The organism is Rhizobium sp. H4 (genome assembly GCF_003013335.1).
Lineage (GTDB): Bacteria > Pseudomonadota > Alphaproteobacteria > Rhizobiales > Rhizobiaceae > Rhizobium > Rhizobium sophoriradicis.
Map to the genome: position 1 here is coordinate 55,190 of NZ_PSOW01000001.1, position 57,671 is coordinate 112,860.

The window sequence follows — 57,671 nt, forward strand, 5'->3', positions numbered from 1 at the left end:
AGCCTTGGTGAGGGTACCGGCCTTTGCGCCCTTGCCGGGCGTCTTGGAACCGGACGTGATCTTCGCTTCCTTCTTCAGCCAGTAGCTGACCGGAGGCTGCTTCATCGCGAAGGTGAAGGACTTGTCCTGGTAATAGGTGATGACGACCGGAATCGGCATACCCTTTTCCATTTCCTGCGTGGCGGCATTGAACGCCTTGCAGAATTCCATGATGTTAATGCCACGCTGACCAAGCGCCGGACCAATCGGCGGGGACGGGTTTGCCGATCCTGCCTTGACCTGAAGCTTGAGCTGGCCTGCAACTTTCTTAGCCATATCTCTCTGCCTTTCATGAACGACCGGTCGCCCGGCCCGTGATGCCGGATCTCTCCGGCGGCTGCGGTTGCGTGGTGCGGATCATTAGGGTCCGGCTAAGACCCCTCACCTTCCACGCGGGTGCGGACGAGGTCCGCGGGAAACAGGCCGCAAGGGCCAGCTTCCAATCTCTTGCAATCAGACCTTCTCGACCTGAGCGTATTCCAGTTCGACCGGCGTCGCGCGGCCGAAGATCGACACCTCAACCTTCAGGCGCGAACGTTCTTCGTCCACATCCTGAACCGTGCCGTTGAACGAAGCGAACGGGCCGTCGGAAACGCGAACCTGTTCGCCGATCTCGAAGGTGATCGACGCCTTCGGCCGCTCAACACCTTCCTGGACCTGGCCGAGAATGCGCTCGGCTTCATAATCCGGAATCGGAACGGGCTTATTGTCGGAGCCGAGGAAGCCGGTGACCTTCGGCGTATTCTTGATCAGGTGATAGGCTTCATCCGTCAGATTGGCGCGGACAAGGACATAACCCGGGAAGAACTTGCGCTCACTGTCGACCTTGCGGCCGCGACGCACTTCCACCACCTTTTCGGTCGGCACGAGGATCTTTTCGAACAGGTGCTCAAGCCCCTTCTGGCGAGCCTTGTTCTCGATGTCCTCAGCCACCTTCTTTTCAAAATTGGAATACGCGTGGACGATGTACCAACGTGCCGCCATTTTCATCTCCACCCGTATCAGTTGCCGGTATTGAGCACGAAGCTCAGAACCCAGCCGATCAGCTGGTCAGCGGCAAAGAAAAACAGCGCGGCGAAAACCACCATCACCAGCACCATGACCGTCGAGATCATCGTCTCGCGGCGCGACGGCCATGTGACCTTGGACGTCTCGGAGCGAACCTGCTGCAGAAACGCGAATGGATTGGATTTGGATGCCATCGACTGCCCACGCAATTACGGCGCGTAAAGCTGAAACTATCAGCCCCACGCACCGCGTGTCTGTTGAACCCTAAATAAACACCGATTTCCGAATACACAAGAGGGAAACCGAAGTTTAACGAAATAAGTTACCACCGCTCAACCCCGGCCGGAATGCCGCGAGCATGGCCGCGCTGTCCGTATCAGGGAAGATGGCAGGGGCAGAGGGGCTCGAACCCCCGACCTGCGGTTTTGGAGACCGCCGCTCTACCAACTGAGCTATACCCCTTCATGCCTCTCCTTCAGCGCCCGGGCCAAGGCCCGCAAATCACTGCCGAAATGCATGGCGCTCCCTTTAAGACGGCAGCGGCGGATTGGCAAGCACGATTTTCGATTTTCAGAGCCGTTCTGCTCATTTGCAGGCGACCGGGCTTTCCCATCGTGCTGCCCGCAAGCGTTCAGACCTTCACATATTTCCGCCAGTCGTGCTCTTCCTTGAAGCCCAGCACTTCGCGAATCTTGCGGTTGGAAAGCAGCCCTTCATATTCGCCGATTTCGCGGGTGAAGGGCACGTTCGGGTAGAATCGCTTCGCCAGTTCCTTCGACGGCGTATTGGCCGAAACCGTGTCATTGGCGGCATTGAAGACCTGATAGCCGAGACCGTCCTTCTCGATGCAGAGATGGCAGATCTGGCCGAGGTCGCGGGCGTCGATATAACTCCAGGCGATTCGCTTGCGCATCTCGGGATTGGCGAAATAAGTCGGGAACCTCTCATATTCGTGCGGCTCGATGACGTTGCCGATGCGCAGCGCATAAATGTCGAAGCCCGAACGCTCGGCAAAGGCGCGCGCGGTCTTTTCGTTGACCACCTTGGACAGGCCGTAAGAATCCATCGGATTGACGTCGTAGTCCTCTTCCAGCGGGAACTGGTGAAAATCGCGATGACCTTCGGCGAAGCAGACGCCGTAGGTCGTCTCGCTCGACGCGACGATGATCTTCCGGATACCGAGCTTCACCGCCGCCTCGATGACATTGTAGGTGCCCATCGTGTTGATGCGGAAGGTCTCGTTGTCGGGCTTGATCAGGATGCGGGGGATGGCGGCGAAATGCACGACCGCATCGAAGGACTGGACGCCCCTGCCCGCGTCGAGATCGGGAAAATCGCGATGCATGGAGAGCGCGTTGAAGACCTGACCGCTATCGGTGATGTCGGCGATGAGATTGGTGACACCGGGGCTGTCCAGCGGCACGAGATCGAGGTTGTGCACCTCGTAACCTGATTTAACGAGCCATGGCACGGCATGACGACCCGCCTTGCCCGAACCACCCGTGAACAGGATCCGCTTTTTCATGGAATATCCTCCGCGTCATGAGATCGGAGGCATAGTTAGACGCTTCCGCGCGAAGAGCAAGCGAGCGTCCTGCGAGAGTTCACCCCCGCCTCATCAGGCCGCATGCGTCAAGCGCCCGATCATTCACTTTCAATCACCGCCGAATCCGGCGATGATTTGCAGGGCCGTCACTTGACGATACTGACCTCATCGACCTGTACGCCGGCCGATTGAACAACCTCTTGCGGGATCGCAGCGATGAAAAACATCGTGAAAACATACATTGCGAATATCGTCGCAACAAATGTGGCCTTTGGAATCATGCGAATTCTCCTCTCTACAAGAAGGAGTCTGAACTAAAATGCGCCAATCACAAACCGGTTTCTGAACGTGAGATGAACAAAATACTGTGACGGGCCTATTTAACGATATTTTTACAACACGTGTTAATCCGTCGATCAGGCATCAAAACGAAAAAACCCCGCTGTCGCCAGCGGGGTTTTTCCTGAATTGCAGGTAATCCCAGGATTACTCGACGATCGAGGCGACGATACCGGCGCCGACGGTGCGGCCGCCTTCGCGGATGGCGAAGCGCAGCTTTTCTTCCATCGCGATCGGAACGATCAGCTCGACGGCAACCGTGACGTTGTCGCCCGGCATGACCATTTCCGTGCCTTCCGGCAGCGTGACGATGCCGGTCACATCGGTCGTGCGGAAGTAGAACTGCGGACGGTAGTTGGTGAAGAACGGCGTATGACGGCCGCCCTCTTCCTTCGTCAGGATGTAGGCTTCAGCCATGAACTTCTTGTGCGGCTTGACCGAACCCGGCTTGCACAGGATCTGGCCACGCTCGACGCCGTCACGGTTAACACCGCGAACCAGCGCGCCGATGTTGTCGCCGGCCTGGCCCTGGTCGAGCAGCTTGCGGAACATTTCAACGCCGGTCACCGTCGTCTTCGAGGTCGGACGGATGCCGACGATCTCGACTTCTTCGCCAACCTTGACAATGCCACGCTCGACGCGGCCGGTTACCACAGTGCCGCGGCCGGAGATCGAGAACACGTCTTCGATCGGCATCAGGAACGGCTGGTCGATCGGACGCTCAGGCGTCGGGATGTAGGAGTCGACCGCTGCCATCAGCTCGCGGATCGCGTCTTCGCCGATCTTCTTGTCGCTATCTTCAAGAGCGGCCAGCGCCGAACCCTTGACGACCGGGATGTCGTCGCCCGGGAAGTCGTAGGACGACAGCAGTTCGCGAACTTCGAGCTCAACCAGTTCGAGCAGCTCGGCGTCGTCAACCTGGTCGACCTTGTTCAGGAACACCACGATCGCCGGAACGCCAACCTGGCGGGCCAGCAGAATGTGTTCGCGCGTCTGCGGCATCGGGCCGTCAGCAGCCGAGCACACCAGGATCGCGCCGTCCATCTGGGCAGCACCGGTGATCATGTTCTTGACGTAGTCGGCATGGCCGGGGCAGTCGACGTGCGCGTAGTGGCGGGCCGGCGTCTCATATTCGACGTGCGCCGTCGAGATGGTGATGCCGCGCGCCTTCTCTTCCGGAGCCGCGTCGATCTGGTCGTACGCCTTGAACTCACCGAAGTACTTCGTGATCGCTGCCGTCAGAGACGTCTTGCCGTGGTCAACGTGGCCGATCGTGCCAATGTTGACGTGCGGCTTGTTGCGCTCAAACTTACTCTTTGCCATTTGAATGCTTCCTGTGAACGAAATGGTGGCCCCGGCGAACCGGTTTAGTGCCGCCGTTTAAGGCTTTCGGCGAAATTGCGCAAGACTTAATTGCAGACGCCATTCTTGGCGTGAAGGCGCATATGGGAGACAATTCGCCGCCTGCAAGGCGATTCGCCGCAGTCCCCTCAAAAAACGCTGAAATCCCAGAGAAAATTGCCTGCACAACAGGAGAAGAGCACTGGACGCTGGGCGTCGAGCGCCCTCACCTGCCAGACCATCGCCGCCATTGTCGGCGTCCGAAACATCATCGGCATCGCCGCGGCAGCGGTCGTATCAACGGACTTCGGGAAAACTGGAGCGGGTAGCGGGAATCGAACCCGCGTATTCAGCTTGGAAGGCTGCTGCTCTACCATTGAGCTATACCCGCGGGATGGTCCGATCCGATGACGAATGGTGGAGAGAGTTGGATTTGAACCAACGTAGGCTGAGCCAACGGATTTACAGTCCGTCCCCTTTAACCACTCGGGCATCTCTCCAGTTTTCGTCCGGATCGTTAGACCAAGTTCGTCAGACTTCGAAGCGTTGCCGCCCGTCGTCTGCGCCGCGTATATGACCGGAGCATTTCCGTCTGTCAACACGATGACAACGGAAAAATCACGAAAAATTTCATTCGCCGCCGAAAGCCGGCATATGAAAGAAAGCCTATGCGGCAGCCAAGGCCATAGCTATAAAGCCGCATGAGCAAAGACAAGAAATCCGGCGGCAAGGCCGCAGCAGACCCATCCGCCAAGGATGCGCATTACGCCAATCTCAGGCGTGCGCACCGTGACGCCAAACGCGAACGCGGCGAGATCCCGACACCACAGCCGCAGAAGCGCAAGCGTGGGCCTGAGGATTGGAAGCCGCCGGCGCTGGCGCCCGATCAGGTCTATCTCTACGGCCTGCATACGGTACGCGCGGCACTCGACAATCCCGAGCGCAAGAAGATCAAGCTCTCCGTGACACAGAACGCACTCGCGCGGCTTGAAATCGACGTCGAGACGCTCGGCATTGCCTTCGAGATCGTCTCGCCGCACGAGATCGACAAGGTGCTCGGCCCCGAGGCGATCCATCAGGGGGTCATGCTGGAGACACGGCCGCTGCCGGTTCGCCGGCTCGAAGCACTGAAGGACAGCCCTCTCCTTCTGGTGCTCGACCAGGTGACCGATCCGCACAATGTCGGCGCGATCATGCGTTCGGCGGTCGCCTTCAATGCCGGGGCCGTTATCACCACCCAGAGACATAGCCCGACCGAGTCGGGCGTGCTCGCCAAATCCGCCTCCGGCGCGCTGGAACTGATCCCTTATATACAGATCACCAATCTCGCCGATGCGCTTGGCGAATTACACAAGCTCGGCTTCTCCACGATCGGCCTCGATTCGGAAGGGCCGGCGCCGCTCGAAGGCACGTTTTCGGGCGATAAGGTGGCACTGGTGCTCGGCTCGGAGGGCAAGGGGCTCAGGCAGAAAACTCGCGAGACCGTGACCGCGCTGGCCCGCCTCGACATGCCGGGCGCGATCAAATCGCTGAACGTTTCGAACGCGGCGGCGATCGCGCTGTATGCAGCGCGGCTTTACTTAAAGGCATAGGCTGGACTTGCTAGGCCGGCTTATGGCCCGCGGCAAAGGGGATTGCCAATGTCGCCCGACTGAAACTCGCCGCCTGCATATCGACGGTCTCAGCCTGACGCTGATGAGCCATGACAGTGCGTCGCTTGGCTTCCACATGCGCGCCGACTGCATTTCCACAAGTCAGGGAAGAAGGCGGCAGCCGCTTTCGCTCGTCCGCCGCGACGCGGTCTAGCTCTTCTTTATGCATGTCGTTATCCCGGGACCGGGTGTACACTTCCGGGCGACAGGCATTAGACAGGAGAAATCCACTTTTGCCTTGGAATGACCTTCTGGAGCACTATGATCGGACGGCGATCGATCGTAGCGACCGGTCACAAGCAAGAAGGAGTGATCCCCATCATGGCCATTCGACCGCTGATTTTCGGTATCCTGTTCATCGCGGCCTTTGTGGGAATCATCCTCAGCATCATCTGGGTGGACACCTCGCACCCGGTCCACCAGCCCGATCCTCTGTCGCCGATGGCACCCGGCCCGGCGACGCCGGGACCGGTGCAATAGGCCGCGAGGAACGCAGCCGGCGATTGCGCGTTGATCCCCAACCGAACGAGGATTGTACGCTCATGCGCATAATGATCGCCGTCGTCGCCTTTATGGTCGCCTCCGTTCTCAGCATTGCAATCCTGTCGCCTTCCGGCGCAGGCCAGAGCGACAGGATCGAGGCAAGCGTCAACGAACCGGTCGCGCATTGAGCTGACGGCCCGGGCGATTCGCAACCGCGCTCAACCGCGGTAGAGCCAGAAGGGGAGATCGCGATCGCGATGGCGCCACTCCCGGCGTTCCTGCCACCGCTCCGCGCGCCACCGCCGCCAGCGGCGGTCATCATCGCGCCAGTCGGAGCGGCGCCAATCGCGCCGATCGCGCCAGCCACGGTCGCCACGCCAGTCACCGTCATCACGCCAACGATCACCTCGCCAGCTGTCGCGAATTTTGACGACATCTCCCTGTGCCGTCATCGCGGGCCGTTCAGCGGGCATAGCGGAAGCAGGTGCGACGGAGGCAAAAGCCGCACCGGCGGCAATGGTTACGGTGAGAATAATGTGTGCGAGCTTCATGGCTGCTTCCTCATTGATGATGAGGAGACAATGCCCCAGAGCGGCTGAACTGCCGCTGAAGCAGCCCTTCAGGCAAGGTTCATCGAGTGACAGCATATCGGAGAATAGGGATGGTGCCCCCGGCAGGGTTCGAACCCGCGACCCCCTGATTACAAATCAGGTGCTCTACCAACTGAGCTACAAGGGCAATAGCTGCCCAACTAACAGATTCTGCGATCCTGTAAAGGAAAATCCGATATCTGCGGACGGTCCGGCTTGGCGCCAAAACGCCGGGCCGTGCAAAACGGCCTTGTCGCAGCGGCCTTTTATCCTTTAGCTAGAGCAGCTTCACAAAGGGCATTGCATGGGCCGTTCATTTCAGACGCTTTCGTTTATCGCCTCGCCAACGATGGAGGCGCTCGCCGCGCGCGAAGAGCTGATTCGCATCTATGGCGACGTGCCGCAGGATAAGGCCGACGTTATCGTCGCGCTCGGCGGCGACGGGTTCATGCTGCAGACGCTGCACAGCACCATGAACTCCGGCAAGCTGGTCTACGGGATGAATCGCGGCTCGGTCGGTTTCCTGATGAACGATTACAGCACCGAACGGCTTCAGGAGCGCATCTGCGTCGCCGTCGAAAACGCCTTCCGGCCGCTGAAGATGACAACGGCCAATGCCGACGGCACCAATTCAACGGCTCTTGCCATCAACGAGGTCTATCTGTTCCGCCAGTCTTATCAGGCCGCCAATCTCAGGGTCGTGGTCGACGGGCACGTGCGCCTGGAGGAGCTGATCTGCGACGGGCTGATGGTGGCCACCCCAGCCGGTTCGACGGCCTACAATCTTTCCGCCCATGGCCCGATCCTGCCGCTCGAGGCGCCGCTGCTCGCCATGACACCGGTCAGCGCTTTCAGGCCGCGGCGCTGGCGGGGGGCTCTGCTTCCCAACAAGGTGACCGTCGATATCGACGTGCTCGAGCCGGTGAAGCGGCCGGTGAATGCGGTGGCCGACAATACCGAGGTCAAGTCGGTGCTGCATGTCCGCATCGCCCAGTCGGAGCATATGACGGCGCGCATCCTCTCCGATCCCGACCGCTCCTGGTCCGACCGAATCCTCGCCGAGCAGTTCAAGGATTGAGACGATGGCAATGCGACGGATATTGATGACCACGATGTTCCTCGTCGGATGCTCGGCCGCAATCGCCGCTCCCGCTCAGGACGCCATCCTGCCGGCTTCGGTGATCTTTGCCACCAGCACCGGCTACTGGGAGGACGACGGCAACGCACCTGATATCGAGCGGGCGCCTTCCGCCGCCGAGAATGTTTCCGCCCCTCAGGGAAAGCGCCATGGCTATTACAAGCTCTTTGCCGTGCGCCAGCCGGATCGGACCTCGAAGGTCTATCTTCAGCAGATTGCCCAGACGGAGAGCGGCCCGGCGATCGCCTCGACCGTCGAGTTGCAGGAGATCAGCGATCTGAAGCCCTACGTCACCGATATACGCCCGGAGAATTCGAGCGGCATCAGCAAGCAACCCGGCCTCTTCGCCACCATCTATCTGAAGACCGACCCTGCGGCCGAGCCGGATGGCTGGACGGTGCTGATCGACGAATTCGGTGACATCACCGTCGAGAAAGCGACCAATTGAACAGCGGGCACTGTTTGCACAGGCTTGGACGATGAAACTCGGCTTTCGTGACGGCGTTCTTTACGACGACCAAAGACCGGACTGGGACGCAGCCGGCCCGAGGCCCGTCAGCTGGGCTCTGTGGTATCCGGCTGCCGATGACGCGCTGGAAAGCGATATTCGGGAACGAAGCTGGTTTCGCAAGGCGGCAGTCGCCCGCGACGCGCCGATTCGGCCGGCAAACAGGCCTTATCCCCTCGTCCTGCTGTCGCACGGCACCGGCGGATCTGCCGCGGGGCTGGAGTGGCTGGCGCGGCGCCTGGTCGAACGCGGATTTGTTGCGCTCGGCGTCAACCATCACGGCAATACCGGGATCGAGCCCTATCGAGCCGAAGGGTTTGCCTGTCTCTGGGAACGAGCGCCGGATCTAAGCCTGATGCTGGACCGCAGCCGCGACTGGCTCGGCGATCTCGCCGGCCGGATTGATACAGCCCGTGCGTTTGCGGCCGGATTTTCGGCCGGAGCCTATAGCGTCATGCTGCTTCTCGGCGCCGTCGCCCAGTTCTCGCAGTTCGAACCCTCAAGGCTGAAACCGGGTGGGCCGCGCGGCCCAAGGGAATTTCCCGACCTTGCCGATCATATCCCCTCGTTGCTGCGCGAGAGCGATGTGTTTCGCCAGTCATGGTCCCGCATGTCGCAATCCTATCGTGACGACAGGATCAAGGCCGCGCTGCTCTGCGCGCCAGGTCGCTCCATTTTCGCTTTCAGCGAGGAAAGTCTGAAAACGGTCGAGGCACCCGCCCTTATCCTGGTCGGCGACGCGGACAGGGCGGCACCGGCCGAAGAATGTTCTGCATGGCTGCATGCGCGGCAGGCGCGCAGCGCGCTGAAGATTTTCGGCGGCGGCCTCGGGCATTATGTCTTCGTCCCGGAGGGCACGGCATTAGGCTTTGCCTTTGCGGCCGAGCTCTTCACCGATCCCCCTGATATCGAGCGCGCCGCCATTCATGACGAGACCGCCGATCTGTCGGCAGCGCTGTTTCAGCACGGCGACATCCGCGCCATCGCCTGAACGAAGAAGGCCCCGTCTCCGGGGCCTTCTTCTCATTCGATCTCGCAACTACCTGTCAGTCGACATCCTCGACGACCGCGTCGGCGGCGCCACTGATGCGGTGGGCAAGGGCCGCTTCCATGAATTCGTTCAGATCGCCGTCGAGCACGTCATCAGGAGCGGTGCTGGCGACGCCGGTGCGCAGGTCCTTGACCAGCTGGTAGGGTTGCAGCACGTAGGAGCGGATCTGATGGCCCCAGCCGATATCCGTCTTGGAAGCGGCTTCGGCGTTGGCGGCGTCCTCCCGCTTCTTCAGCTCGGCTTCATACATGCGGGCGCGCAGCATGTCCCAGGCCTTGGCCCGGTTCTTGTGCTGGGAACGCTCCTGCTGGCACTGCACGACGATACCGGTCGGGATATGGGTGATGCGCACGGCCGAATCCGTCGTGTTGACGTGCTGGCCGCCGGCGCCCGACGAACGATAGGTGTCTATGCGGCAATCGCTTTCGTTGATCTCGATCTGGATCGAGTCGTCAACGACGGGATAGACCCAGATCGACGAGAAGGAGGTGTGGCGACGCGCGTTGCTATCGTAAGGTGAGATGCGCACCAGACGGTGAACGCCCGATTCCGTCTTCAGCCAGCCATAGGCGTTGTGTCCCTTGACGAGCAGGGTTGCGGACTTGATGCCCGCCTCTTCGCCGTCGTGAACTTCGAGAAGCTCGACCTTGAAGCGCTGGCGTTCGGCCCAGCGGGTATACATGCGCAGCAGCATGTTCGCCCAGTCCTGGCTTTCGGTGCCGCCGGCGCCGGAATGAACTTCGAGATAGGTGTCGTTGCCGTCGGCCTCGCCGGAAAGCATGGCCTCCACCTGGCGACGCGCGGCCTCGGCCTTCAGGGCCTTCAGCGTGTCTTCGGCTTCCTTGACGACACTCTGGTCGCCCTCTTCCTCGCCAAGCTCGATCAGCTCGATGTTGTCGTTGAGCTGCTGTTCGAGCTGCTTGACGCCGTTGATGCCGTCATCCAGCTGCTGGCGCTCGCGCATCAGCTTCTGCGCTTCGGAAGCGTCGTTCCAGAGGTTCGGATCCTCTGCCTTGTTGTTCAACCAGTCCAGTCGTCTTATCGCCTGGTCCCAGTCAAAGATGCCTCCTCAGCAGGGTGATAGCCTGCTTGGTTTCATCGACCACGTTTTCGATTTCGGCTCGCATTTTCCTGCTTCTCTGTCTCGGTCTTTCAAGTGCTGGTGACATAGAGACGCCCGCCGCGGATGTAAAGGCCCGCAGCAGGCTTCAAAAATTAGGGCGACGGTCAGAAGAGACCGGGTGTGCCGGTCTGGACGGCCTGGTTGGCCTGCGGCGAGGTCTTCAGGATTTCTTCCGGCGCCATGGTGCTGTCCATGCCGATGACGTTGAAGCTGTCGGCTGGGCCGGTGCCGGGCTTGAAGGCCTCGATGATGGTGTTCGGATCGCCGTCGACGGCGGCCATACCGGTCTTGCGGTCGATCGGGATCAGGTTCATGCCCGGCGGAATGACGAACTTCGATTCCGGCGTGTCCTTGACGGCGGCCTGCATGAATTCGTTGAAGATCGGGGCGGAGAGACCGCCGCCGGTGCCGCCGCGGCCGAGCGGACCCGGCGTATCGAAGCCCATATAGAGGCCGGCGACCAGATCCGGCGTGAAGCCGACGAACCAGGCATCCTTCTCGTCGTTGGTGGTCCCGGTCTTGCCGGCGACGTCGCGGCCGCCGAGATCGATCTTGCCGGCGGCGGTGCCGCGCTGAATGACGCCCTGCATCATCGAGGTGATCTGGTAAGCGGTCATCGGATCGAGAACGGTTTCGCGGTTATCGACGACATTCGGCTCTTCCTGGTTCTGCCAGTCGCCGGCATTGCAGCCCTCGCAGAGGCGCTCTTCATGCTTGAAGATCGTCTTGCCGTAGCGGTCCTGGATACGGTCGATCAGGGTCGGCTTGATCTGCTTGCCGCCATTGGCGATCACCGAATAGGCCGAAACCATGCGCAGCACCGTTGTATCGCCGGCGCCGAGCGACATCGAGAGAACCGGCAGCATGTGATCGTAGATGCCGAAGCGTTCGGCATATTCGGCAACGATATTCATGCCGAGATCGTTGGCGAGGCGCACCGTCATCAGGTTGCGCGAATGCTCGATGCCCGAACGCAGCGTCGACGGACCGCCGGATTCGCCGCCGTAGTTTTCCGGCCTCCAGACCTGGCCGCCCGAGACGATTTCGATCGGCGCGTCCATGATGACGGAGGCCGGCGTATAACCATTGTCCATCGCCGCCGCATAGACGAAGGGCTTGAAGGAGGAGCCCGGCTGACGCATCGCCTGGGTGGCGCGGTTGAATTCGGACTGGGCATAGGAGAAACCGCCGACCATGGCGAGGACGCGGCCGGTCTTCGGATCCATGGCGACCAGGCCGCCCTGCACTTTCGGCGGCTGGCGCAGACGATAGGAGGTCGACGACTGATCGCCGAGCTTCTCGACATAGACGACGTCGCCCGGGTTCAAGACGCCGGCCGGCGTTTTTGCGGTCTTGCGCGAGCCGTCCGCCGAACGGTAGGCCCATTGCATGTTCTTGGCGTCTATCGTGCCGCGTTGCCGGTCGGCCGCGACCTTGCCGCTGCCGTCCTTGCCCGGCTGCAAGCCGATGTCGACATTGCTATCCGATGCGGCGAGCACGACGGCGAGACGCCATTCCGGCACGTCGGAGAGCGCAGGAATATCGGCAAGCGCCTTGCCCCAGTCGCCGCTTGCATCGATTTGCTTGATGGGCCCATGAAAACCGCGGCGCTCGTCATAGGTCACGAGGCCATCCTGCAGCGCCTTACGGGCAGCAAGCTGCATCTGCGGATCGAGCGAGGTACGCACGGAAAGGCCGCCCTCGTAGAGGACCTTCTCGCCATATTGATCGATCAACTGACGGCGCACGGCTTCGGCGAAAAAGTCGGAAGCGAAGAGCGATGGACCTGTGCTGCGGGCGGTAACGCCGAGCGGCTGCTTCTTGGCTTCCGCGCCGTCGCTCTGGCTGACATAGCCGTTCTCGACCATACGGTCGATTACCCAGTTGCGGCGCTCGAGCGCAGCCTCGGGATGGCGGAAAGGATGATAATTGGCCGGACCTTTCGGCAGCGATGCCAGATAGGCGGCTTCGGCAACGGTCAGTTCGGTAACGGATTTGTTGAAATAGGTGAGCGCGGCGCCGGCGATGCCATAGGAATTCATGCCGAAAAAAATCTCGTTCAGGTAGAGCTCGAGAATCTTGTCCTTGCTGTAGGCCTGCTCGATGCGGAAGGAGAGAATTGCTTCCTTGATCTTGCGGTCGATCGTCTGATCCGAGCTCAAAAGGAAGTTCTTGGCCACCTGCTGGGTGATCGTGGAGGCGCCGACCGGGCGGCGGCCGGAACCGAAATTCTGCAGATTAACGAGGATTGCGCGGCCGAGGCCGGTCAGGTCGACACCCGGATGGTTGTAGAAATTCTTGTCTTCAGCCGACAGAAAAGCGGCCTTGACGCGGTCGGGGACGGCCTGGATCGGCAGGAAGAGACGCTTTTCCTTGGCATATTCAGCCATCAGAGCGCCGTTGCCGGCATGCACGCGGGTCGTGACCGGCGGCGCGTAGCTGTTCAGAACGGCATAGTCCGGGAGATCCTTCGCGACATTGGCGAGATAGATGGCAATACCCGCCGCCGCGACCAGAAACAGGACGCAGGCCATTCCGAAGAAATATCCAACAAGTCTAACCATATTTTCAGCTACCGGTCTCTTCGATCGTCAATCGGCACAGACGCAACGATTGCACAGATCAAGGCAATTTGCACGTTGCGCGCGGCTTACTCCATGAGCGCTACCGCTACAAGCCGATTCCGCGCTTCAGGCGGTGAAACATAAGCCGGAGTAACGGCGTGAATGTGAGCAAAATAGGGCCCTCCCCGCCGCATTCACCGCTGAGGCCCCGTTTCATCGCGACTGTCACATCCAAGCAACGCCCTGCCCGCCGCCAATCCGCAGCGCGTGCCTGCGAAATTGATTCAAGCGGCACACTCAACTCCTTGTTTTTATGGTTATCGACCTCACTCAACCGGCCGGCGCCCTGATAGGGCTGGGCCGCGCGTCTCTCAAAGACGCAAGGGAGACTGTAACACTCTGAGCTGCTGCACGCATCAACCGCCATTTGCAACGACGCCGCTGCGATACCGCTTCACGGCGTCGGTCAGCAGATCGGCCATCTTGCCGCGCCAGCTCTCATCGAGCAGCAGTTTCTCATCCTCGGCATTCGAGAGAAATCCAAGCTCGAGCAGGATCGAAGGCACGTCGGGGGCCTGCAGAACGCGGAAGCCGGCATGGCGGTGCGGATTGTTGATGGTACCGACCTGATCCTTGAAGGAATTCAGCACGCTCTCGGCCAGCGAGATCGAGAAAGCCTGCGTCTCTCGCCGCGTCAGGTCGAGCAGGATGTCGGCGACTTCGGGAGGCTCGGCGACCGTTTCCTTGCCGGCGATCTGGTCGGAGAGGTTTTCGCGTTCGGCAAGATCGGCGGCGAGCTTGTCGGAGGCCTTGTCCGAGATCGTATAGACGGTCGCGCCGCGGATATCCTTCTGCTTCAGCGTGTCGGCATGCAGCGAAATAAACAGGCCGGCATGGTTCTGGCGGGCAATCAGCACGCGCTGCGAAAGCGAGAGGAACTCATCATCATTGCGGGTCAGGAAGGCTTTGATGCCCGGCTCCTTGTTCAGCCGGTCGGCCAGAGCCTTGGCGAAGGCGAGCGTCACCTGCTTTTCCTCGGTCTTGGTATCGACGCCGATTGCGCCGGTATCGATGCCGCCATGGCCGGCGTCCACGGCGATGACGAAATCCCCGGGGGCGGTTTTCGCAGGTGCGGGAATGGCACTCGTCGTCTGGGCCGCGGCGTTCCGATCATTCCAGGCCCGGTCGCCCCATGATTGCGTCTTGACCAGTTCGGCAAAAGCCTGCTTGTCGATCATCTCGGCCTCAAGCACCAGCCGATGCCCCTTGCCGGCCTCATCGGCCTGCACCTTGGCGAGGGAAAGCTTCGCCGGCCTTGCCGCTGTCAACACGATGCGGGCGCTCTCCTCGTCCATCTTGCCGTAGCGGATGTCTCTGAAGAGGCCGCGGGCGGCCAGATCCTTGCCCGGAAAGCCAAAGGCGGTCGCCGGCAGGTCGATGACGATGCGCTCAGGATTGGCGATATAGTGAACTGAAAACCGCGGTTCGCGGTCGAAATCGATGACAATCCGTGTTCTGGCGTCATCGCCGATGATGCGCGCGCCATAGGCAAGCAGCGGATCCCTCGTCTCGGCCGAACCCGCCACATTAGGCAGAATACAGCCGGCAACAAGCACCGCCGTCATCAGCCGCCTTACCAATGTCGATCGCCGCGTTGCGGACTGCGCCGCGATCCGAGCCCTCTTAAACAATAAACCGCCACATCCTATTTATAGCGCGATGGACCGAACATGTCGTGCGCACGCCCGAGAGCGAAACGCTTTGCCGCCTGCCGAATCGCAATCGCTTGTCCCCAGCTTCTATGTGTTCCGAAATCCATCAATATTATGGCACATTTGGCTTTTCCCTTGCTATTGTGACAGAGAAAACATACAACGCATTTTAGGGTAGAAGTGTTGACGGGATAGAGTCGCCGCAAGGGCTGCCAGCCAGATCTGGACCTGGCGCCACATCGGTCATCGTCCGCCGTCTCATGCGTTTCAACCCCAGTACTGGATCCTGATTTTCCGGCTTTTTGTCGGAACTTCATTGGTGGATCAGCCACCACGCTCTCAGGGAGCAACCTCATCGGACCCGAAAAGGGTCTTCGTATTTGTCGATCACGCTTGGTTGTTGATGGTTTCGCAGCAGGTTTTATCTGAAGTGTACAGGCCCCGGACCGAAACGGTTCCGGCTGCGGTCTGGCTGCTGCTCTCCTCTTCGCGCCAGGCGCGACTTTCATTATCCGGCGCGGCCACGGTGGACCGCATTCTTTCTGTTTCTACAGCAGTCGGGAATGCGCTCTCGCGGCCACGCCGAGGAGCACAGCTTACATGGCAGACAAAATGCTTATCGATGCGTCTCACGAGGAAGAGACGCGCGTCGTTGTCGTTCGCGGAAACCGCATAGAAGAATTTGACTTCGAGTCGCAGCACAAGAAGCAGATCCGCGGCAATATCTATCTCGCAAAGGTAACGAGGGTCGAACCCTCGCTGCAGGCCGCCTTCGTCGATTACGGCGGCAACCGGCACGGCTTCCTGGCCTTCGCCGAAATCCACCCCGATTATTACCAGATACCGCTCGCCGACCGTCAGGCGCTGCTTCGGGCCGAGGCCGAAGAGCATCGCCGGGACGAAGACGTCGAGCATGTCGAAACCGCGCCGATGGTCGACCTTTCGACCCAGGACCAGCCGGATGTCGGCATCGTGCCTGCGGAAGCACCGGTTGCCGTAGCCGACGAGATTGCGCCGGCCGCACCTGCCGAGGCCGAGGCATCGCCCGAAGCCGCCGAGGAAGCGCCGGCCAAGAAGGCAAGGCCGCGCCGCAGCCGCAAGAAGGTCACCGAAGCAGCTGCTGAAACGACCGCGACCGAGGACGCCGTTCCCACAGACGTCGAGGCCGAAGGCGCTTCGAGCGTTGACAATGAGGATGACGGCTCGACCGGCGGAGCAATGGCCGCGATGGTGGAAACCGACTCGATCTCCGAAGACGTCGATACCAGCAAGCGTCGTCACGATGACGACGATGACGATGACGATCACGGCGAAGAGGAAGTCATCGAATCCGTCGGCGCCGAAGACGCGATGGAAGAAGTGCCAGACCGCGTGCAGCGCAAGCCGCGCAAGCAGTATCGCATCCAGGAAGTCATCAAGCGCCGGCAGATCCTGCTGGTGCAGGTCGCCAAGGAAGAGCGCGGCAACAAGGGCGCGGCGCTGACCACTTATCTCTCGCTCGCCGGCCGCTATTCCGTGCTGATGCCGAATACGGCGCGTGGCGGCGGCATTTCCCGCAAGATCACCAACCCTGCCGACCGCAAGCGCCTGAAGGAAATCGCGCGCATGCTCGAAGTGCCGCAGGGCATGGGCGTCATTCTGCGCACCGCCGGCGCCAACCGTACCAAGGTCGAGGTCAAGCGCGACTTCGAATATCTAATGCGCCTGTGGGAGAACGTGCGCACGCTGACGCTCGCCTCCACCGCTCCCTGCCTGGTGTATGAGGAAGGCTCGCTGATCAAGCGTTCGATCCGCGATCTCTACAATAAGGATATCGGTGAGATCATCGTTGCCGGCGAAGAAGGCTATCGTGAAGCGAAAGACTTCATGAAGATGCTGATGCCGAGCCACGCCAAGGTGGTTCAGCCCTATCGCGACATCCACCCGATCTTCTCGCGTTCGGGCATCGAAGCCCAGCTCGACCGCATGCTGCAGCCGCAGGTGACGTTGCGCTCCGGCGGCTATCTGATCATGAACCAGACGGAAGCGCTGGTTTCGATCGACGTCAACTCCGGCCGCTCGACGCGCGAACACTCGATCGAGGACACGGCGCTGCAGACGAACCTCGAAGCGGCGGAAGAAATCGCCCGTCAGCTTCGCCTGCGCGACCTCGCCGGCCTGATCGTCATCGACTTCATCGACATGGAAGAAAAGCGCAACAATCGCGCCGTCGAGAAGAAGCTGAAAGAATGCCTGAAGAACGACCGTGCCCGCATCCAGGTCGGCCGGATCTCGCATTTCGGCCTGCTCGAAATGTCGCGCCAGCGTATTCGCGCTTCGGTTCTCGAATCGACCACGCAGGTCTGCTCGCATTGCGCCGGCACCGGTCACGTCCGTTCGCAGTCCTCCGTCGCGCTGCATGTCCTGCGCGGCATCGAAGAGTATCTGCTCAAGAATACGACGCACAACATCACCGTGCGGACCACCCCCGACATCGCGCTCTACCTGCTCAACCACAAGCGCCAGACGATCGTCGATTATGAGAGCCGCTTCGGCGTGGCGATCGTCATCGATGCGGACGGCTCGGTTGGCGCGCAGCATTTCGCCATCGATCGCGGCGAGGCCGTAGAAAATCCGGTCAAGATCGAAACGCTCTTCAACTTCGCAGCTATTCCCGAGGATGACGACGACGATATCATCATCGAGGCGGATGAGGACGAAGACGAGGAACTCGAGGAAAAGCCGGCTGCTGCCGAACGCGCCGCCACGGCACGCTCGGAAGGCGATGGTGACGGCAATCGCAAGCGCAAGCGCCGCAGGCGCCGCCGCGGCCGCAACGGCAATGCCGAACAGCCTGTATCGGCTGCGGGCGAAGCCGGCGATGAGGACGAGGACGGCGACGACGAAGGCGCCGAAGGCGATGAAACCACCGGCGCTGCGCCCGAGGACCGTGCCGAAAACGACGACTCACAGCGCCGCAAGCGCCGTCGTCGCGGTAAGCGTGGCGGTCGCCGCAACCGCGCCGAGGACGGTTCCGAACTGACCGCCGGTGAAGCCGGCGAAGGCAACGGCAGCGATGAGGACGAAAGCGACGATGTTTCGAACGACGTCGCTCCTGCCGAAGCTGCAATCGTCGAGACAGTTCCCGAACAGCCCGGCGAAGACCAGGCCGCAGCGGCCGCCGTCGAGGGTGCGGCCGTCGTCAGCGAGGAAGTGAAGCCCGCCCGTGGTCGCGGCCGCCGCAAGCCCGCCGCATCGCCGGTCGAGGCGCTTGTGGTCGAAGCCGAAGCAGCACCCGCCTCCGAAGCCGAGCCGGAGTTGGCCGAGGCCTCCGCCGACCTTCAAACGCCTGCCCAGGAAGAGGCAAAGCCGGTTCGCGCCAACCGCGAATCCAACATCGCCTCGTCCGAGCCGACGGTGAAATCAACCCGCAGCGAAAATGGCGAAAGCGACGACGGCAAGCCGAAGAAAGCCGGCTGGTGGCAGCGCCGTGGCTTCTTCTGAACGCTGATTTTCGGACGTAAATGAGAAAATCCGGCCGCGGCGACGCGGCCGGATTTTTGTTTATTGTGGTGCTTGTTTAGCAAAGTTGAACCCTGGAGGCTGGGCGTGTACCTTGACAATATTGGTATACGCGGGGTGATCATGCGGATGACGATCGATATCGATGATGGCTTGCTCGACGCCGCAATGATCGCCACGGGATTGGCGACAAGAGAGACCATGGTAGAACTGGCTTTACGAAATCTCGTCGAGAGGTACCGCCGGAAAAATGCGATCGCAGATCTCGCTGGATTAGGCTGGGAAGGCGAGCTGGACGAGATACGTCGCGACCAGCCGGACGGCAGACGGTGATTGTCCCAGGTGGTCGCGGTGCCCAATCGAGCCGAGCGATAGCAATGCGGTGCGTCGACGGCTGCCCCTCACCCTAACCTTGCCGGGGTCAAGCCGCTGGTCTCGACCCGTCCTGCGGACCCCCGTTCTGACGGGAAGAGGGAACGTGCCCTGCGAGACGTTGGCGAGAGACCGAGAGCTTGCGGCATGTCCCCTTCGCCCCGTTTTACGGGGAGAAGGTGCCGGCAGGCGGATGAGGGGCGGTGCTCCGGCTCGAGCTGTCCCCGCCTGCGGTCAGCCCGCCGGCGGATAGAGAAGATCGACGATGTAGCTGGCGTCGAAGCGGGAATCGAGCATGCCGTAGGTGGAGCGCCAGCCGCCGGCAAGGCGGGTCTCGATGAAGGCATCGGCAATGCGCCCTGCCCCGAGCCGATAGAGTTCGGCGGCACCGGCCGCAAGCGCCAGCTGCTCGACGAGCAGGCGCGCCGCACCCTCATCCTGTTCGCAGAGCGCGATTGCGGCGCGCAGCACGTCGATCGTCTTCTTGCCGGCGGGTCCGAGATCGCGGGCGAGGCCGGCAAAAACCGTCTCGAACAGGTCCTTGCCGCGGTTGAGCACACGCAGAACGTCGAGCGCCATGACGTTGCCGGAGCCCTCCCAGATCGCATTGACGGGAGCCTCGCGATAGTGCCGGGCGATCGGGCGTTCCTCGATGTAGCCATTGCCGCCGATGCATTCCATCGCTTCATAGATCAAAGCGGGCGCGATCTTGCAGCACCAGTATTTGGCGACCGGCGTCATGACGCGGGCATAAGCCGCCTCCTCGGCATTGCCGCGCGCCTTGTCGAAGGCATCGGCAAGACGGAAGGACAGCGCGGTGGCGGCGGCAACGTCGAGCGCCATGTCGGCAAGCACGCGCGTCATGATCGGCTGGTTGACGAGCATCTTGCCGAACACGCTGCGGCCGCGTGTGTGGTGCACGGCCTCGGCGAGCGAGGCGCGCATGATGCCCGACGAGGCCAGCGCGCAATCGAGACGGGTCAACGTCACCATGTCGAGGATGGTGCGGATGCCGGCATCGGAGCCGCCGAGCAGGAATCCGAACGTGTCGGTGAATTCGACCTCGCAAGAGGCATTGGAGCGATTGCCGACCTTGTCCTTCAGCCGCTGGAACTGCAGGCCGTTGGCCGAACCGTCCTCCAGAAGGCGCGGCACGAGGAAGCAGCCCATGCCTTCCTTGGTCTGCGCCAGCATGATGAAAGCATCGCTCATCGGGGCGGACATGAACCATTTGTGGCCGGAAAGCCGGTAGATGCCTTCGCTGACCTTTTCGGCGGCGCTTCGATTGGCCCTGACATCGGTGCCGCCCTGCTTTTCCGTCATGCCCATGCCGATGGTCACCGCGGACTTCTGCATGGCGGGGCGGTTGGACGAATCATATTTGCGCGAGAGAATCTTCGGCGCCCAGTCCTTCTGCACCGCGGGCGAGGCCGAGAGCGCGGCAACGGAGGCGCTCGTCATCGTCAGCGGGCAGAGATGGCCGGATTCCAGCTGTGCCGTCAGATAGAAGCGGGCGGCGCGAACCTTGTGGGCCTCGTCCTTGGCGTCGGTATCGGCCTGCGGATCCCAGACGGAGGAATGCAGGCCGACCGACATGGAGCGGCGCATCAGCGCGTGCCAGGCCGGATGGAACTCGACGACGTCGAGGCGCTCGCCGCGCGGACCGTGGGTGCGCAGCTGCGGCGCGCCCTGATTGGCCATGCGCGCCAGTTCCTGCGCCTCCGGCGAGGTGACGTAGCGGCCCATGTTTTCCAGATCCTCGCGGATGCCGCGCGGCAGGGCCGCCGTCAGATCGACGATCAGCGGATCGGAACGGTAGGCGTTGATGCCGGACCACAGGCTCGGCTGGTTGAGTTCTGCGAGTTTGTCGTCAGTCCGGTTGGCGGAGGTCATAATTCGCTTCTAGTGTAAGAACCCGGCAAAGGGAAACCGGAAGTTATGATTCGGTTCATTCTGCTCTATCGGAATTCTGGCGAAAATGCATGGGGACATAAGCCTTTGCCCACAGCGCATGCTTGCCCCGGCGGGCCGCACTCTTTATAGACCCGCCAGAGACAGCAAGAGGCAGGGTCATGGTCTTTTTCCCCCACCGCCACCTCATCGGCATCAAGGGCCTCACCGAGCAGGATATCACCTATCTTCTCGACAAGGCCGACGAAGCCGTCAAGATCAGCCGCCAGAGAGAAAAGAAGACGTCGACACTCCGCGGGCTGACGCAGATCAACCTCTTCTTCGAGGCATCGACCCGCACGCAGGCCTCCTTCGAACTTGCCGGCAAACGGCTCGGCGCCGACGTCATGAACATGTCGGTCGGCAATTCCTCGGTGAAGAAGGGCGAAACGCTGATCGATACGGCGATGACGCTGAATGCGATGCGCCCCGACGTTCTTGTCATCCGCCATTCGAGCGCGGGTGCGGCCGCGCTGCTCGCCCAGAAGGTCTCCTGCTCGGTGGTCAATGCCGGCGACGGCCAGCACGAACATCCGACCCAGGCGCTGCTCGACGCGCTGACGATCCGCCGCGCCAAGGGCAAGCTCTCGCGCATCATCGTGGCAATCTGCGGTGACGTACTGCATTCGCGGGTGGCGCGCTCCAATATCCTGCTGCTCAATGCGATGGGCGCACGCGTGCGCGTCGTCGCGCCGGCCACCCTCCTGCCCTCCGGCATCGCCGAGATGGGCGTCGAGGTCTTCCACTCGATGAAGGAAGGGTTGAAGGACGCCGACGTGGTGATGATGCTGCGGCTGCAGCGCGAGCGCATGTCGGGCGCCTTCGTGCCGTCGGTGCGGGAATATTATCACTTCTACGGACTCGACGCCGAAACGCTGAAGGCGGCGAAAGAGGATGCGCTGGTCATGCATCCAGGCCCGATGAACCGCGGCGTCGAAATCGCCTCCGAGGTGGCAGACGGCCCGCAGAGCGTGATTGCCGAACAGGTGGAAATGGGGGTCGCGGTGCGCATGGCCGTCATGGAGACGCTGCTCGTCTCGCAGAACCAGGGTCCCCGAACCGGCGGAATGAAGGCATGAGCAACCCGATCGTCCTTAAGAACGTCCGCATCGTCGATCCCTCGCGCAATCTCGACGAAATCGGCACGATCATCGCCGAAAACGGCGTCATTCTTGCCGCCGGCAGCGCAGCTCAGAACCAGGGCACGCCGGACGACGCCGTCGTGCGTGACTGCGCCGGTCTCGTGGCCACACCGGGCCTCGTCGATGCGCGCGTCCATATCGGCGAACCCGGCGGCGAACACCGCGAGACCATCGCCTCGGCAAGCCGGGCAGCGGCGGCCGGCGGCGTCACCTCGATTATCGTCATGCCGGACACTGATCCCGTCATCGACGACATCGCACTCGTCGAATTCGTCAAGAAGACGGCCCGCGATACCGCCGCCGTCAACGTCTATCCGGCCGCCGCCATCACCAAGCATCTTGCCGGCGAGGAGATGACCGAGATCGGCCTGTTGATGCAGGCGGGCGCCGTCGCCTTCACCGATGCCCATTCCAGCGTTCACGATACGCAGGTGCTGCGCCGGATCATGACCTATGCACGTGAATTCGGCGCCGTTGTCTGCTGCGAAACACGCGACAAATATCTCGGCGCCAATGGCGTCATGCATGAGGGGCTTTTCGCCAGCTGGCTTGGGCTCTCCGGCATTCCGCGAGAAACCGAACTCATCCCGCTCGAACGCGATCTTCGGATCGCAGCGCTGACGCGGGGCCGTTATCATGCCGCGATGATTTCCGTGCCGCAATCGGTCGAGGCGATCGAGCTTGCCCGCAGCCGCGGCGCCAAGGTGACCTCCGGCATCTCGATCAACAATCTGGCGCTCAACGAGAACGACATCGGCGAATACCGCACCTTCTTCAAGCTCTATCCGCCGCTGCGCCCGGAGGACGACCGGGTCGCCATGGTCGACGCGCTGGCGCGCGGCGCCATCGACATCATCGTCTCCGCGCATGACCCGCAGGACGTCGATACGAAGCGCCTGCCCTTCGGCGAAGCGGCGGACGGCGCGGTCGGCCTCGAAACCATGCTGGCGGCTGCCCTCAGGCTTCACCATGGCGGCCAGGTCAGCCTGATGCGCCTGATCGACGCCATGTCCACCCGGCCGGCGGAGATTTTCGGCCTGGATGCCGGCACGCTGAAGCCGGGTGCTGCGGCCGATATCACGCTGATCGATCTCGATGAGCCTTGGCTTGTCGCCAAAGACATGCTTCTCTCCCGCTCGAAGAACACGCCGTTCGAGGATGCGCGCTTCAGCGGGCGGGCGGTCGCGACATACGTCTCGGGAAGGCTTGTCCACACACTTTAGGGACCGGCTGGACTGAGGACAGGCCATCGGAGGGCCGAGGGGGCATATGTTATCCAATCTCATGTCATGGCAGATCACGCTGCCGATCGCGCTTGCCGCCGCCGTCATCGGCTATCTCCTCGGCTCCATTCCTTTCGGGCTGATCCTCACGCGCGCGGCCGGCCTCGGGGATGTGCGCAGCATCGGCTCCGGCAATATCGGCGCAACCAATGTGCTCAGAACCGGAAACCGGAAGCTCGCCGCGGCAACGCTGTTGCTCGACGCGCTGAAGGCATCGGCGGCAGCCTGGATCGTCGGCTATTTCCTCGGCGAGGAGGCCGCAATCATCGCCGGCTTCTTCGCCTTCATCGGCCATCTCTTCCCTGTCTGGATCGGCTTCAAGGGCGGCAAGGGAGTGGCCACCTATATCGGCACGCTTCTCGGCATCGCACCGATCATGGTCGTGCTCTTCGCCGCCGTCTGGCTGGCTGTCGCCGCCACCACCCGCTATTCCTCGCTATCGGCGCTCGTCGCCATGCTGGTCATTCCGGTCGCCCTATTGATCCTCGGCAATGAAAAGGTTGCGGCGGTTATGGCGCTCATGACTATCATCTCCTACTGGAAACATAGAGCCAATATCTCCCGGCTGATGGGCGGGACGGAAAGCAAGATCGGGGCGAAGGGATAATGGACGCGCCGAGCGCGGGATCAAAAGGCACGGTGCTGAGCGAAAAGCAGAGGATTGCCTGGCTGCGCCTGATCCGCTCCGACAATGTGGGCCCTGCGACCTTTCGCGACCTCATCAATCATTTCGGTTCGGCCGAGGCAGCGCTTGCGGCGCTGCCGGAGCTTTCGGCGCGCGGCGGCGCAACGCGGGCGATCCGCATTGCCAGCGAAGCCGAGGCGCACCGGGAATTGGAGGCGGCGCATCGTTTCGGCGCCCGCTTCGTCGGCATCGGCGAGCCGGACTATCCGCAGGCGCTGAAGCAGATCGACGGCGCGCCGCCGCTTCTAGCCGTCAAAGGCGCGCTTGCCGCCGCCAAGCGGCCGGCCGTCGGCATCGTCGGCTCGCGCAACGCCTCGATCGCCGGCGCCAAATTTGCGGCGATGGTGGCGCGCGACTGCGGCCGGGCGGGTTACACGGTGGTTTCCGGCCTGGCGCGCGGCATCGACACGGCCGCGCACCGGGCAAGCCTCGAGACGGGCACGATCGCGGCCCTTGCCGGCGGCCTCGACAAGCCCTACCCGCCGGAGAATCTCGGCCTCATCGAGGAGATAGCTGGCGGCAACGGCTTGGCCGTGAGCGAAATGCCCTTCGGCTGGGAGCCCCGCGCCCGCGATTTTCCGCGCCGGAACCGGCTGATTGCCGGCATCGCGCTCGGTCTCGTGGTCGTCGAAGCAGCGACGCGCTCGGGCTCACTGATCACCGCCCGCCTTGCCGGCGAGTTCGGCCGGCTGGTGTTTGCCGTGCCCGGCTCGCCGCTCGATCCGCGCTGTCACGGCACCAACGGCCTGCTGAAGGACGGCGCTTCGATCGTTACCGAACCTGGCGATGTTATCGAGGCGCTGGCGCCGCTGGCGCAGTTCGAGCTGTTCCCCTCGTCGAGGGCAGAGGAACCGGCAGGCGAGAGCAGGCCAATAACGATGCCGCCCGGCGATTCAGACCGGATGCGCATCATCGATGCGCTCGGGCCGACGCCGGTCGAGATCGACGACGTCATCCGCCACACCGGCCTTTCGGCCTCGGCCGTCTATCTCATTCTTCTGGAACTCGACATATCAGGCAGGCTGCATCGGCATCAGGGCGGCCTCGTTTCGCTTTCCGTTTGAGCTTTGCGCGATATAAGAGAGCCGCCTCGGGAGTTGCAGGAGCCGCGTGTCGAATTCAATAGGTGCGCCGTCTTAAAATTGTATTCAGCACACAATCTCCCCTCGATTGCACCGTACGCAAGAAGTAAAATTGTAGCAAACCCCTTGACCGCAGCGATTTCCCTGTCCATGTCGGAGGGCCAGTATCCAAGTTGCGCTGCGTGTTGCGCTGGCTTCCACGCCGGCGCGGAGTCTTTTTTAGAGAATCATCATGAATGTTGTAGTGGTGGAATCGCCTGCCAAGGCCAAGACGATCAATAAGTATCTGGGTTCGGGATACAAAGTGCTCGCCTCCTTCGGCCATGTGCGCGATCTGCCTGCCAAGGATGGCTCGGTCCTCCCCGATCAGGATTTCGAAATGCTCTGGGAGGTCGACGGGGCCTCGGCCAAGCGGATGAAGGATATTGCCGAGGCGGTGAAATCCTCCGACGGGCTTTTTCTGGCGACCGACCCGGATCGCGAAGGCGAAGCGATTTCCTGGCACGTCCTCGACATGCTGAACAAGAAGCGGGTGCTGAACGGCAAGTCGGTCAAGCGGGTCGTCTTCAACGCGATCACCAAGAAGGCGGTGCTCGACGCGATGGCCGATCCCCGCGACATCGACGTGCCGCTGGTCGACGCCTATCTGGCGCGCCGTGCGCTCGACTATCTCGTCGGCTTCAATCTTTCGCCTGTCCTATGGCGCAAGCTGCCCGGCGCGCGTTCGGCCGGACGTGTCCAGTCGGTGGCGCTTCGTCTGGTCTGCGACCGTGAATCCGAGATCGAGCGCTTCATTTCGGAAGAATATTGGAATCTCTCCGCACTTCTGAAGACGCCGCGCGGCGACGAGTTCGAGGCAAGACTGGTTTCGGCGAACGGCAAACGGCTGCCGCCGCGCGCCATCGGCAACGGCGAAGATGCCGGCCGCCTGAAGGCATTACTCGAAGGCGCGAGCTATATCGTCGACACGGTCGAGGCGAAGCCGGTCAAGCGCAATCCGGGACCTCCGTTTACGACCTCGACACTGCAACAGGCCGCCTCCTCCAATCTCGGTTTCTCCGCCTCGCGCACCATGCAGATCGCCCAAAAACTCTATGAAGGCGTCGATATCGGCGGCGAGACGGTCGGTCTCATCACCTATATGCGAACCGACGGCGTGCAGATGGCGCCCGAGGCGATTGACGCGGCCCGGCGCGCCATCCTCGATCAGTTCGGCGAACGCTATCTGCCCGAAAAAGCGCGCTTCTATTCGACCAAAGCGAAAAACGCCCAGGAGGCACACGAGGCGATCCGTCCGACCGATTTCTACCGCTCGCCCGATCGTCTGCGCAAGTTCCTCGACGCCGATCAGATCCGGCTCTACGAGCTGATCTGGAAGCGCGGCATCGCCAGCCAGATGGCGTCGGCCGAGATCGAACGCACGACGGCTGAAATCACCGCCGACAACAAGGGCGAGAAGGCCGGCCTGCGCGCCGTCGGTTCGGTCATCCGCTTCGACGGTTTCATCGCCGCCTATACCGACCAGAAAGAGGACGGCGAGCAGAGCGACGACGGCGACGAGGATGGCCGCCTGCCGGAGATCAATGCGCGTGAGACGCTCGCCAAGCAGAAGATCAATTCGACGCAGCATTTCACCGAACCGCCGCCGCGTTATTCGGAAGCCTCGCTGATCAAGAAGATGGAAGAGCTCGGCATCGGTCGGCCCTCCACCTATGCGGCGACGCTGGCGACGCTGCGCGACCGCGACTATGTGACGATCGACAAGCGCAAGCTGATCCCGCAGGCCAAGGGCCGGCTGGTGACCGCCTTCCTCGAGAGCTTCTTCACCAAATATGTCGAATACGACTTCACGGCCGACCTCGAGGAAAAGCTCGACCGGATTTCGGCAGGCGAGTTGAACTGGAAGCAGGTGCTGCGCGATTTCTGGAAGGATTTCTTCGCGCAGATCGAGGACACCAAGGAACTGCGCGTCACCAACGTGCTCGATTCGCTGAACGAGGCGCTGGCGCCGCTGGTCTTCCCGAAGCGCGAAGATGGCAGCGACCCCAGGATCTGCCAGGTCTGCGGCACAGGCAACCTGTCGCTGAAGCTCGGTAAATACGGCGCCTTCGTCGGCTGCTCGAATTATCCGGAATGCAACTACACCCGTCAGCTCTCCTCCGAAAACGGCGGAGAAGCGGAAGGTGTCGCCCTCAACGAGCCGAAGAACCTCGGCACCGATCCGACGACCGGAGAAGAACTGACGCTGCGCTCGGGCCGCTTCGGCCCCTATATCCAGCGTGGCGACGGCAAGGAAGCCAAACGCGCTTCGCTGCCGAAAGGCTGGAAGCCCGAAGACATCGACTATGAAAAGGCGATGGCTTTGATCTCGCTGCCGCGCGATATCGGCAAACATCCTGAGACCGGCAAGATGATCTCGTCGGGCATCGGCCGCTACGGCCCGTTCCTTTTACATGACGGTTCCTACGCCAATCTGGAAACTGTCGAAGACGTGTTCTCGGTCGGCCTCAACCGCGCCGTGACCGTCATCGCCGAAAAAGCGAACAAGGCGCCGGGCCGGGGTGCGCGCGGCACGCCGGCGGCGCTGAAGTCGTTCGGCGATCATCCCGACGGCGGCGCCATCACCGTTCGTGACGGAAAATACGGTCCCTATGTCAATTGGGGCAAGGTCAATGCCACCCTGCCGAAGGGCAAGGATCCGCAGGCGATCACCATCGAGGAAGCGCTGGCGCTGATCACCGAAAAGGCCGGCAAGGCGCCCGCTGGAAAGCCGACCAAGGCAAAAGCCAAGCCGAAGGCGGCTGCGGCCGAAGCCAAGACCACGAAGACGGCCGCCAAGCCGAAGGCAACGAAGGCGAAAGCGCCGGCGAAATCGAAAAAGGGCTGAAGTGAGCAGGACACCGCGCGACAGAACGGACCTCACGGGCAAACGCCCGGGCAAGATCGGCCGTGCCGGCAAGGATGCTCCCGCCGTCGAACCGCTGAACATCGTCCACGGCGCGCTGCCTTCGCGCGAGGTGATCCTGCGCTTCATCGCTGATCATCCGCAGAAGGCCTCGAAGCGTGAGCTCGCCAAGGCCTTCGGGCTGAAGGGCGACAGCCGCGTCGAGCTCAAGCATCTGCTGCAGGAGCTCGAACAGGAAGGCATGCTGCAGAAGAGCCGCAAGTCGCTCATTCGTCCCGGCGCCCTTCCGCCCGTCACCGTTCTCGATATCACCACGCGCGACAAGGACGGCGATCTGATCGGCCGACCGGCGGAATGGCCGGAAGATCAGGGCGTGGCCCCTGCCGTCGCTATCCGCCAGCAATCGCCGGCAGGCCGCCAGGGCAAGGGCAAGGCACCCGTTGCCGGCCTCGGCGACCGTATCCTGGCAAAGATCTTCCCGGCCGTCGATCGCGGCGGGCCGGCCTATACGGCGCGGATCATCAAGGTGATCGACAGGCGCCGCGGCGCCGCCATGGGGGTTTTCCGCACCGCGCCCGGCGGCGGCGGCCGGCTGCTGCCGATCGAGCGGCGCGGCGAGGAGATGGTGATCGATCCCGACTTCACCGGCGGTGCTGCGGATGGCGACCTGGTCGAGATCGAAGTCGCCCGGCTCGGCCGCTTCGGCCTGCCACGCGCCAAGGTTCTGTCCGTCGTCGGCTCCGTCGGCTCGGAAAAGGCGATCTCGATGATCGCCATCCATGCCCACGGCATCCCGCATGTCTTTCCGCCCGCCGTGATGGCCGAGGCCGAGGCGGCGAAACCGGCGACGATGTCGCATCGTGAGGACTGGCGCGACGTGCCGCTGATCACCATCGATCCGGCCGACGCCAAGGATCATGACGACGCCGTCTATGCCGAGCTCGACCCCTCCCCCGACAATCCCGGCGGCGTCATCGTCACCGTCGCGATCGCCGACGTCTCCTGGTATGTCCGGCCCAATTCGCCGCTCGACCGCGAGGCGCTGAAACGCGGTAACTCCGTCTATTTCCCGGATCGGGTGGTACCGATGCTGCCGGAGCGCATCTCCAATGATCTCTGCTCGCTGAAGGAAGGCCTCGATCGCCCGGCGCTTGCCGTGCGCATGAGCTTCTCCGGCGAAGGCCGCAAGATCGGCCATACGTTTCATCGCATCATGATGAAGAGCGCCGCCAAGCTTTCCTACCAGCAGGCGCAGGCGGCGATCGACGGCAACCCCGACGAAAAGACCGGACCGATGCTCGAGCCGATCCTGAAACCGCTCTGGCACGCCTATGCGGTGATGAAACGCGGACGCGACCGGCGTCAGCCGCTGGAACTCGACATGCCGGAGCGCAAGATCCTGCTGAAGCCCGACGGCACGGTCGATCGTGTCTTCGTGCCGCCGCGGCTCGACGCGCACAAGCTGATCGAGGAGATGATGATCCAAGCGAACGTCGCCGCCGCCGAAACGCTGGAAAAGAAGCGCCAGGTCCTGGTCTACCGCATCCATGACGGCCCGACGCTTGCCAAGCAGGAAGTCCTGCGCGAGTTCCTGGCGACCCTCGGCATCTCGCTCGCCAAGGGCGGCAATGTGCGCGCCAATAGCTTCAACGGCATTCTGGCCAAGGCGGAAGGCACGGCGCACCAGACTATGGTCAACGAGATGGTGCTGCGCTCGCAAAGCCAGGCGATCTACAGCCCTGAGAATATCGGCCATTTCGGTCTCAACCTGATGAAGTACGCCCACTTCACCTCACCGATTCGCCGCTACGCCGACCTCATCGTGCATCGCGCGCTCGTCGGCTCGCTCGGCTTCGGCGAAGGCGGCATCACGCCGGACGAAGAAGCCGCCCTCGACGATATCGCCGCCGAAATCTCGACCTTCGAGCGCCGGGCAATGGCGGCCGAGCGCGAGACCATCGATCGGCTGATCGCCCATCACTTGAGCACCCGGGTCGGCGAGGAATTTGCCGGCCGGGTCTCGGGGGTGACGAAATCCGGGCTTTTTATCACCCTGCCGGACTATGGCGCCGATGGTTTCATCCCTATATCGACGCTTGGCAGCGATTATTTCATCTATGACGAGGCGCATCAGGCACTCTCGGGTGAACGCACGGGGCTCGGCTATCGCCTCGGCGACAGCGTCACCGTGAAACTTGCCGAAGCGATTCCGCTTGCCGGCGCGCTGCGTTTCGAAATGCTGAGCGAGGGGCGCGAGATGCCGACGGCGGTGCGCTCCTTCCATAAGGCCGGCCGCCGCGACAAGGGCCAGGTTCGCAAGAAACCGGGGACGAGGCCCCCGCGAGGGCGGCGCTAAAGCATCTCACGGCATCGAGCCTGATTCAGGAGCCCTACGCCTTCGGGCTGAAAAGGAACATGCGATGGGCACACAGACCGATCCGACGGTCCGCTACGGGGGCACGCCCGAGGTCGAACGTCCGCTCCGGCGCTCGATCCTGCGCGGGCTGATGAACCGCTGTCCGGCCTGCGGCGACGGCAAGCTCTTTCGCGCTTTCCTGAAACCGGTCGATCACTGCGCTGCCTGCGGCGAGCCGATGCATCATCACCGCGCCGACGACCTGCCGCCCTATATCGTCATCCTCGTCCTCGGCCATGTCCTCGTCGGTGGTTACATGTTGACCGACATGACCTTCGTTCTACCGGTATGGGTTCATCTCGCCATCTGGGCCCCGATCACCGTCGTCACCGCCCTTGCCTCGATCCAGCCGATCAAAGGCGGCGTCATCGGGCTGCAATGGGCGCTGCGCATGCACGGTTTCGGCGGGGAGAGCGATGGCCCCGATGATTACGATCTTCCCCGGCGGCCGGATTGAATGCCTTCACCTTCCAGACATATTTAACGTGTAGTGGCTGCCCTCCACCGACCACTACCGGACGCGGGCGTCGTCGATCCTCAACGAGTTGACATGGTAAGCTTTTCTTGTCTGAACAGGCTTTACATTCCGCAGGCGGTCACTCACATCGGAAATACTGCGAAACGCTGCTCGTCACCGGGATTTGGCACGTCCGTGTCTTTCTATGCGAAGCGACAGGCCGATTCGCTCGCGAAGCTTTCTAAGGATGGATAAATGTCTCAGCCGAGAAACGGCACACCGGGCGATCTCGAAGAAATCCATTGGCCTTCTCTGGTGGCAGCCATCTCGTCGATATCAGCCGTCGGCATCGCAATCGGTCTCGGACTTCCGCTGCTCAGCATCATCCTCGAAAAACGCGGCATCTCATCGACCCTGATCGGGCTCAATACCGCAATGGCAGGCATTGCGGCGATGGCCGCCGCGCCCGTTACAACCAAGCTCGCTCACATATACGGTGTGGCGCCGACCATGCTCTGGGCTGTGGTGATTTCAGCGCTGAGCGCGCTCGGTTTCTACTATGCCCAGGATTTCTGGATGTGGTTTCCGCTGCGTTTCGCCTTCCACGGCGCAACGACGACGCTGTTCATCCTCTCCGAATTCTGGATCAACGCCGCCTCGCCGCCGTCCAAGCGCGGATTTGTTCTCGGCATTTATGCGACCGTGCTTTCGCTGGGCTTTGCCGCCGGGCCGCTGCTGTTTTCGCTCCTCGGCAGCGACGGGATCTTCCCCTTCCTGGTCGGCGCCGGCGCCATCCTGCTCGCCGCAATTCCGATCTTCATCGCCCGCTACGAAAGCCCGGCGCTCGAGGAAAAGCCGGAGCTGCATTTCATGCGCTACGTCTTCCTGGTGCCGACGGCGACGGCAGCGGTCTTCATCTTCGGCGCCGTCGAAGCGGGCGGCCTGTCGCTTTTCCCGATCTTTGCCGTGCGCGCCCATTTCACCGAATCGCAGGCGGCACTGCTACTCACTATGATGGGGGTCGGCAACGTCATCTTTCAGATCCCGCTCGGCCTGCTTTCCGACCGCATCTCCGACAAGCGGCCGCTTCTCGCCGGCATGGCGCTGATGGGCTTCGTCGGCTCGATGATGCTGCCGTTGTTGGTCGACAACTGGCTGCTGATGGCCGGACTCCTGCTGTTCTGGGGCGGCTGCGTCTCCGGCCTCTATACGGTCGGCCTCAGCCATCTCGGCTCGCGTCTGACCGGTTCCGACCTTGCGGCGGCCAATGCCGCCTTCGTCTTCTGTTATGCGGTGGGAACCGTGGCCGGGCCGCAGGCGATCGGCGCAGCGATCGATGTCGCCGGAAATAACGGTTTTGCCTGGGCGATTGCCGCCTTCTTCGGCTTTTACGCCCTACTTTCCGGCATCAGATTGATGTTCATTCGAAAACGGACTTGACTTTTCGGGCGGGATTCGTAGTTTCGCGCCAGAATTTGCCGTGGAGCCCCATCCGGCTTCCACGGCTTTCATTTTCTTAAAGGCAGGACGACCATGGCCAAGGCTACAACAATCAAGATCAAGCTGCTGTCGACAGCCGACACCGGTTTCTTCTACGTCACGACGAAGAACAGCCGTACGATGACGGACAAGATGACGAAGACGAAGTATGACCCGATTGCTAAGAAGCATGTCGAGTTCAAGGAAACCAAGATCAAGTAATCACTTGGCCTGACGGATTTCAGAAAAGCGCGCGCCCTTGGGTTGCGCGTTTTTTGTTGTCCGGAACGGTCGCCTTTGAGAAATGATAGCGCAAACAAGAAACGCCGCCCTTCCATCTTCGGGAAGTGACGGCGTTTTCCTGAAAGGGGGTCGGCCAGCATGCAAAACGGCACGAGGAACCGTTATGACTTGCCTACCAGCCGACCAACCCCACGACCCAGGAGATGCGGCGGACCTGAGCATCATGGGGTATGGACAGCTCCTCTTCGGGAGCTCTTCTCTTATGAGCCGATAATTTGCGCAGAAATGAAAGAAAATCAACAAATTCTTAATGATGAATTTTCTTAGCTTGATTTTATGGTTAAAAGTCCAGGATTGGCGCACACAAAGATTTGACGTCTCTGCTTGCACCCAAAGCCTAGCGGTGAAGGCTTAGAAGAAATTCGGCAATATAACTTAATAACTTAAGCCGCCCCTCCCCTTACGTGAGGTGACGCCGCCGCACTCTATTTGACCCTGTTGTCAGCAGACATTCTTTTATAGTCCCTATTTCATTCCGAGCGCCGTCCGGCATTCCAGAAAATGTCGCACGCCGCCGTTATCCACAGCAACACCTGGAGTCCATTTTTGGGCTATCAAGTCGCAGATTTTTTGGCCTGCGTCGCATGGGCGAAGGTTAAAAATCGTAATAATTGGCTTACGACAGTGGAAAAACCCACAAAGCCCGGCAAGAGGCCGGGTGATTCGTCAGGCAGCTGCGGCAACCACGCGATTGCGGCCGGTATTCTTGGCCTCGTAAAGCGCAAGATCGGCCTGCTTCATCAACTGGTTGGGGGTCAGCACCGAGCCAATCCGTGAGGCGATACCGAAGGAGGCGGTGACGTTGAGCGCTTCGCCGGAGTGCTTCAGGATGAAGGGAGCGCTTTCGACTGCCGCGCGCAGGCGCTCGGCGACAGCGGCGGCCACTTCCGGCGACGTGTCCGGCATGGCTACGACGAACTCCTCCCCGCCGTAGCGGCAGGCGAGATCGGCGCCGCGGATGGTCGAACGGACGCGGTTTGCGAATTCGCGCAGGACTTCGTCGCCGCCGTCATGGCCGTAGGTGTCGTTCACCTGCTTGAAACGGTCGATATCGGTGATCAGCACCGAAAGCGGACGCCCCCGCGCCATCGACCGGTTAAAGAGCACGGTGAGGTGATTGTCGAGATAACGCCTGTTGTTAAGTCCGGTCAGCGGATCGGTCACGGCAAGCTCGATCGTCTGCTTGACGCTGGCGCGCAGCCGATCATTGTAGCGCTTGCGGCGGATCTGCGTCAGGCTGCGGGCGACCAGCTCGTTCGGATCGACGGGACGGATGATATAATCGTTGACGCCGAGATCGAGGGCGCGCACGACCATCTCGTCAGCCCCCTGCTCGGTGATGATCAGGATCGGCAGGAAGCGTGTGCGCTCCAGCGATCGCAATTGAGAGCAGAGGCGAAGCGGATCGTAATCGTCGAAATTGGCGTTGACGATGACGAGGTCGAAGGCGTGCTCGGCTGCTTCGAAGAGGGCTGCCTGCGGATCGGAGAGGGCAAGCACGTCGGCGACGGGCTTCAGCGCCCTGACGATGCGTTCCTGCGAATTGGCGCGGCCATCGACCAGCAGCACCTGGCCGGCCTCGTCGGCGCGGCCCTCGCCTGCCCGCATCAGGTCGCCCATGCCCATCGTATGGGCGGTGTCGGCGCGGATGCGCAGCTCATCGCTCAATGTTTTCAGCCGCAGCAGGCTCTTTACCCGCGAGATCAGCTGCAGATCATTGACCGGTTTGGTGAGGAAATCGTCCGCGCCGGCCTTCAGGCCACGCACGCGATCGGCCGGCTGGTCGAGTGCTGTGACCATGACGACGGGGATATGGGCGGTCTTCTGGCTGGCCTTCAGCCGTTCGCAGACCTCGAAACCATCGATACCGGGCATCATGATGTCGAGCAGGATCAGATCGACTTGATTGCGCTCGCAGATTGCCAGCGCCTCGTGGCCGTCGGCGGCGGTCATCACGTCGAAATACTCCGCGAGCAGCCGCGCTTCGAGCAGCTTCACGTTGGCCGGAATATCGTCAACCACCAGTATTCGCGCAGTCATAAGCGTCTTTCCGATGCGTCAGGCATCGCCCAGATAGGTCTTGATCGTCTCGATGAATTTCGGAACCGAGATCGGCTTGGAAACATAGGCCTCGCAGCCGCCCTGGCGGATCCGTTCCTCATCGCCCTTCATCGCGAAAGCCGTGACGGCGATGACGGGAATCACGTGCAGCTCGTCATCCTCCTTCAGCCATTTGGTGACTTCGAGGCCGGAGACCTCGGGAAGCTGGATATCCATGAGGATGAGGTCGGGGCGATGCTTGCGCGCCAGATCGAGCGCCTCCATGCCGTTGCGCGTCTGGATCGTGGTATAGCCGGACGCCTCGATGAGGTCGCGAAAGAGCTTCATGTTGAGCTCGTTATCTTCTACAATCATCACCTGTTTGGGCATGACAAGCTGTCCCTACGTCCGTTCGCGCAGCGGTTCGTCCCATGAGAAAGACACATGCGGATGAAGAGCTCCGTGAAACCGATAGCGCACGCTAGCGGTATTTGGTTGAAGAAAAGGTAACTTACCCCTCGAAATGCAAAGCAACTTCAAGACTTCGAAACAACTGGCGGCCGACCCGCACGAGACGGCGATCGCCGTGCTCGGCTGGCTTGCCGACGATCCCGAGATGTTCGGCCGCTTCCTCGCGCTCACGGGCGTGGCCCCTGGGCAGGTGCGCAACGCCGTCAACGATCCGGGCTTCCTCGCCGGCATGATGGATTTTCTGATGAACCACGAGCCGACTGCGATGGCCTTCTGCGCGGCGAGCGGCCTCAGCCCGGAGACGGTGACCGCAGCCTGGCGGCATTTCTCCTCGCCGGGTCTCGATTCCGGGGAATACTGAGCGTGACCGATCTCGATATTTCCCATATCCGCCTCGGCGAGCGGCCGCTGATCGTCTGTGACGTCGACGATGTGGTGCTGCAGTTCATCGATCCGTTCCAGCTTTTTCTTCAAAGCCTGGGTCATGAGTTCCTGCCGCGATCGTTCCGGCTGCATGGCAACATCGTCTCCACGGCGGACGGTGCGGAGATCGAGGGCAACCAGGTCAGCCGGCTGATCGAAGAGTTTTTCGAAGCGCAGGAACTGTGGCAGACGCCGGTCGACCACGTCATCGAAACGCTGGATCGGCTTTCGCAGGCGGCCGATATCCTTTTCCTGACGGCGATGCCGCCGCGATTCCAGGATCAGCGCCGCCGCCTGCTGGACAGCGCCGGGCTGCTCTTTCCGCTGCTTGCCAGCGAGCAGCCCAAGGGGCCGATCGTTCACGCGCTGCATGCCAGCCGCTCCTTTCCCGTCGTCTTCATCGATGATATGGCGCACAATCTGCATTCCGTCAGGGAACATGTGGCCGATTGCCTGCTCGTTCATCTGATGCCGGACTCACCGGTCCATCGTTTCGCGCCGGCAGCGGCCGACGACATCAGCCGCGCCATCGACTGGGCGCACGCGGCTGAACTGATCGAGGCCCATTTTCTTGCCGGCACGCTCAGTCGCGCAATTCCAGCCGCATGAGCGGCCGCCCGTCCTTGCGCCTAGCCACAGTCTCGAAGCCGGCCGCATCAAAGATCGCAGTCGAGCCGATGCAGAGCGTCACGGATTTCGACTGCTTCACTTGGTCGATCGGACAGGCTTCCAGCAGCCGCGCGCCCTGGCGCCTGGCGTGATCGATCGCGCCGGCGAGCAGCCGATGGCTCATTCCCTTGCCGCGCAGCCTGGGCAGCAGGAAGAAGCAGCTGACGGCCCAGATCGACGGATCATGCGCATCGCCCTCTTCCAGCGGTCGCGAAACGGTGCGCGGCGAGTTGAACTGCGGCACGTCGTGGCGTGGCCCGACCTGCACCCAGGCGACCGGCTCGCCACCGGCATAACAGAGGATGCCCGGCGGCGGACCTGCCTCGATCCGTTGCTGCATATGCGCCTTGCGCTCGTCGGCTGGCATTTTCGTCCTCACCGCATGCGGCAGACGCAGCGCCACACACCAGCAATGGTAGAAAGCGCCCTGCGGCCCGAACAGGGTTTCGAAGTCACCCCAGCGTTCCGCCGTCACCGGCTCGAAACGAATATCGTTATCCAAAGGCAAAGCTCCCGCCGCTCTTGAGACTCGTCAGCTTAAGGCGTAGTGTCGCGACGTTCAACCTTTGTTCTCACCATGACGCCCGCCCCTGACAAGACACCCGGCTTTTGTCGCGACTGCCTTGCCGAGCAGAAGGGTGAGGCGCGCCGTTGCATATCCTGCGGCAGTCCGCGTCTGGTGCGCCATCACGAGCTCCATGCACTGACGCTGGCGCATATCGATTGCGACGCCTTCTATGCGGCCGTCGAGAAGCGCGACAATCCCGAGCTTGCCGACAAGCCCGTGATCATCGGCGGCGGCAAACGCGGCGTCGTCTCCACTGCATGCTACATTGCCCGCATCCACGGAGTGCGCTCGGCGATGCCGATGTTCAAGGCGCTGGAGGCATGCCCACAGGCCGTCGTCATCCGTCCTGATATGGAGAAATATGTCCGGGTCGGGCGCCAGGTACGGGCGCTGATGCAGGATCTGACGCCGCTGGTGCAGCCGCTGTCGATCGACGAGGCATTTCTGGAACTTGGCGGCACCGAGCGGCTGCATCACGACCCGCCGGCGCGCACGCTCGCCAAATTCGCCCGGCGCATCGAAACGGAGATTGGCATCACCGTCTCGGTCGGGCTTTCCTATTGCAAATTCCTCGCCAAGGTCGCCTCCGACCTGCAGAAGCCACGCGGTTTTTCCGTCATCGGCCGCGAAGAAGCGGTCGAATTCCTGGCGCCGCGTCCCGTCACGACGATCTGGGGTGTCGGCAAGGCCCTTGCCGCGACGCTGGAAGCGGATGGCATCCGCACCATCAGCCAGTTGCAGCAGATGGAGGAGAACGAGCTGATGCGCCGCTACGGCAGCATCGGCCAGCGGCTCGCCCGCCTCTCGCGCGGCATCGACGACCGCGAGGTGCATCTCAATGATGCCGCCAAGAGCGTCTCGGCCGAGACGACCTTCTTCGACGACATCTCGCGCCACGACGATCTGGTGCCGATCCTGCGCAATCTTTCCGAAAAGGTCTCCTGGCGCTTGAAGAAAGGCGACATCGCCGGCCGCACCGTCGTGCTGAAGATGAAGAGCGCGGACTTCAAGACGCGCACCCGCAACCGCAGGCTCGAGGACCCGACCCAGCTGGCCGACAGGATCTTCCGGATCGGGCTCGAGCTGCTCGAAAAGGAGACGGACGGCACGAAATTCCGCCTGATCGGCATCGGCGTCACCGATCTCGGCGACGCCGCCCGCGCCGACCCGCCCGATCTCATCGACCGGCAGTCGGGCCGGCGGGCAGCGGCCGAAGCGGCGATGGACAAGCTGCGCGACAAGTTCGGCAAGGGCACAGTCGAGACCGGCAATACCTTCGGCAGCAAGCGCGATCACTGAGGTGTCGCCCGGAACTGCGCAGCGGTTCGGGGGTAACGACATGCGTTAAATCACAGCGCTGAGGCTGTTACCCCGGCTGCCGTTCAGCCTATAAAATCTTCCTTAAACTTCGTCCCATAATGTGCCGGACCAGTATTGCGTATGGTTGGGTATCATGGTCTCGCGTTTCGTCTTCGGCCTCGGCTTGCTGTCGGCCACCGCACTCGTGCACCCTGCTTTTGCCGCGGATGCACGCACGCTGCAGATCTTCGTTTCGAAGGACAAGCAGTCGCTTGCGGTCTATGACGGCACCGAGGTCGTCGCGACCTCGAAGGTCTCGACCGGCAAGGACGGCCACACGACGCCGAGCGGCATCTTCTCGGTGCTGGAAAAGCAAAAATACCACGAATCCAATCTCTATTCGAACGCGCCGATGCCCTTCATGCAAAGGCTGACATGGTCCGGCATCGCGCTGCACGAATCCAATTCGGTGCCGCGTTATCCGGCCTCGCATGGCTGCGTGCGCATGCCCGGCGCTTTCGCAAAAATGCTCTATGGCATGACCGGCAACGGTATCCCCGTCATTATCAGCGATGGCGAGCTGGCGCCGCAGCCGATCGACCACCCCAACCTCTTCCGTCCGGAGACATCGGTGGCGATGCCGCTGCTTTCGGATGTCGAATTGCGGCCCTCCATGCCAGACAGCCCGCTAAAGCCGGTGCAGGTGGCGATGAACGACACGGCGGCCATGCCGATGCCGGTAGCGGCGCTGATGCCAAAGCCCGAAATCGAGCCGCCATCCGAGCCGATCAGCATGCTGATCACACGCCGGACGCTGCGCGAGACGGTGATCGACATTCAGACCCTTCTCAACCAGCTCGGTTTTTCAGCCGGCGATCCGGACGGCTTGCTCGGCCCGTCGACCGTGCAGGCGGTCACTGCCTTCAAGACGCTGCGTCCAGCGGAATTTGCGGGCGACAGAAGCCCAATCTCCGACAGGCTGCTCAAAGCCGTCTATGCCGCGGCCGGCAAGGGCGAGCCGCCGAACGGCGTCATCATGGTGCGGAAGGCGTTCAAACCGGTGTTCGAGGCGCCAGTGACGATCACCGATCCGGGGCTGGCGCTCGGCACGCATTTCTTCACGTTGCACGCGGTCGATGAAAAGGCCGGCACGGCGGACTGGCTCGGCATCACCCTCGAAAACAATCTCTCCCGCGAAACGATGAAGCGGCTCGGGATCAGCAATCAGGAAAGCTCGATTGTCACCGGCAAGCCGATTGCCCGTTCGCTGAGCAGGATTACCATCCCCGACGAAACCCGCCGCAAGATCGACGCGCTGATCGCGCCCGGCTCGACGCTGACAATCTCCGATACCGGTCTCGGCACCGAGACCGGGGAAGGCACGAATTTCATTACCATCACCCGCGGCTGACGGCCATCAGCCCGGGGCGAGGTGCATCACGCTGGGTAAGGTGCATTACCCTAGGTGATCCACTCGCCGCTGGCGATCTACTTCGCCCCCGGGCGATCCGCTTCGCGATCACACAAGCTCGACGTCGACCACTCCGGGGGCCGCGCGAAGAGCGGCGGCGATCTCCGGGGTGATGCGGTATTTCTCCGGCAGCGCCACTTCGACCTCGCGCTTGCCCTCTTCCTTGATGACGATGAAGGAAACCAGGCCGTCGCCCTTGGCGTTCAGATGGCCGGCGACCATTTTCAGCGGCCCGGAATCTCTGATATAAACGCGCAGCGCCTTCTGCATCTGCAGCGACTTTTCCTCTAGCGACTGGATCGTCTGGATGCGCAGACCGATGCCCTCCGGCCGCTCCTCGCCGGTCGCGGTCAGCAGGAAGGATTTTCCGGACTCCAACATGTCGCGGTACTGGTTCAGCATTTCCGAAAACAGCACGGCCTCGAACTGGCCCGACGAATCCGAAAAGACGATGATGCCCATCTTGTTGCCGGTGCGGGTCTTGCGCTCCTGCTTGGAGATGACGGTTCCCGCAAGGCGCGCATTCGACGCGCCCTGTTTGATCGCTGCGGAGAACTCGGCAAAGGTCTGCACCCGCATCTTCTGCAGGATGTTGCTGTAGGAATCGAGCGGGTGGGCGGTGAGATAGAAGCCCAGCACCTGGAACTCCTTGAGCAGCCGCTCCGAGGCAAGCCAGGGCGAAAACGGCGGCAGGGCGATCTTCTCGGGGCCCGAGGTCAGGGTGCTGCCGAAAATATCCGACTGGCCGCTCAGCTTGTTTTCCTGGGCGCGCTGGGCATAGCCGAGGATACGGTCGAGCCCGGCTGAAAGCTGGGCGCGGTCGGTGCCGAAACAATCGAAGGCACCCGCAAAGATCAGGCTTTCCAAGACGCGGCGATTGACCTGGCGCGGATCGATGCGCAGGCAGAAATCCTCGATGCCGGCGAACGGCTTGTCGCCGCGCACCTCGACGATATGGTCGACGGCGGATTCGCCGACGCCCTTGAGGGCGGCGAGCGCATAATAGATGCGGTTGTCGCCGGTTTCGAACTGGCGGAAGGAGGTCTGCACCGACGGGGCGATCACCTCGATGCCGAGGCGCTTGGCGTCCTGGCGGAAGTCGTTGACCTTTTCGGTGTTGGACATGTCGAGCGTCATCGAGGCGGCGAGGAATTCGACCGGATAATGCGCCTTCATATAGGCCGTCTGGTAGGAGACAATGGCGTATGCGGCGGCATGCGACTTGTTGAAGCCGTAATTGGCGAACTTCGCCAGCAGTTCGAAGATATTGTCGGCTTGCGACTTCGATACGCCGTTCTTGACGGCGCCATCGACGAAGCGCTCGCGCTGCTGGTCCATCTCGGCCTTGATCTTCTTACCCATGGCGCGGCGCAAAAGATCGGCCTCTCCGAGCGAATAACCGGACAGCACCTGGGCGATCTGCATCACCTGTTCCTGATAGACGATCACACCCTGAGTTTCCTTGAGCAGGTGGTCGATCATCGGATGGATCGATTCCAGCTCTTCGTCACCGTGCTTGCGGGCGTTGTAGGTCGGGATGTTCTCCATCGGGCCCGGACGATAGAGCGCCACCAGCGCGATGATGTCCTCGATGCAGTCCGGTTTCATGCCGATCAGCGCCTTGCGCATGCCGGCACTTTCCACCTGGAACACGCCGACCGTTTCGCCGCGTGACAGCATCTCGTAGGTCTTCTTGTCGTCCAGCGGAATGGCCGCAAGGTCGACACTGATGCCGCGCTTGGCGACGAAATCGACGGCGACCTTCAGGACGGTCAGCGTCTTCAGGCCAAGGAAGTCGAATTTGACGAGGCCCGCCTGCTCAACCCATTTCATGTTGAACTGGGTGACCGGCATGTCGGAGCGCGGATCGCGATACATCGGCACCAGCTTGGACAGCGGCCGGTCGCCGATGACGATACCGGCGGCATGGGTCGAGGCATGGCGGTAAAGCCCCTCGATCTTCTGGGCGATATCGAGCAAGCGCGCGACGACCGGTTCCTTCGCCGCCTCCTCCTGCAGCTTCGGCTCCTCCTCGATCGCCTTGGAGAGCGGCGTCGGATTGGCCGGATTGTTCGGCACAAGTTTGCAAATCTTGTCGACCTGGCCGTAGGGCATCTCCAGCACGCGGCCGACGTCGCGGAGTGCGGCGCGCGCCTGCAGCGAACCGAAGGTGATGATCTGGGCCACCTGCTCGCGGCCGTACTTGGCCTGGACGTATCGGATCACCTCTTCGCGGCGGTCCTGGCAGAAGTCGATGTCGAAGTCCGGCATGGAGACGCGTTCCGGATTGAGGAAGCGCTCGAACAGCAGCGAAAACCGCAAGGGATCGACGTCGGTGATGGTCAGCGCGTAGGCGACCAGCGAACCGGCGCCCGAACCGCGGCCGGGACCAACCGGAATGTCATGCTGCTTGGCCCATTTGATGAAGTCGGCAACGATCAGGAAGTAGCCGGGAAAGCGCATGCGTTCGATGACGCTGAGCTCGAAATCCAGGCGCTCGCGATAATCCTTCTCCTCATAACCCGGCGACATGCCGAGGGTCGAAAGCCGCATGTCCAACCCTTCGACCGCCTGGCGGCGCAGTTCGCTCGCCTCGGCGCGCTCGGCCTCCTCGGCATCGTCGGTCGCACCGGTGAAGCGTGGCAGGATCGGTTTGCGCGTCTTCAACACGAAGGAGCAACGCTTGGCGATCTCGATCGTGTTCTCCAGCGCTTCCGGCAGATCGGCAAAGAGCTTGGCCATCTCGGCCCGGCTCTTCAGATAATGATCCGGCGTCAGGCGAAAGCGGCTGTCGTCGGAGACGATGGCGTTATGAGCAACCGCCATAAGCGCATCATGGGCGTCGTAATCGTCGCGCGTCGGAAAAAAGGCCTCGTTGGTCGCGACCAGCGGCAGGTCGTGGGCATAGGCGAGCCCGACGATCTTCTGCTCGTGCCGCTTGTCGTAGGTGCCATGCCGCTGCAGCTCGACATAGAGCCTGTCGCCGAAGAGACACTTCAGCATCAGCAGCCGCGCTTCGGCCTGGGCGGAATGGCCCTCCCTGATCGCCCCGTCGACCGGCCCCATCAGGGCGCCGGTCAAGGCGATCAGCCCTTCCGTGCCCGCCTCCTCCAGCCAGGAGGATCGGACATGGACGGCCTGATTGCCTTCACCGCCGAGATAGGCGCGACTGACGAGGTCGACCAGCCTTTCGTAACCGGCCCCCGTCGCGGCGAGAAGAACGATCGACGGCAGCTTGACCAACGCCTGCTGGCCGCCGCGCTTTTCGGTCTCCAGCCCGTCTTCCATGTCGATCGAGACCTGGCAGCCGATGATCGGCTGCAGGCCCTCGTCCATCGCCTTCTGAGAGAATTCCAGTGCGATGAACAGATTGTTGGTATCGGTTATGGCGATCGCCGGCTGGCTGTCGCCGGTCGCCTTGTAGAGGATCTTCTTCAGAGGCAGCGCGCCCTCGAGAAGCGAATAGGCGGAGTGGACCCTTAGGTGGATGAAGCCCGGCGTGCCGCCGGTCGCCTCACCCGTTGAACCCTTTGCCGTCTCCGCCATGATATGCCTTCCCAATCACCCGAATGAATCGGACGCATTGTCGGCATTGAGGGCGATGATGTCCAGAAGAAGTCCCGCGTCCGAACCGCATGACTACCATGCGATCCCCTGAAAACTTTAGATCGCGATGACGATCAGCGAGAAGCTGGCAACGAACATTGCGATGGAGGTGAATGCTGCGATATCACGGATCATGTCAGTCATTTGGCTCTCCTTTACTCGTTATGTTTTTAATCTGTTCCACATATGTTCGCATGTCAACAGGAATCTTTTCCTCCGTACTTGCGTTTGAAAAATGCCCGTCGCGTGCTGCGAATCGCGCGCGGCCTCGATGCCGGCGTTGAATATACCCGGCAACCGCGCCTGGCATTCCCAACCCGAGACGGATCGGCGCGGATCATCCAATGTCGGACGCGTTTGCTCAGAGAAACAAAGCGCCGCCCGCCATTTTGTTCTTCTTATGTTCTCACCGTCCTGCTATATCAATTCAGATGAGTCAGGGGAGGACGACGATAATGCTCGATACGGCGATGCTGAACGGCTTCATTGTCGAGGCCAAGGCGGCGACCTATGTCGGGGGTGGTGTGCCTCGCCTGCCCTGCCGGCCGGGTGCTCATGATATCGGCTATTTCAGCGGCGACTGGCGCTATCTCGACAGTTATTTCGGCGGCACGGATTTCGCCGGACAGGAGGTGGTGTGGATTGCCGATGAACCCGTCTGGGCGATGAATTATATCGGCTGCGTCATCGCGCCCGATCTCATCGACGGCAGTGCGGCCGGAACGGTGATCAAGGCGGCGCTCTCGGCAATGTATCGGGAAGGCCGGTTTCTTGGCGGAATGGAATTCGATCATCCACTCGGCCGTTATATCGACCGCAGCGAAGGCGGCTGCGACCGGTTCAACGGCCATGAATGCATCATCGTCGGCGGCCGCAAGGCCTATGCGCTCGACTATCGCGGCGGGCTGGTCATCCCCTGATCGCTGGGCCGATGCGCTAGAAGTCGACGATCTTGCCGTCCGAAATCGTCACGCGCCGGTCCATGCGACGGGCGAGTTCGTGATTGTGGGTGGCGATGAGGGCGGCGAGGCCGGATTGGCGCACCAGCGCCTCCAGCGCGTCGAAGACGTAAGCTGCCGTTTCCGGGTCGAGATTGCCGGTCGGCTCGTCGGCCAGAAGCAAGCTCGGCGCATTGGCGACGGCCCGGGCAATCGCGACGCGCTGCTGTTCGCCGCCGGAAAGCTCGCCGGGGCGATGGGCGCCACGATGGCCGATGCGCATGTAATCGAGAAGCTGGCCGGCCCGCTCGCCGGCTTCCTTCCAAGACAGCCCGGCGATCAGCTGCGGCATCATGATGTTTTCGAGCGCCGAAAATTCCGGCAGGAGATGGTGGAACTGGTAGACGAAGCCGATCTCGCTGCGGCGGATCGCGGTACGCTTCTCGTCGGAAAGGCCGTCGCAGGCGTGGCCATTGATGGTGACTTCACCGCCGTCGGGATGTTCGAGCAGACCCGCGACATGCAGCAGCGTCGACTTGCCGGTGCCGGAGGGAGCAACGAGCGCGACCATCTCGCCTTTCGACAGCGAGAAATCCGCGCCTTTCAGGATGGCGAGCAGCGTATCGCCCTGCCCGTAATGGCGCTCGACGCCGGTAAGCTTGAGAACGACGTTGCGTTTCATGAAGGCGGCATTCCTTATTCGTAGCGCAGGGCCTGCACCGGATCGAGCCTGGAGGCGCGCCAGGCCGGGAAGATGGTCGCGATGAAGGAGAGCGTCAGTGCCATGACGACGATCGAGATCGTTTCGCTGAGATCCATCTCCGCCGGCAGTTGGCTGAGGAAATAGACCTGCGGATTGAAGATTACTTCGCCCGAGATCCACGAGAAAAACTGACGGATGGATTCGATGTTGACACAGACGAGGACGCCGAGCAGTACGCCGGCGATGGTGCCGACGATACCGATCGCCGCCCCAGTCATGAAGAAGATGCGCATGATGGCGCCGGCGCTGGCGCCCATCGTGCGCAGAATGGCGATATCGCTGCCCTTGTCCTTCACCAGCATGATGAGGCCGGAGATGATGTTCAGCGCCGCGACAAGCACGATCAGCGTCAGGATCATGAACATGACGTTGCGCTCGACCTGCAGCGCCGAGAAGAAGGTCTGATTACGCTGTCGCCAGTCGGTCAAGCTGATCTGGCGGCCGGCCGCCTCCACGACCTTGGGTTTCAGCGTGTCGATATCGTCGGGGTGATCGACGAAAAGCTCTATCGACTGCACCAACCCCTCGGCATTGAAAAAGAGCTGCGATTCTTCCAGCGGCATGAAGATGATCGAGGAATCATATTCCGACATGCCGATCTCGAAGAGGCCGGAGATTTTGTAGGACTTGACGCGCGGGCTGACGCCCATCGGCGTAATGTCACCATCCGGTGACGTCAGCGTAATCAGGTCGCCGACGCTCAGGCCGAGCTGGTTGGCCATGCCGGTACCGATCAACACTCCCTGGCCGGAGGCAAACCCCACCATGTCGCCAGGTTTAATATTCTCCGAGACCGCCTTGAGTTTGGTCAGGTCCTCGGCGCGGACGCCGCGCACCAGCGCGCCGGTGCTGCCGCCGGCCTGGGCGGAGGCGAGAACCTGGCCTTCAACCAGCGGCAGAGCCATCTTGACGCCCGGCACGGCAGCCAGCCTGCTGGCGAGGTCGGCATAATCGGTGAAGGGGCCATCGGACGGCTGGACGATCATATGACCGTTGATGCCGAGGATGCGCGAGACCAGCTCGGTGCGGAAGCCGTTCATGACGGCCATGACGATGATCAGCGTCGCAACGCCGAGCATGATGCCGACGAAAGAGAAGCCGGCGATGACAGAGATGAAGGCTTCCTTGCGCCGGGCGCGCAGATAGCGCCAGGCCACGAGACGTTCGAAGGTGGAAAATGGCTTGCCAGCCGGACCCAAACCGGATGTTGAACTCCGGTCCACTGCTGCCTCTGCCATTTCGCCTCCGTTTCCTTAAGCCACGAACCTGTTGATCGCCGCTTCGATGGTCATCGTTTCGCGGGCGCCGGTCTTGCGGTCCTTCACTTCGACCTCGCCGTTTGCGACCGCGCGCGGGCCGGCGATGATCTGGACGGGTACGCCGATCAGGTCGGCGGTCGCGAATTTCGTGCCGGCCCGGTCGTCGGTATCGTCATAGAGCACATCCTTGCCGGCCTTGGTCAGCGCGGCGTAGATCAGCTCACAGGTATCGTCGCAAGCCTGATCGCCCGCCTTCATGTTGATCACCACGATATCGAAGGGCGCGACCGAAGGCGGCCAGATGATTCCGTTGTCGTCATGCGATGCTTCGATGATGGCGGGAACAAGGCGTGTCGGGCCGATACCGTAGGAACCCATGTGAACGAAGTGTTCCTTGCCGTCGGGTCCTTGCACTTTCGCACCCATCGTCTCGGAATATTTCGTGCCGAAATAGAAGATGTGGCCGACCTCTATGCCGCGCGCCGAGAGGCGGTCGCTTTCCGGAACGGCGTTGAAAGCCGCCTCGTCGTGCATTTCCGAGGTCGCCGCATAGAGCGAGGTCCACTTTTCGAAGATCGCCTGCAGGCCCTCGACGCTGTCGAAATCGGTGCGTTCGTCCGGAATATCGAAGCCTACGAAATCCTTGTGGCAGAAGACTTCGGATTCGCCGGTATCGGCGAGGATGATGAATTCATGGCTGAGATTGCCGCCGATCGGGCCGGTGTCAGCGCGCATGGGGATGGCGCGCAGGCCGAGCCGCTCGAAGGTTCTGAGATAGGCGGCGAACATCTTGTTGTAGGAATGTTCGGCCCCTTCGCGCGTCAGGTCGAAGGAATAGGCATCCTTCATCATGAATTCGCGCGAGCGCATGGTGCCGAAACGCGGACGGATCTCGTCGCGGAACTTCAGCTGGATGTGATAGAGATTGAGCGGCAGGTCCTTGTAGGATTTGACGGAGGAGCGGAAAATATCCGTCACCATCTCCTCGTTGGTGGGACCGTAGAGCATCGGCCGATCCTGGCGATCCTTGATGCGCAGCATCTCCTTGCCGTAGGCGTCGTAGCGGCCGCTTTCCTGCCAGAGCTCGGCCGATTGCAGGGTCGGCATCGACAGCTCGATGGCGCCGGCGCGGTTCTGCTCGTCGCGGATAATTGCGTTGACCTTGTCGAGCACGCGCTTGCCGAGCGGCAGCCAGGAATAGATGCCCTGCGACTGCTGGCGGATCATGCCGGCACGCAGCATCAGCCGGTGGGAGACGATTTCCGCCTCCTTGGGGTTTTCCTTGAGGATGGGCATGAAGTAGCGGGACAGACGCATGGCGGATTCCGGAGCAGTTGAGATCCCGCCGGCAAGCGGAATCGAAGGTACATTATGAATGTGGGAGCGTTCATAGCCGCTTCGCGGCAGGAAGGAAACCCGCAACCGCCGTCGGCGACCTCCCGGACAGGCATGTTCGCGCCCGCGAAAAGAAAGGGCGTAAAAAAGCGCGTGTTTATAAGGACTTGTACGAAAATCTTGTCAACAGAAATATTTTGCTAGAGTGTAGCAAAAATGCAAAAAAAGCTAATGACAAAGCCCAATGTTTGAGCTAGCTTTAGCTCACAAAACAGGCAGGAAGCTAAATTCTTGCCGAATTCGCGGTCAAGTCTTGGGAGGATCAGATCTTAGGCGCGCTCGTCGCTGCCCCGGCAACGGTTACAGATCACGCGATACTTAAAACAAGGCTTTCAGCCTTGTTTTTTTTTGGCTTTTCAACTCCCCTCCCGACGAGGAACGAGATCTCCTTCCGTAAGGAGATGCACCCATCCCGTTAGGCGAGCTCTTTGCCGCAACAGGGTGACGGCGATATGACGAAACGGATTGTTCCGGAAAATTTTACATCTGCTCAAACTTTGAGCAAAAGCTAAATCAATAGAAGCTAGGACCGAGTTGTGGAAGGGCGTCGAAGCCCCAACCGAAATAAGTGTCGCAGATATACCAGAGGCCGTAGATAAGAGCCGAAATCAGCGTCGTCAGCGAAAAGACGAAGGCGGCGCGAAAGCGGGTGGGCGCGCTTGGAACGGTGCCGAGCACAATATCGTCGTCTTCCGCCTGGGTGCGCAGGCCGATCGGCAGGACGGCGAAAAGCGTCATCCACCAGATGATAAAGTAGACGGCAAATCCCTGAAGGAAGGTCTGAAGCATTATTGTTCCCGGTAGTATCGCGCGTCAGGACGAAGGACGTTCTGACGCTTTAATTTGGCGTCCTTATACGGCGGAATGCGAGCCAATTCAAAGCGAACGAGCCATTTCGCCGCCTGCGGATCACTCTGCCGCAGAGAAAGCACTTGGCATCGCATTTAGCTCAGGCCTGTTCGAGTTCGATCAGCGTGCCGAAGAAATCCTTGGGATGCAAAAACAGCACCGGCTTGCCATGCGCGCCGGTCTTCGGCTGACCGTCGCCGAGCACCCGCGCCCCCGCCTCGATCAGCCGGTCACGGGCGCCGACGATATCGTCCACCTCGTAGCAGATATGGTGCATGCCGCCAGACGGATTCTTTTCTAGGAAGGCTGCAATCGGCGAGGCTTCCCCAAGCGGCTCAAGCAATTCGACCTTGGTGTTGGGCAGTTCGACGAAGACGACGGTGACGCCATGTTCCGGCAGCGCCTGCGGTTGCGACACAGCAGCGCCCAGCGTGTCGCGATAGGCGGCGGCCGCCGCCGACAGGTCGGGGACGGCGATGGCAATATGGTTCACCCGGCCGAGCATGATCAGACCTTGGTGACGAAGGCGGTTACGACTGGCTTCTTGCCCCAACTCTGGTTGGCAGCGGCGCGGATGGCGCGGCGCACGGCCTCCTGCAGCATGTCGATATCCTTGCGGCGGGCGCGCGGAATGCTTTCGATGGCGCTGATCGCCGCGTCGAACAGCGTATCCTCCATCTCATCGCCCTCGTCGTCATAGACGGGCAGGCCGATCGATACGAGATCGGGATCGCCGACAATATCATAACGGGCGTCGAGCACGACGCTGACCGCGACATGGCCGACATAGGAAAGCTTCTTGCGCTCGCCGATCCCCATCTCGTCGAAATCGCCGATCAGCATGCCGTCCTTGTAGATGCGGCCGTGCGGCGCTTCGCCGATCACCTCGACCGGGCCTGGCGCCAGCCGCAGGATATCGCCGTTGCGCACCCGCGGGACGATCGCGATGCCGGATTGCTCGGCAAGCTCCTTGTGCGCCGTCAGATGCGTCGCCTCGCCATGCACCGGCACAACGACCTTCGGCCGGGTCCACTCGTACATCCGCTGCAGCTCGTTGCGGCGGGGATGGCCGGACACGTGGACCAGGGCTTCAGTATCGGTGATGATGTGCACGCCCTGCTCGACGAGGCCGTTCTTGATGTCCTGGATCGCCTTCTCGTTACCGGGAATGGCGCGCGAGGAAAAGACGACGATATCGCCTGCCGCAAAGGCCACATTGCGCATCTCGTCGCGGGAGAGCTTGGCAAGCGCTGCCCGCGCCTCGCCCTGGCTGCCGGTCAGGATGACGACGACCTTGTCGCGGGGGATGTAGCCGTATTCCTCCTCGGAGATGAAGGGCTTCACGCCTTCCATCAGGCCGATATCCTGGGCGACGTCGACGACCCGCTTCAGCGAGCTGCCGAGCAGCAGTACTTCGCGGCCCGCCGCCTCGGCGGCCTCGGCAACGGTGCGGATGCGCCAGACATTCGACGAGAAGGTGGTGATCGCCACCCGGCCTTCGGCATCTTCGATAATCTTGCGCAGGCTTTCGGACACATCCTTCTCGGAGGGCGAAACACCGTCACGCAAGGCATTGGTGGAATCGCACATCAGCGCCAGCACGCCCTCGTCGCCCAACTGGCGAAAGCGCGTCTCATCGGTCAGCGGCCCGAGCGAGGGCTCGTGGTCGATCTTCCAGTCGCCGGTGTGGATGACATTGCCGGCCGGCGTGCGGATCATCAGCGACATCGGCTCGGGGATCGAGTGATTGACGGCAACACCTTCGATGCTGAACGGGCCGACATTGATCGTGTCGCCGGCCTTGAACGGCGTCACCGGCACCTCGCCGATCCTCGCCTTCTCGAAATTGCGTTTGGCTTCGAGCAGACCCGCGGTAAAGCCCGAGGCATAGACCGGCACGTTGAGCCCGGGCCAGAGATCGGCGAGTGCGCCATAATGATCTTCATGGGCATGGGTGATGATGATCGCCTTGAGGTTCTTGCGTTCGCTGGCGAGGAAGCGGATGTCGGGCAGGACGAGGTCGACGCCCGGCAGATCCGGGCCGGGAAAGGTGACGCCGCAATCGACCATGATCCACTGGCGATGCTCGGGCGGGCCGTAGCCATAGAGAGCGAGATTCATGCCGATCTCGCCAACGCCGCCCAGAGGCAGGAATACCAACTCGTCCTGTTTCACCATAATTTTCGTTTTTTCCGCTATTCAAAAAACACATCACCGGCGGCAATGGGAATGATCCTGCCAGCGCCGATATCGAGCATCAACAAGCCATTATCATCAATCCCGGCGAATTGTCCGGAAATCGACCGGTCCGGTAAATTGACCGTGATCTTTTCACCTATGCCACAGGCAATAGTGCGCCAGCGCGCAGTGATCTCGGCAATGCCGCGGCCCTGGTCCCATATATCGAGCACATCCGCCATCGCCGCGAAGAGATGGGCGAAAAGCTCTTCCGGCGAAGCCGCGCTTGCATGCTGACGCAGACAGGTGACGGGATAGAGCGGATTGTCCGGCATGACCGAGACATTGATGCCGATGCCGACGATCAGCGCGTAACGGCCGTCCGGCAACTGCTCGCCCTCGACGAGGATGCCGCAGGTCTTCTTTCGACCGATGAGAATATCGTTCGGCCATTTGACCTCGAGCGGTTCGGCGCCCGGAGGCAGCACCTGGCGGATCGCCTGGTGCACGGCGACGGCAACCGCCAGCGGCAGCGAGCCGAGGCGCTCCATCGGCGCCGGGTCGATCAAAAGCAGGGAAGCGTAGAGATTGCCGCGTTCGGACACCCAGAGGCGGCCGCGGCGGCCGCGGCCGCCGGTCTGCCTCTCGGCCGTCACCCAGAGATTTCCGGGATCGCCCGCCCGCGCCCGGGCGAGGCATTCGCTATTAGTGGACGATGTTTCCGACAGCGCCTCGTGCCTGAAATCGCCGAGCGATATCCGGCGCCGCCTGTCGGAAACCATTAGAAGAGCGTCGCGGCGGCAAGCTCTGCCGCACCGCCGATCGGCCCGCCGATGAGCACATAGGCGGTGACGAAGAGACCGGAAAGACCGAAGACCAGGCGCAGGGAGCCGGAGACCCGGGCGAATTCGCCGGTCGCCTCATCGAACCACATCAGCTTGATGACGCGCAGATAATAATAGGCGCCGACGACCGAGGCGAGAACGCCGATGATGGCAAGCGCGTAAAGCTTGGCTTCGATCGCCGCAACGAAGACGAAATATTTGGCGAAGAAGCCGGCGAGCGGCGGAATGCCGGCAAGCGAGAACATCAGCGCCGTCAGCACCACAGCCATGAACGGGTTGGTGGTGGAAAGGCCGGCGAGATCGTTGACCTCCTCGACAACGGTGCCGTCCTTGCGGCGCATCGACATGATGATCGCAAAGCTGCCGAGCGTCATGACCATATAGATGACCATGTAAAGCATGACGCCGGAAACACCGGTCTGGTTGCCGGCGGCAAGACCGACCAGCGCGTACCCCATGTGGCCGATCGATGAATAGGCCATCAGCCGCTTGATGTTCTTCTGGCCGATTGCCGCAAACGAGCCGAGCAGCATCGAGGCGATCGAGATGAACACGACAACCTGCTGCCAGTCGGCCAGAACTGGCTGGAAGGCGGTGATGACGATGCGGGTCATCATCGCCATGGCGGCAACCTTCGGGGCTGCGGCCAGGAAGGCGGTGACCGGCGTCGGCGCGCCCTCATAAACGTCGGGCGTCCACATGTGGAAGGGAACGGCCGAGATCTTGAAGGCAATGCCAGCGAGGATGAAGACCAGGCCGAAGATGAGACCGAGCGAACGCGCGCCCTCGACCGAAAGCGCCTGGGCGATCTCGGCGAAGTGGGTATGGCCGGTGAAGCCATAGACCAGCGACATGCCGTAGAGCAGCATGCCGGAGGAAAGCGCGCCGAGGACGAAATATTTCAGACCGGCTTCGGTCGACTTCAGGCTGTCGCGGTTGATCGCGGCGACGACATAGAGCGCCAGCGACTGCAGTTCCAGCGCCAGATAAAGCGAAATCAGATCGTTGGCCGAGATCATCAGCAGGATGCCGAGGGTCGCGAGCACCAGGAGAACCGGGAACTCGAACTTGTCGAGCTGGTTTTCCCTCGCGTGGCCCATCGTCATGAATAGGGCGACCAGCGAGCCGATGAGCGCCACCAGCTTCATGAAGCGGGAGAAGCCGTCGGCCATATAGACGCCGCCATAGGCAAGGCCTTCGGCCGGCACGAAGAGCAGCCACAGGCCGGAGGCTAGCAACAGCACGATGGCGAGGCCGGTGACGACGAGGCCCGACCGCTCGCCTGAGAAGACGCCGACCATCAACAGGACCAGGGCGCCGACCGCGAGGATCAGCTCCGGCGCGGAAAGATGCAGACTGAGGAGGATTGTTTCAGCGGTCATGTCCGATAAGTCCCGTCATCATTTCATAGACAGCGCAACATTCTGCGCTGCGTGCACGGCGGCCGTGTAGTTGTTGACCAGCAGATCCACCGAGGCGGCCGTCGCATCAAAGACCGGAGCCGGGTAAACGCCGAAGAAGATGGTCAGTGCGACCAGCGGGTAGAGGATCAGTTGTTCACGTCTGGAAAGATCGAGCAGCGCCTTCAGCTTTTCCTTCTCCAGCGCACCGAAGATCACCCGGCGATAGAGCCAGAGCGCATAGGCGGCCGAGAGAATGACGCCGGTGGCGGCAAAGAGCGCGACCCAGGTGTTGACCCGGAAGACGCCGATCAGCGTCAGGAACTCGCCGACAAAGCCCGACGTGCCGGGAAGCCCGACATTGGCCATGGTGAAGACCATCATGGCGACGGCATATTTCGGCATGTTGTTGACGAGGCCGCCATAGGCGTTGATCTCGCGGGTATGGGTGCGGTCGTAGACGACGCCGACACAGAGGAAAAGCGCGCCCGAGACGATGCCGTGCGACAGCATCTGGAAGATCGAGCCTTGGACGCCCTGCATGTTGGCGGCGAAGATGCCCATGGTCACGTAGCCCATGTGCGCCACCGAGGAATAGGCGATCAGCTTCTTGATGTCGTCCTGCATCATTGCCACCAGCGAGGTGTAGATGATGGCGATGACGGACAGGGCGAAGACGAGCGGCGCGAAATAATCGGACGCCACCGGGAACATGCCGAGCGAGAAGCGGATGAGACCGTAGCCGCCGAGCTTCAGCAGCACGCCGGCCAGGATCACCGAGCCTGCCGTCGGCGCTTGGACGTGCGCATCCGGAAGCCAGGTGTGGACCGGCCACATCGGCATCTTCACCGCGAAGGAGGCGAAGAAGGCAAGCCATAGCCAGGTCTGCAGCGCCGGCGGGAACTTGTAGGCGAGCAGCGCGGTGATATCCGTCGTTCCGGCCTGCCAGTACATCGCCATGATGGCGAGCAGCATCAGCACCGAGCCGAGCAGCGTATAGAGGAAGAACTTGTAGCTCGCATAGACGCGATCCTTGCCGCCCCAGACGCCGATGATCAGGAACATCGGAATGAGGCCCGCTTCGAAGAAGACGTAGAAGAGCACGATATCGAGCGAGACGAAGACGCCGACCATCATCGTTTCGAGGATGAGGAAGGCGATCATGTATTCCTTCAGGCGCTTCTCGATCGAGAGCCAGCTCGCCAGCACGCAGAAGGGCATGAGGAAGGTCGACAGGATGACGAACAGCATCGAGATGCCGTCGACGCCGACATGGTAACCGATGCCGGTGCCGAGCCAGTCAAACTTCTGGATCATCTGGAAGCCCGGATTGGCATTGTCGAAACCGATCCAGATGAAGAGCGATACGATGAATGTGAACACCGTGGTGATCAGCGAGATCCACAGCACGTTCCTGCGGCCGCTCTCGCTCTCGCCGTTCATCAGCAGCAGGAGCACCACGCCGACGAGCGGCAGGAAGGTGACCGTTGAAAGAATAGGCCAATCGGTCATCAGAAGGAACTCCCGAGCATCATCCAGGTAACGAGCGCCGCAATGCCGATCAGCATGGCGAAGGCATAGTGATAGAGGTAACCGGTCTGCAGGCGGACGACGCGGTCGGTGACGGCGACGACGCGGGCGGCCACACCGTTCGGGCCGTAGGTGTCGATGACCCCGACGTCACCCTTCTTCCACAGGAAGCGGCCAAGCGCCCTTGCCGTGCGGACGAAGAGGAAGTCGTAGAGCTCGTCGAAGTACCACTTGTTCAAGAGGAAGTGGTAGAGAACCCGATGTTGCTTGGCGAGGACGCGCGGCGTCTGCGGCGAGCGGATATACATGTACCAGGCGGTGACGAAGCCGAGCACCATGGCGATGAACGGGCTCAAAGCCACCAGCGCCGGCACGTGGTGGAACTCTTCGAGGAGTTCGTTCTCGGCGCCGGTAAAGAGCGCCCCCTTCCAGAACTCGGCATATTCCTCGCCGTAGAACCGGCCTTCGAAGAGCACACCCGCCAGCACCGCGCCGATCGCCAGCAGATAGAGCGGCACCAGCATGACCTGCGGCGATTCGTGAACGTGGTGCATGACCTCGTGCGAAGCGCGCGGCTTGCCGTAGAAGGTCATGAAGATCAGGCGCCAGGAATAGAAGCTGGTGAAGAGCGCGGCGATGACCAGCAGCGAGAAGGCAAAGCCTGCCACCGGCGAATGCGAAGCATAGGTCGCCTCGATGATCACGTCCTTGGAGAAGAACCCGGCAAGGCCGAACGGCGTGAAGGGAATGCCGACGCCGGTGATCGCCAGCGTGCCGATGATCATCATCCGGAACGTCCACTTGATGTGCGGCCGCAGGCCACCCATGTAGCGCATGTCCTGCTCGCCATCGACGGCGTGGATGACCGAGCCGGCGCAGAGGAAGAGCAGCGCCTTGAAGAAGGCATGCGTGAAGAGATGGAAGATCGCCGCGCCATAGGCCCCTACCCCGAGCGCCACGAACATGTAGCCGAGCTGCGAGCATGTGGAATAAGCGATGACGCGCTTGATGTCGTTCTGCACGAGGCCGACGGTTGCCGCGAAGAAGGCGGTGATCGCACCGATCACGGTGACGACGACAAGCGCATCGTGCGACAGTTCGAAGAGCGGCGACATGCGGGCGACGAGGAAGACGCCGGCGGTGACCATGGTGGCGGCATGGATGAGGGCCGAGACCGGGGTCGGGCCTTCCATGGCATCCGGCAGCCAGGTGTGCAGCAGGAATTGTGCCGACTTGCCCATGGCGCCCATGAAGAGCAGCAGGCAGATGCCGGTCAGCGCATGTGCCTTGTCGAGCTGCATGCCGAAGAGGTTGAGGATCACTTCGCTCGCCTCGCCGCCGCCTTCATGCGGAGCGAAATTCGAGGCATTAGCGAAGATCGTGTCGAGATTGATCGAGCCGAACAGCACGAAGACGCCGGCAATACCGAGCACGAAGCCGAAGTCGCCGACGCGGTTGACGATGAAGGCCTTCATCGCCGCAGCCGTCGCCGACGGCTTCTTGAACCAGAAGCCGATCAGCAGATAGGAGGCGAGACCGACTCCTTCCCAGCCGAAGAACATCTGCGCCAGATTGTCGGCCGTCACCAGCATCAGCATGGCGAAGGTGAAAAGCGAGAGATAGGCGAAGAAGCGCGGGCGATGCGGATCGGTGTGCATATAGCCGATCGAATAGACGTGAACCAGCGTCGAGACCGTGTTGACGACGATCAGCATGACCGAGGTCAGCGTGTCCACCCGCAGCGACCAGGAGACATCGACGCCGCCGGACTGAATCCAGCGCAGCACCTCGACCTTGATCGGGCCGCCTTCGGCGTGGCCCATGCCGACGGTGAAGAAGACGTACCAGGAGAGGATGGCGGCGATGATCATCAGCCCGCTGGTGACATATTCCGAAGCCTTGGCGCCGATGGCGCGGCCGAACAGGCCGGCGACGATCGCACCGATCAAGGGAAGAAAGACGATAGCCTTATAGAGGAACATGAGCCACTCAGCCCTTCATCATATTGACGTCTTCGACCGCGATCGAGCCGCGGTTGCGGTAGAAGACAACGAGAATTGCAAGACCGATCGCCGCCTCGGCAGCCGCCACCGTCAGGATGAACAGCGCAAAGACCTGTCCGACGATGTCGTTCAGGAAGGAGGAGAAGGCGACCATGTTGATGTTGACGGCAAGCAGGATCAGTTCGACCGACATCAGGATGACGATGACGTTCTTGCGGTTCAGAAAGATGCCGAAGACGCCGAGCGTGAAGAGGATGGCGCTGACCGTCAGGTAGTGGGAAAGACCGATGACCATGTTCTTTGTTCCTTGACCTGCCTTTAGACGCCCTGCCCGGGCTTGACCGTAACCACCTCGACGGCGGTGGCGGGTGTGCGGGCAACCTGCCTGGGGATGTTCTGCCGCTTGATGTTGGTGCGGTGCCGGAGCGTCAGGACGATGGCGCCGATCATGGCGACCAGCAGAACCAGACCGGCAATCTGGAAGAAGTAGACGTAATTGGTGTAGAGCACGTCGCCGAGGGCGGCCGTATTGGTGCGCTCCGTTAGCGCCGGGATCGGCATGGCGACTGATTTGGCGATCTCGGGCGAGATGACGCTGCCGCCGATGACGACGATCAGCTCGGCAGCGAGAATGATCCCGATCAGCCCGCCGATCGGCGCATATTCGAGAACCCCTGCCCTCAATTCGGTGAAGTCGATATCGAGCATCATCACCACGAAGAGGAAGAGGACGGCGACGGCGCCGACATAGACAACCAGCAGGATCATCGCCAGGAATTCGGCACCGAGCAGCAGAAACAGGCCGGCCGCGTTGAAGAACACCAGGATCAGGAACAGTACCGAGTGAACAGGGTTCTTCGCCCAGATGACCATGAACGCCGACGCCACCGCGACAAAGGCGAAAAGATAGAAAAATAGAGCCTGCAGACCCATGTTGGTGCCTTTTTCATCTTCCCCGGGCAGCCGGGAGTTTTTCTGCCCGATAGAGCTTTCGCCGGTGCTGTCCGGCAAAGCTCCTGTGCATATTGACCGCGACAGGAGCAGCAGAGCTCCGTCGCGGCATTACAAAACCGAATCAGCGGTACGGCGAGTCGATCGCGATATTGCGGGCGATTTCGCGCTCCCACCGGTCTCCATTATCGAGAAGGCGCGCCTTGTCGAAATAAAGCTCTTCGCGGGTTTCCGTCGCAAATTCGAAATTCGGACCCTCGACGATCGCGTCGACCGGGCAGGCTTCCTGGCAGAAGCCGCAATAGATGCACTTCACCATGTCGATGTCGTAGCGCACGGTGCGT

General features: G+C 61.7%; 51 protein-coding genes and 4 tRNA genes (2 of these 55 running past the window's edge). 22 read left to right on the forward strand and 33 right to left on the reverse strand.

The features are described 5' to 3' along the window. The 9 genes from rplK to C4N04_RS00340 all read right to left on the reverse strand — a co-directional run. Nucleotides 1–315 carry the 5' portion of a 50S ribosomal protein L11 gene (gene rplK / locus C4N04_RS00305; protein WP_009985507.1) on the reverse strand. It extends 117 nt beyond the left edge of the window, so only the first 315 of its 432 coding nucleotides appear in the window; the start codon lies at nt 313–315; the stop codon falls past the left edge of the window. Nucleotides 316–492: 177 nt separating this feature from the next. Beyond that, nucleotides 493–1,023 carry a transcription termination/antitermination protein NusG gene (gene nusG, locus C4N04_RS00310; RefSeq protein ID WP_004669067.1) on the reverse strand — a complete coding sequence of 177 codons (531 nt, stop codon included), beginning with the start codon at nt 1,021–1,023 and terminating at the stop codon, nt 493–495. A gap of 17 nt (nt 1,024–1,040) precedes the next feature. Then, nucleotides 1,041–1,241 carry a preprotein translocase subunit SecE gene (gene secE / locus C4N04_RS00315; RefSeq protein ID WP_003573826.1) on the reverse strand — a complete coding sequence of 67 codons (201 nt, stop codon included), beginning with the start codon at nt 1,239–1,241 and terminating at the stop codon, nt 1,041–1,043. Nucleotides 1,242–1,433: 192 nt separating this feature from the next. Further along, nucleotides 1,434–1,509 (reverse strand) — tRNA-Trp (locus C4N04_RS00320). A 169-nt stretch (nt 1,510–1,678) separates the two neighbouring features. After that, nucleotides 1,679–2,572 carry an NAD(P)-dependent oxidoreductase gene (locus tag C4N04_RS00325; protein ID WP_096765066.1) on the reverse strand — a complete coding sequence of 298 codons (894 nt, stop codon included), beginning with the start codon at nt 2,570–2,572 and terminating at the stop codon, nt 1,679–1,681. Nucleotides 2,573–2,739: 167 nt separating this feature from the next. Then, nucleotides 2,740–2,874, reverse strand: a complete 135-nt coding sequence (locus tag C4N04_RS32450; protein WP_009996098.1) for a hypothetical protein — start codon at nt 2,872–2,874, stop codon at nt 2,740–2,742. A 205-nt stretch (nt 2,875–3,079) separates the two neighbouring features. After that, nucleotides 3,080–4,255 (reverse strand): elongation factor Tu, encoded by a 1,176-nt coding sequence (gene tuf / locus C4N04_RS00330; RefSeq protein ID WP_009996414.1) that lies wholly within the window; start codon nt 4,253–4,255, stop codon nt 3,080–3,082. 335 nt (nt 4,256–4,590) lie between these two features. Beyond that, nucleotides 4,591–4,664: transfer RNA gene (locus C4N04_RS00335), tRNA-Gly, on the reverse strand. Between the two features lie 24 nt (nt 4,665–4,688). Then, nucleotides 4,689–4,773 (reverse strand) — tRNA-Tyr (locus C4N04_RS00340). Between the two features lie 201 nt (nt 4,774–4,974). On the opposite strand from C4N04_RS00340, the gene rlmB reads away from it, so the two are divergent. After that, nucleotides 4,975–5,865, forward strand: coding sequence for a 23S rRNA (guanosine(2251)-2'-O)-methyltransferase RlmB (gene rlmB, locus C4N04_RS00345; protein WP_106795228.1), 891 nt, complete (start codon nt 4,975–4,977; stop codon nt 5,863–5,865). 10 nt (nt 5,866–5,875) lie between these two features. Here the strand turns inward: rlmB and C4N04_RS00350 are convergent, their stop codons facing one another. Continuing rightward, nucleotides 5,876–6,094 carry a hypothetical protein gene (locus C4N04_RS00350; RefSeq protein WP_106795229.1) on the reverse strand — a complete coding sequence of 73 codons (219 nt, stop codon included), beginning with the start codon at nt 6,092–6,094 and terminating at the stop codon, nt 5,876–5,878. Nucleotides 6,095–6,246: 152 nt separating this feature from the next. On the opposite strand from C4N04_RS00350, the gene C4N04_RS31710 reads away from it, so the two are divergent. Together C4N04_RS31710 and C4N04_RS32455 are read left to right on the forward strand one after the other, a co-directional pair. Further along, the gene (locus C4N04_RS31710) at nt 6,247–6,405 is read left to right on the forward strand and encodes a hypothetical protein (RefSeq protein ID WP_164519030.1); all 159 of its coding nucleotides are present in this window, start codon (nt 6,247–6,249) and stop codon (nt 6,403–6,405) included. 62 nt (nt 6,406–6,467) lie between these two features. Then, on the forward strand, nt 6,468–6,596 hold the full coding sequence (locus C4N04_RS32455) for a hypothetical protein (protein WP_280950801.1): 129 nt from the start codon (nt 6,468–6,470) through the stop codon (nt 6,594–6,596). 30 nt (nt 6,597–6,626) lie between these two features. On the opposite strand, the gene C4N04_RS00360 is transcribed toward C4N04_RS32455, so the two are convergent. Beyond that, entirely contained in the window at nt 6,627–6,959 is a 333-nt protein-coding gene (locus C4N04_RS00360; RefSeq protein WP_077993407.1) for a hypothetical protein, read from the reverse strand. A 111-nt stretch (nt 6,960–7,070) separates the two neighbouring features. Beyond that, a tRNA-Thr gene (locus C4N04_RS00365) sits at nt 7,071–7,146 on the reverse strand. 156 nt (nt 7,147–7,302) lie between these two features. Here C4N04_RS00365 and C4N04_RS00370 point away from each other — a divergent pair. From C4N04_RS00370 to C4N04_RS00380, 3 genes are read left to right on the forward strand one after another with little or no spacing between them, the layout of a single operon-like run. Further along, nucleotides 7,303–8,076, forward strand: coding sequence for an NAD kinase (locus C4N04_RS00370; protein ID WP_010059525.1), 774 nt, complete (start codon nt 7,303–7,305; stop codon nt 8,074–8,076). Nucleotides 8,077–8,080: 4 nt separating this feature from the next. Next, nucleotides 8,081–8,584, forward strand: a complete 504-nt coding sequence (locus C4N04_RS00375) for a hypothetical protein (protein WP_077993405.1) — start codon at nt 8,081–8,083, stop codon at nt 8,582–8,584. Nucleotides 8,585–8,615: 31 nt separating this feature from the next. Continuing rightward, nucleotides 8,616–9,635 (forward strand): dienelactone hydrolase, encoded by a 1,020-nt coding sequence (locus C4N04_RS00380; protein WP_106795230.1) that lies wholly within the window; start codon nt 8,616–8,618, stop codon nt 9,633–9,635. Nucleotides 9,636–9,690: 55 nt separating this feature from the next. On the opposite strand, the gene prfB is transcribed toward C4N04_RS00380, so the two are convergent. From prfB to C4N04_RS00400, 3 genes are all read right to left on the reverse strand, one after another. Continuing rightward, a protein-coding gene (gene prfB, locus C4N04_RS00385) for a peptide chain release factor 2 (protein ID WP_170961383.1) occupies nt 9,691–10,822 on the reverse strand; the annotation gives its coding sequence in 2 pieces (ribosomal slippage) (nt 9,691–10,752 and nt 10,754–10,822; 1,131 coding nt in all). A 100-nt stretch (nt 10,823–10,922) separates the two neighbouring features. Continuing rightward, the gene (locus C4N04_RS00390; RefSeq protein ID WP_038688258.1) at nt 10,923–13,382 is read right to left on the reverse strand and encodes a penicillin-binding protein 1A; all 2,460 of its coding nucleotides are present in this window, start codon (nt 13,380–13,382) and stop codon (nt 10,923–10,925) included. Between the two features lie 416 nt (nt 13,383–13,798). Further along, the gene (locus C4N04_RS00400) at nt 13,799–15,073 is read right to left on the reverse strand and encodes an N-acetylmuramoyl-L-alanine amidase (protein ID WP_106795232.1); all 1,275 of its coding nucleotides are present in this window, start codon (nt 15,071–15,073) and stop codon (nt 13,799–13,801) included. Nucleotides 15,074–15,694: 621 nt separating this feature from the next. Here C4N04_RS00400 and C4N04_RS00405 point away from each other — a divergent pair. Then, nucleotides 15,695–18,577 (forward strand): ribonuclease E/G, encoded by a 2,883-nt coding sequence (locus C4N04_RS00405; protein ID WP_086156197.1) that lies wholly within the window; start codon nt 15,695–15,697, stop codon nt 18,575–18,577. A 141-nt stretch (nt 18,578–18,718) separates the two neighbouring features. Beyond that, entirely contained in the window at nt 18,719–18,928 is a 210-nt protein-coding gene (locus tag C4N04_RS00410; protein ID WP_077993441.1) for a type II toxin-antitoxin system VapB family antitoxin, read from the forward strand. A 273-nt stretch (nt 18,929–19,201) separates the two neighbouring features. Here C4N04_RS00410 and C4N04_RS00415 read toward each other — a convergent pair whose 3' ends face one another. Then, nucleotides 19,202–20,860, reverse strand: a complete 1,659-nt coding sequence (locus C4N04_RS00415) for an acyl-CoA dehydrogenase family protein (RefSeq protein ID WP_077993394.1) — start codon at nt 20,858–20,860, stop codon at nt 19,202–19,204. A 179-nt stretch (nt 20,861–21,039) separates the two neighbouring features. Between C4N04_RS00415 and C4N04_RS00420 the strand changes: the two genes are divergently transcribed. From C4N04_RS00420 to rpmG, 9 genes are all read left to right on the forward strand, one after another. Further along, complete coding sequence (locus C4N04_RS00420; RefSeq protein WP_038688250.1) at nt 21,040–21,996, forward strand: aspartate carbamoyltransferase catalytic subunit; 957 nt, start codon at nt 21,040–21,042, stop codon at nt 21,994–21,996. Continuing rightward, nucleotides 21,993–23,282: a dihydroorotase gene (locus C4N04_RS00425; protein WP_096762132.1), complete on the forward strand. Its 1,290-nt coding sequence runs from the start codon at nt 21,993–21,995 to the stop codon at nt 23,280–23,282. The genes C4N04_RS00420 and C4N04_RS00425 overlap by 4 nt, the downstream gene beginning before the upstream one ends. 46 nt (nt 23,283–23,328) lie before the next feature. Further along, a complete protein-coding gene (gene plsY / locus C4N04_RS00430) occupies nt 23,329–23,949 on the forward strand; it encodes a glycerol-3-phosphate 1-O-acyltransferase PlsY (protein ID WP_096762133.1) in 621 nt (206 codons plus the stop codon). Continuing rightward, a complete protein-coding gene (gene dprA / locus C4N04_RS00435; RefSeq protein WP_106795233.1) occupies nt 23,949–25,091 on the forward strand; it encodes a DNA-processing protein DprA in 1,143 nt (380 codons plus the stop codon). Before plsY ends, dprA begins: the two co-directional genes overlap by 1 nt. A 250-nt stretch (nt 25,092–25,341) precedes the next feature. Then, nucleotides 25,342–27,996 carry a type I DNA topoisomerase gene (gene topA / locus C4N04_RS00440; RefSeq protein WP_106795234.1) on the forward strand — a complete coding sequence of 885 codons (2,655 nt, stop codon included), beginning with the start codon at nt 25,342–25,344 and terminating at the stop codon, nt 27,994–27,996. A 1-nt stretch (nt 27,997) separates the two neighbouring features. Beyond that, the gene (rnr, locus tag C4N04_RS00445; RefSeq protein WP_106795235.1) at nt 27,998–30,370 is read left to right on the forward strand and encodes a ribonuclease R; all 2,373 of its coding nucleotides are present in this window, start codon (nt 27,998–28,000) and stop codon (nt 30,368–30,370) included. A 64-nt stretch (nt 30,371–30,434) separates the two neighbouring features. Next, a complete protein-coding gene (locus C4N04_RS00450) occupies nt 30,435–30,887 on the forward strand; it encodes a DUF983 domain-containing protein (protein ID WP_077993380.1) in 453 nt (150 codons plus the stop codon). A 255-nt stretch (nt 30,888–31,142) separates the two neighbouring features. Continuing rightward, nucleotides 31,143–32,327 (forward strand): MFS transporter, encoded by a 1,185-nt coding sequence (locus C4N04_RS00455; protein WP_038688237.1) that lies wholly within the window; start codon nt 31,143–31,145, stop codon nt 32,325–32,327. Nucleotides 32,328–32,420: 93 nt separating this feature from the next. Continuing rightward, nucleotides 32,421–32,588, forward strand: a complete 168-nt coding sequence (gene rpmG, locus C4N04_RS00460; RefSeq protein ID WP_003587245.1) for a 50S ribosomal protein L33 — start codon at nt 32,421–32,423, stop codon at nt 32,586–32,588. 747 nt (nt 32,589–33,335) lie between these two features. On the opposite strand, the gene C4N04_RS00465 is transcribed toward rpmG, so the two are convergent. Together C4N04_RS00465 and C4N04_RS00470 are read right to left on the reverse strand one after the other, a co-directional pair. Beyond that, entirely contained in the window at nt 33,336–34,709 is a 1,374-nt protein-coding gene (locus tag C4N04_RS00465; protein ID WP_106795236.1) for a PleD family two-component system response regulator, read from the reverse strand. An 18-nt stretch (nt 34,710–34,727) separates the two neighbouring features. Further along, complete coding sequence (locus tag C4N04_RS00470; RefSeq protein WP_003547430.1) at nt 34,728–35,099, reverse strand: response regulator; 372 nt, start codon at nt 35,097–35,099, stop codon at nt 34,728–34,730. A 133-nt stretch (nt 35,100–35,232) separates the two neighbouring features. Here C4N04_RS00470 and C4N04_RS00475 point away from each other — a divergent pair, with 133 nt between their 5' ends. Both C4N04_RS00475 and C4N04_RS00480 read left to right on the forward strand, forming a co-directional pair. Then, the gene (locus C4N04_RS00475) at nt 35,233–35,541 is read left to right on the forward strand and encodes a DUF3572 domain-containing protein (RefSeq protein ID WP_009990435.1); all 309 of its coding nucleotides are present in this window, start codon (nt 35,233–35,235) and stop codon (nt 35,539–35,541) included. After that, nucleotides 35,538–36,212: a hypothetical protein gene (locus C4N04_RS00480; protein WP_199852439.1), complete on the forward strand. Its 675-nt coding sequence runs from the start codon at nt 35,538–35,540 to the stop codon at nt 36,210–36,212. Before C4N04_RS00475 ends, C4N04_RS00480 begins: the two co-directional genes overlap by 4 nt. Here the strand turns inward: C4N04_RS00480 and C4N04_RS00485 are convergent. After that, nucleotides 36,187–36,774, reverse strand: coding sequence for a GNAT family N-acetyltransferase (locus C4N04_RS00485; RefSeq protein ID WP_077993369.1), 588 nt, complete (start codon nt 36,772–36,774; stop codon nt 36,187–36,189). The genes C4N04_RS00480 and C4N04_RS00485 overlap by 26 nt on opposite strands. A 75-nt stretch (nt 36,775–36,849) precedes the next feature. On the opposite strand from C4N04_RS00485, the gene C4N04_RS00490 reads away from it, so the two are divergent. Both C4N04_RS00490 and C4N04_RS00495 read left to right on the forward strand, forming a co-directional pair. Beyond that, nucleotides 36,850–38,139, forward strand: a complete 1,290-nt coding sequence (locus C4N04_RS00490) for a DNA polymerase IV (protein WP_106795238.1) — start codon at nt 36,850–36,852, stop codon at nt 38,137–38,139. Between the two features lie 154 nt (nt 38,140–38,293). Further along, nucleotides 38,294–39,550, forward strand: a complete 1,257-nt coding sequence (locus C4N04_RS00495; RefSeq protein WP_106795239.1) for a L,D-transpeptidase family protein — start codon at nt 38,294–38,296, stop codon at nt 39,548–39,550. 108 nt (nt 39,551–39,658) lie between these two features. On the opposite strand, the gene dnaE is transcribed toward C4N04_RS00495, so the two are convergent. Next, nucleotides 39,659–43,156, reverse strand: coding sequence for a DNA polymerase III subunit alpha (gene dnaE / locus C4N04_RS00500; RefSeq protein WP_106795240.1), 3,498 nt, complete (start codon nt 43,154–43,156; stop codon nt 39,659–39,661). Between the two features lie 515 nt (nt 43,157–43,671). Between dnaE and C4N04_RS00505 the strand changes: the two genes are divergently transcribed. Continuing rightward, nucleotides 43,672–44,136 (forward strand): DUF5680 domain-containing protein, encoded by a 465-nt coding sequence (locus tag C4N04_RS00505; RefSeq protein WP_106795241.1) that lies wholly within the window; start codon nt 43,672–43,674, stop codon nt 44,134–44,136. Nucleotides 44,137–44,152: 16 nt separating this feature from the next. On the opposite strand, the gene C4N04_RS00510 is transcribed toward C4N04_RS00505, so the two are convergent. The 13 genes from C4N04_RS00510 to nuoI form a co-directional block, all read right to left on the reverse strand. Then, nucleotides 44,153–44,836 carry an ABC transporter ATP-binding protein gene (locus tag C4N04_RS00510; RefSeq protein ID WP_088685457.1) on the reverse strand — a complete coding sequence of 228 codons (684 nt, stop codon included), beginning with the start codon at nt 44,834–44,836 and terminating at the stop codon, nt 44,153–44,155. A gap of 14 nt (nt 44,837–44,850) precedes the next feature. Then, nucleotides 44,851–46,155 (reverse strand): lipoprotein-releasing ABC transporter permease subunit, encoded by a 1,305-nt coding sequence (locus tag C4N04_RS00515; RefSeq protein ID WP_106795242.1) that lies wholly within the window; start codon nt 46,153–46,155, stop codon nt 44,851–44,853. A 15-nt stretch (nt 46,156–46,170) separates the two neighbouring features. Next, a complete protein-coding gene (gene proS / locus C4N04_RS00520) occupies nt 46,171–47,493 on the reverse strand; it encodes a proline--tRNA ligase (protein ID WP_106795243.1) in 1,323 nt (440 codons plus the stop codon). A gap of 591 nt (nt 47,494–48,084) precedes the next feature. Beyond that, the gene (locus C4N04_RS00530; protein ID WP_009995819.1) at nt 48,085–48,360 is read right to left on the reverse strand and encodes a DUF1467 family protein; all 276 of its coding nucleotides are present in this window, start codon (nt 48,358–48,360) and stop codon (nt 48,085–48,087) included. Nucleotides 48,361–48,520: 160 nt separating this feature from the next. Beyond that, nucleotides 48,521–48,925, reverse strand: coding sequence for a methylmalonyl-CoA epimerase (gene mce, locus C4N04_RS00535; RefSeq protein WP_077993359.1), 405 nt, complete (start codon nt 48,923–48,925; stop codon nt 48,521–48,523). Between the two features lie 2 nt (nt 48,926–48,927). Further along, complete coding sequence (locus C4N04_RS00540) at nt 48,928–50,598, reverse strand: ribonuclease J (RefSeq protein WP_106795244.1); 1,671 nt, start codon at nt 50,596–50,598, stop codon at nt 48,928–48,930. Between the two features lie 17 nt (nt 50,599–50,615). Continuing rightward, the gene (locus C4N04_RS00545) at nt 50,616–51,380 is read right to left on the reverse strand and encodes a biotin--[acetyl-CoA-carboxylase] ligase (RefSeq protein WP_038688215.1); all 765 of its coding nucleotides are present in this window, start codon (nt 51,378–51,380) and stop codon (nt 50,616–50,618) included. After that, the gene (gene nuoN, locus C4N04_RS00550) at nt 51,380–52,825 is read right to left on the reverse strand and encodes an NADH-quinone oxidoreductase subunit NuoN (protein WP_039619118.1); all 1,446 of its coding nucleotides are present in this window, start codon (nt 52,823–52,825) and stop codon (nt 51,380–51,382) included. The genes C4N04_RS00545 and nuoN overlap by 1 nt, the downstream gene beginning before the upstream one ends. Before the next feature lie 18 nt (nt 52,826–52,843). Next, nucleotides 52,844–54,355 carry an NADH-quinone oxidoreductase subunit M gene (locus C4N04_RS00555; protein WP_038688211.1) on the reverse strand — a complete coding sequence of 504 codons (1,512 nt, stop codon included), beginning with the start codon at nt 54,353–54,355 and terminating at the stop codon, nt 52,844–52,846. Further along, entirely contained in the window at nt 54,355–56,355 is a 2,001-nt protein-coding gene (nuoL, locus tag C4N04_RS00560; RefSeq protein WP_106795245.1) for an NADH-quinone oxidoreductase subunit L, read from the reverse strand. The genes C4N04_RS00555 and nuoL overlap by 1 nt, the downstream gene beginning before the upstream one ends. Before the next feature lie 7 nt (nt 56,356–56,362). After that, complete coding sequence (nuoK, locus tag C4N04_RS00565) at nt 56,363–56,671, reverse strand: NADH-quinone oxidoreductase subunit NuoK (protein WP_003587269.1); 309 nt, start codon at nt 56,669–56,671, stop codon at nt 56,363–56,365. 23 nt (nt 56,672–56,694) lie between these two features. After that, nucleotides 56,695–57,309 carry an NADH-quinone oxidoreductase subunit J gene (locus tag C4N04_RS00570; RefSeq protein ID WP_039619113.1) on the reverse strand — a complete coding sequence of 205 codons (615 nt, stop codon included), beginning with the start codon at nt 57,307–57,309 and terminating at the stop codon, nt 56,695–56,697. Between the two features lie 142 nt (nt 57,310–57,451). Further along, nucleotides 57,452–57,671: the 3' end of an NADH-quinone oxidoreductase subunit NuoI gene (gene nuoI, locus C4N04_RS00575; RefSeq protein WP_004680064.1), read on the reverse strand. It continues 272 nt past the right edge of the window; the window shows 220 of its 492 coding nt (coding positions 273–492); its start codon lies off the right edge, out of view; it ends in the stop codon at nt 57,452–57,454.

Coding starts and splice junctions, on each gene's coding strand:
- nusG (WP_004669067.1), bottom strand. CDS start 1,023: ATGGCGGCACGTTGGTACATCGTCCACGCGTATTCCAATTTTGAAAAG.
- secE (WP_003573826.1), bottom strand. CDS start 1,241: ATGGCATCCAAATCCAATCCATTCGCGTTTCTGCAGCAGGTTCGCTCC.
- C4N04_RS00325 (WP_096765066.1), bottom strand. CDS start 2,572: ATGAAAAAGCGGATCCTGTTCACGGGTGGTTCGGGCAAGGCGGGTCGT.
- C4N04_RS32450 (WP_009996098.1), bottom strand. CDS start 2,874: ATGATTCCAAAGGCCACATTTGTTGCGACGATATTCGCAATGTATGTT.
- tuf (WP_009996414.1), bottom strand. CDS start 4,255: ATGGCAAAGAGTAAGTTTGAGCGCAACAAGCCGCACGTCAACATTGGC.
- rlmB (WP_106795228.1), top strand. CDS start 4,975: ATGAGCAAAGACAAGAAATCCGGCGGCAAGGCCGCAGCAGACCCATCC.
- C4N04_RS00350 (WP_106795229.1), bottom strand. CDS start 6,094: ATGCATAAAGAAGAGCTAGACCGCGTCGCGGCGGACGAGCGAAAGCGG.
- C4N04_RS31710 (WP_164519030.1), top strand. CDS start 6,247: ATGGCCATTCGACCGCTGATTTTCGGTATCCTGTTCATCGCGGCCTTT.
- C4N04_RS32455 (WP_280950801.1), top strand. CDS start 6,468: ATGCGCATAATGATCGCCGTCGTCGCCTTTATGGTCGCCTCCGTTCTC.
- C4N04_RS00360 (WP_077993407.1), bottom strand. CDS start 6,959: ATGAAGCTCGCACACATTATTCTCACCGTAACCATTGCCGCCGGTGCG.
- C4N04_RS00370 (WP_010059525.1), top strand. CDS start 7,303: ATGGGCCGTTCATTTCAGACGCTTTCGTTTATCGCCTCGCCAACGATG.
- C4N04_RS00375 (WP_077993405.1), top strand. CDS start 8,081: ATGGCAATGCGACGGATATTGATGACCACGATGTTCCTCGTCGGATGC.
- C4N04_RS00380 (WP_106795230.1), top strand. CDS start 8,616: ATGAAACTCGGCTTTCGTGACGGCGTTCTTTACGACGACCAAAGACCG.
- C4N04_RS00390 (WP_038688258.1), bottom strand. CDS start 13,382: ATGGTTAGACTTGTTGGATATTTCTTCGGAATGGCCTGCGTCCTGTTT.
- C4N04_RS00405 (WP_086156197.1), top strand. CDS start 15,695: ATGGCAGACAAAATGCTTATCGATGCGTCTCACGAGGAAGAGACGCGC.
- C4N04_RS00410 (WP_077993441.1), top strand. CDS start 18,719: ATGCGGATGACGATCGATATCGATGATGGCTTGCTCGACGCCGCAATG.
- C4N04_RS00415 (WP_077993394.1), bottom strand. CDS start 20,860: ATGACCTCCGCCAACCGGACTGACGACAAACTCGCAGAACTCAACCAG.
- C4N04_RS00420 (WP_038688250.1), top strand. CDS start 21,040: ATGGTCTTTTTCCCCCACCGCCACCTCATCGGCATCAAGGGCCTCACC.
- C4N04_RS00425 (WP_096762132.1), top strand. CDS start 21,993: ATGAGCAACCCGATCGTCCTTAAGAACGTCCGCATCGTCGATCCCTCG.
- plsY (WP_096762133.1), top strand. CDS start 23,329: ATGTTATCCAATCTCATGTCATGGCAGATCACGCTGCCGATCGCGCTT.
- dprA (WP_106795233.1), top strand. CDS start 23,949: ATGGACGCGCCGAGCGCGGGATCAAAAGGCACGGTGCTGAGCGAAAAG.
- topA (WP_106795234.1), top strand. CDS start 25,342: ATGAATGTTGTAGTGGTGGAATCGCCTGCCAAGGCCAAGACGATCAAT.
- C4N04_RS00450 (WP_077993380.1), top strand. CDS start 30,435: ATGGGCACACAGACCGATCCGACGGTCCGCTACGGGGGCACGCCCGAG.
- C4N04_RS00455 (WP_038688237.1), top strand. CDS start 31,143: ATGTCTCAGCCGAGAAACGGCACACCGGGCGATCTCGAAGAAATCCAT.
- rpmG (WP_003587245.1), top strand. CDS start 32,421: ATGGCCAAGGCTACAACAATCAAGATCAAGCTGCTGTCGACAGCCGAC.
- C4N04_RS00465 (WP_106795236.1), bottom strand. CDS start 34,709: ATGACTGCGCGAATACTGGTGGTTGACGATATTCCGGCCAACGTGAAG.
- C4N04_RS00470 (WP_003547430.1), bottom strand. CDS start 35,099: ATGCCCAAACAGGTGATGATTGTAGAAGATAACGAGCTCAACATGAAG.
- C4N04_RS00475 (WP_009990435.1), top strand. CDS start 35,233: ATGCAAAGCAACTTCAAGACTTCGAAACAACTGGCGGCCGACCCGCAC.
- C4N04_RS00490 (WP_106795238.1), top strand. CDS start 36,850: ATGACGCCCGCCCCTGACAAGACACCCGGCTTTTGTCGCGACTGCCTT.
- C4N04_RS00495 (WP_106795239.1), top strand. CDS start 38,294: ATGGTCTCGCGTTTCGTCTTCGGCCTCGGCTTGCTGTCGGCCACCGCA.
- dnaE (WP_106795240.1), bottom strand. CDS start 43,156: ATGGCGGAGACGGCAAAGGGTTCAACGGGTGAGGCGACCGGCGGCACG.
- C4N04_RS00505 (WP_106795241.1), top strand. CDS start 43,672: ATGCTCGATACGGCGATGCTGAACGGCTTCATTGTCGAGGCCAAGGCG.
- C4N04_RS00510 (WP_088685457.1), bottom strand. CDS start 44,836: ATGAAACGCAACGTCGTTCTCAAGCTTACCGGCGTCGAGCGCCATTAC.
- C4N04_RS00515 (WP_106795242.1), bottom strand. CDS start 46,155: ATGGCAGAGGCAGCAGTGGACCGGAGTTCAACATCCGGTTTGGGTCCG.
- proS (WP_106795243.1), bottom strand. CDS start 47,493: ATGCGTCTGTCCCGCTACTTCATGCCCATCCTCAAGGAAAACCCCAAG.
- C4N04_RS00530 (WP_009995819.1), bottom strand. CDS start 48,360: ATGCTTCAGACCTTCCTTCAGGGATTTGCCGTCTACTTTATCATCTGG.
- mce (WP_077993359.1), bottom strand. CDS start 48,925: ATGCTCGGCCGGGTGAACCATATTGCCATCGCCGTCCCCGACCTGTCG.
- C4N04_RS00540 (WP_106795244.1), bottom strand. CDS start 50,598: ATGGTGAAACAGGACGAGTTGGTATTCCTGCCTCTGGGCGGCGTTGGC.
- C4N04_RS00545 (WP_038688215.1), bottom strand. CDS start 51,380: ATGGTTTCCGACAGGCGGCGCCGGATATCGCTCGGCGATTTCAGGCAC.
- nuoN (WP_039619118.1), bottom strand. CDS start 52,825: ATGACCGCTGAAACAATCCTCCTCAGTCTGCATCTTTCCGCGCCGGAG.
- C4N04_RS00555 (WP_038688211.1), bottom strand. CDS start 54,355: ATGACCGATTGGCCTATTCTTTCAACGGTCACCTTCCTGCCGCTCGTC.
- nuoL (WP_106795245.1), bottom strand. CDS start 56,355: ATGTTCCTCTATAAGGCTATCGTCTTTCTTCCCTTGATCGGTGCGATC.
- nuoK (WP_003587269.1), bottom strand. CDS start 56,671: ATGGTCATCGGTCTTTCCCACTACCTGACGGTCAGCGCCATCCTCTTC.
- C4N04_RS00570 (WP_039619113.1), bottom strand. CDS start 57,309: ATGGGTCTGCAGGCTCTATTTTTCTATCTTTTCGCCTTTGTCGCGGTG.